43 protein-coding genes (2 of these 43 only partly in view) are annotated in these 57671 nt (G+C 43.2%); 23 read left to right on the top strand and 20 right to left on the bottom strand.

Features of this window, described 5'->3' with window-relative positions:
* The 5 genes from LZG71_RS16165 to LZG71_RS16145 all read right to left on the bottom strand — a co-directional run.
* Positions 1 to 30, bottom strand: partial view of a thermonuclease family protein gene (locus LZG71_RS16165; RefSeq protein WP_233822011.1) — the 5' end (the start) only. It extends 528 nt beyond the left edge of the window; 30 of the gene's 558 nt are visible here — the first part of the coding sequence; the start codon lies at positions 28 to 30; its stop codon lies off the left edge, out of view.
* Positions 31 to 111: 81 nt separating this feature from the next.
* Positions 112 to 513 carry a hypothetical protein gene (locus LZG71_RS16160; RefSeq protein ID WP_233822010.1) on the bottom strand — a complete coding sequence of 134 codons (402 nt, stop codon included), beginning with the start codon at positions 511 to 513 and terminating at the stop codon, positions 112 to 114.
* 60 nt (positions 514 to 573) lie between these two features.
* Positions 574 to 1806 carry a sulfite oxidase gene (locus tag LZG71_RS16155; RefSeq protein WP_233822009.1) on the bottom strand — a complete coding sequence of 411 codons (1233 nt, stop codon included), beginning with the start codon at positions 1804 to 1806 and terminating at the stop codon, positions 574 to 576.
* A gap of 225 nt (positions 1807 to 2031) precedes the next feature.
* Positions 2032 to 2820, bottom strand: a complete 789-nt coding sequence (locus LZG71_RS16150; RefSeq protein WP_233822008.1) for a ferritin-like domain-containing protein — start codon at positions 2818 to 2820, stop codon at positions 2032 to 2034.
* Positions 2821 to 2849: 29 nt separating this feature from the next.
* On the bottom strand, positions 2850 to 3575 hold the full coding sequence (locus tag LZG71_RS16145; protein WP_233822007.1) for a ferritin-like domain-containing protein: 726 nt from the start codon (positions 3573 to 3575) through the stop codon (positions 2850 to 2852).
* A gap of 724 nt (positions 3576 to 4299) precedes the next feature.
* Here LZG71_RS16145 and LZG71_RS16140 point away from each other — a divergent pair.
* A complete protein-coding gene (locus LZG71_RS16140; protein ID WP_233822006.1) occupies positions 4300 to 4608 on the top strand; it encodes a hypothetical protein in 309 nt (102 codons plus the stop codon).
* Between the two features lie 137 nt (positions 4609 to 4745).
* Positions 4746 to 6119, top strand: coding sequence for a sigma-54 dependent transcriptional regulator (locus LZG71_RS16135; RefSeq protein ID WP_233822005.1), 1374 nt, complete (start codon positions 4746 to 4748; stop codon positions 6117 to 6119).
* Here LZG71_RS16135 and LZG71_RS16130 read toward each other — a convergent pair.
* The 7 genes from LZG71_RS16130 to LZG71_RS16105 all read right to left on the bottom strand — a co-directional run bounded on the left by LZG71_RS16130 (position 6107) and on the right by LZG71_RS16105 (position 19573).
* A complete protein-coding gene (locus LZG71_RS16130) occupies positions 6107 to 8629 on the bottom strand; it encodes an ATP-binding protein (protein WP_233822004.1) in 2523 nt (840 codons plus the stop codon). The two genes, LZG71_RS16135 and LZG71_RS16130, sit on opposite strands and share 13 nt — an antisense overlap.
* A gap of 170 nt (positions 8630 to 8799) precedes the next feature.
* Positions 8800 to 9213, bottom strand: coding sequence for a GNAT family N-acetyltransferase (locus LZG71_RS30695; protein ID WP_409013635.1), 414 nt, complete (start codon positions 9211 to 9213; stop codon positions 8800 to 8802).
* A gap of 139 nt (positions 9214 to 9352) precedes the next feature.
* Positions 9353 to 11293, bottom strand: coding sequence for a c-type cytochrome (locus LZG71_RS16125; protein ID WP_233822003.1), 1941 nt, complete (start codon positions 11291 to 11293; stop codon positions 9353 to 9355).
* A gap of 70 nt (positions 11294 to 11363) precedes the next feature.
* Entirely contained in the window at positions 11364 to 13211 is a 1848-nt protein-coding gene (locus LZG71_RS16120; RefSeq protein ID WP_233822002.1) for a family 16 glycoside hydrolase, read from the bottom strand.
* Positions 13212 to 13430: 219 nt separating this feature from the next.
* The gene (locus LZG71_RS16115) at positions 13431 to 15077 is read right to left on the bottom strand and encodes a RagB/SusD family nutrient uptake outer membrane protein (RefSeq protein ID WP_233822000.1); all 1647 of its coding nucleotides are present in this window, start codon (positions 15075 to 15077) and stop codon (positions 13431 to 13433) included.
* An 11-nt stretch (positions 15078 to 15088) separates the two neighbouring features.
* Positions 15089 to 18166, bottom strand: coding sequence for a SusC/RagA family TonB-linked outer membrane protein (locus LZG71_RS16110; protein ID WP_233821998.1), 3078 nt, complete (start codon positions 18164 to 18166; stop codon positions 15089 to 15091).
* A gap of 345 nt (positions 18167 to 18511) precedes the next feature.
* Positions 18512 to 19573 carry a LacI family DNA-binding transcriptional regulator gene (locus LZG71_RS16105; protein WP_233821997.1) on the bottom strand — a complete coding sequence of 354 codons (1062 nt, stop codon included), beginning with the start codon at positions 19571 to 19573 and terminating at the stop codon, positions 18512 to 18514.
* Between the two features lie 415 nt (positions 19574 to 19988).
* Between LZG71_RS16105 and LZG71_RS16100 the strand changes: the two genes are divergently transcribed.
* The 5 genes from LZG71_RS16100 (at position 19989) to LZG71_RS16080 (ending at position 23991) form a co-directional block, all read left to right on the top strand.
* A complete protein-coding gene (locus tag LZG71_RS16100) occupies positions 19989 to 20753 on the top strand; it encodes a DUF1080 domain-containing protein (RefSeq protein WP_233821996.1) in 765 nt (254 codons plus the stop codon).
* Between the two features lie 144 nt (positions 20754 to 20897).
* Entirely contained in the window at positions 20898 to 21464 is a 567-nt protein-coding gene (locus LZG71_RS16095) for a hypothetical protein (protein WP_233821995.1), read from the top strand.
* A 94-nt stretch (positions 21465 to 21558) separates the two neighbouring features.
* Positions 21559 to 22494 carry a hypothetical protein gene (locus tag LZG71_RS16090; protein ID WP_233821994.1) on the top strand — a complete coding sequence of 312 codons (936 nt, stop codon included), beginning with the start codon at positions 21559 to 21561 and terminating at the stop codon, positions 22492 to 22494.
* 371 nt (positions 22495 to 22865) lie between these two features.
* Complete coding sequence (locus LZG71_RS16085; RefSeq protein WP_233821993.1) at positions 22866 to 23156, top strand: hypothetical protein; 291 nt, start codon at positions 22866 to 22868, stop codon at positions 23154 to 23156.
* Positions 23134 to 23991 (top strand): DUF692 family multinuclear iron-containing protein, encoded by an 858-nt coding sequence (locus LZG71_RS16080; RefSeq protein WP_233821992.1) that lies wholly within the window; start codon positions 23134 to 23136, stop codon positions 23989 to 23991. The genes LZG71_RS16085 and LZG71_RS16080 overlap by 23 nt, the downstream gene beginning before the upstream one ends.
* 10 nt (positions 23992 to 24001) lie before the next feature.
* Here the strand turns inward: LZG71_RS16080 and LZG71_RS16075 are convergent, their stop codons facing one another.
* From LZG71_RS16075 to LZG71_RS16065, 3 genes are read right to left on the bottom strand one after another with little or no spacing between them, the layout of a single operon-like run.
* On the bottom strand, positions 24002 to 24622 hold the full coding sequence (locus tag LZG71_RS16075; RefSeq protein ID WP_233821991.1) for a response regulator transcription factor: 621 nt from the start codon (positions 24620 to 24622) through the stop codon (positions 24002 to 24004).
* 11 nt (positions 24623 to 24633) lie between these two features.
* A complete protein-coding gene (locus LZG71_RS16070) occupies positions 24634 to 25470 on the bottom strand; it encodes a sensor histidine kinase (protein ID WP_233821990.1) in 837 nt (278 codons plus the stop codon).
* Positions 25471 to 25475: 5 nt separating this feature from the next.
* Entirely contained in the window at positions 25476 to 26576 is a 1101-nt protein-coding gene (locus LZG71_RS16065) for a tetratricopeptide repeat protein (RefSeq protein WP_233821989.1), read from the bottom strand.
* Positions 26577 to 26836: 260 nt separating this feature from the next.
* Here LZG71_RS16065 and LZG71_RS16060 point away from each other — a divergent pair, with 260 nt between their 5' ends.
* The 5 genes from LZG71_RS16060 to LZG71_RS16040 all read left to right on the top strand — a co-directional run bounded on the left by LZG71_RS16060 (position 26837) and on the right by LZG71_RS16040 (position 31508).
* Positions 26837 to 27460 carry a hypothetical protein gene (locus LZG71_RS16060; protein WP_233821988.1) on the top strand — a complete coding sequence of 208 codons (624 nt, stop codon included), beginning with the start codon at positions 26837 to 26839 and terminating at the stop codon, positions 27458 to 27460.
* Positions 27461 to 27560: 100 nt separating this feature from the next.
* Positions 27561 to 27971 (top strand): hypothetical protein, encoded by a 411-nt coding sequence (locus LZG71_RS16055; RefSeq protein WP_233821987.1) that lies wholly within the window; start codon positions 27561 to 27563, stop codon positions 27969 to 27971.
* A 177-nt stretch (positions 27972 to 28148) separates the two neighbouring features.
* Entirely contained in the window at positions 28149 to 28949 is an 801-nt protein-coding gene (locus tag LZG71_RS16050) for a hypothetical protein (protein WP_233821986.1), read from the top strand.
* Positions 28950 to 29202: 253 nt separating this feature from the next.
* A complete protein-coding gene (glgP, locus tag LZG71_RS16045; RefSeq protein ID WP_233821985.1) occupies positions 29203 to 30849 on the top strand; it encodes an alpha-glucan family phosphorylase in 1647 nt (548 codons plus the stop codon).
* Between the two features lie 77 nt (positions 30850 to 30926).
* The gene (locus LZG71_RS16040; protein ID WP_233821984.1) at positions 30927 to 31508 is read left to right on the top strand and encodes a Uma2 family endonuclease; all 582 of its coding nucleotides are present in this window, start codon (positions 30927 to 30929) and stop codon (positions 31506 to 31508) included.
* A 16-nt stretch (positions 31509 to 31524) separates the two neighbouring features.
* Here the strand turns inward: LZG71_RS16040 and LZG71_RS16035 are convergent, their stop codons facing one another.
* The 4 genes from LZG71_RS16035 to LZG71_RS16020 all read right to left on the bottom strand — a co-directional run bounded on the left by LZG71_RS16035 (position 31525) and on the right by LZG71_RS16020 (position 35600).
* A complete protein-coding gene (locus tag LZG71_RS16035) occupies positions 31525 to 32430 on the bottom strand; it encodes an NAD(P)-dependent oxidoreductase (RefSeq protein WP_233821983.1) in 906 nt (301 codons plus the stop codon).
* Positions 32431 to 32458: 28 nt separating this feature from the next.
* Positions 32459 to 33166 (bottom strand): peptidylprolyl isomerase, encoded by a 708-nt coding sequence (locus tag LZG71_RS16030; protein ID WP_233822181.1) that lies wholly within the window; start codon positions 33164 to 33166, stop codon positions 32459 to 32461.
* Positions 33167 to 33338: 172 nt separating this feature from the next.
* Complete coding sequence (locus LZG71_RS16025) at positions 33339 to 33962, bottom strand: hypothetical protein (protein ID WP_233821982.1); 624 nt, start codon at positions 33960 to 33962, stop codon at positions 33339 to 33341.
* Positions 33963 to 34169: 207 nt separating this feature from the next.
* On the bottom strand, positions 34170 to 35600 hold the full coding sequence (locus LZG71_RS16020) for a BamA/TamA family outer membrane protein (protein WP_233821981.1): 1431 nt from the start codon (positions 35598 to 35600) through the stop codon (positions 34170 to 34172).
* A gap of 242 nt (positions 35601 to 35842) precedes the next feature.
* On the opposite strand from LZG71_RS16020, the gene LZG71_RS16015 reads away from it, so the two are divergent.
* The 9 genes from LZG71_RS16015 (at position 35843) to LZG71_RS15975 (ending at position 52645) form a co-directional block, all read left to right on the top strand.
* Complete coding sequence (locus LZG71_RS16015; protein WP_233821980.1) at positions 35843 to 36025, top strand: hypothetical protein; 183 nt, start codon at positions 35843 to 35845, stop codon at positions 36023 to 36025.
* Positions 36026 to 36190: 165 nt separating this feature from the next.
* On the top strand, positions 36191 to 39490 hold the full coding sequence (locus LZG71_RS16010) for a SusC/RagA family TonB-linked outer membrane protein (RefSeq protein WP_233821979.1): 3300 nt from the start codon (positions 36191 to 36193) through the stop codon (positions 39488 to 39490).
* Between the two features lie 19 nt (positions 39491 to 39509).
* Complete coding sequence (locus tag LZG71_RS16005; RefSeq protein WP_233821978.1) at positions 39510 to 41225, top strand: SusD/RagB family nutrient-binding outer membrane lipoprotein; 1716 nt, start codon at positions 39510 to 39512, stop codon at positions 41223 to 41225.
* A 549-nt stretch (positions 41226 to 41774) separates the two neighbouring features.
* Positions 41775 to 42731, top strand: coding sequence for a PKD domain-containing protein (locus tag LZG71_RS16000; protein WP_233821977.1), 957 nt, complete (start codon positions 41775 to 41777; stop codon positions 42729 to 42731).
* A gap of 23 nt (positions 42732 to 42754) precedes the next feature.
* Positions 42755 to 46162: a SusC/RagA family TonB-linked outer membrane protein gene (locus LZG71_RS15995; RefSeq protein ID WP_233821976.1), complete on the top strand. Its 3408-nt coding sequence runs from the start codon at positions 42755 to 42757 to the stop codon at positions 46160 to 46162.
* A gap of 17 nt (positions 46163 to 46179) precedes the next feature.
* Positions 46180 to 47835 carry a SusD/RagB family nutrient-binding outer membrane lipoprotein gene (locus LZG71_RS15990; RefSeq protein WP_233821975.1) on the top strand — a complete coding sequence of 552 codons (1656 nt, stop codon included), beginning with the start codon at positions 46180 to 46182 and terminating at the stop codon, positions 47833 to 47835.
* Between the two features lie 77 nt (positions 47836 to 47912).
* Positions 47913 to 49181, top strand: a complete 1269-nt coding sequence (locus LZG71_RS15985) for a hypothetical protein (protein WP_233821974.1) — start codon at positions 47913 to 47915, stop codon at positions 49179 to 49181.
* Between the two features lie 190 nt (positions 49182 to 49371).
* Positions 49372 to 50730 (top strand): PhoPQ-activated pathogenicity-related family protein, encoded by a 1359-nt coding sequence (locus LZG71_RS15980; protein WP_233821973.1) that lies wholly within the window; start codon positions 49372 to 49374, stop codon positions 50728 to 50730.
* 142 nt (positions 50731 to 50872) lie between these two features.
* Positions 50873 to 52645, top strand: coding sequence for a metallophosphoesterase family protein (locus LZG71_RS15975; RefSeq protein WP_233821972.1), 1773 nt, complete (start codon positions 50873 to 50875; stop codon positions 52643 to 52645).
* An 80-nt stretch (positions 52646 to 52725) separates the two neighbouring features.
* On the opposite strand, the gene LZG71_RS15970 is transcribed toward LZG71_RS15975, so the two are convergent.
* Complete coding sequence (locus tag LZG71_RS15970) at positions 52726 to 53301, bottom strand: hypothetical protein (RefSeq protein ID WP_233821971.1); 576 nt, start codon at positions 53299 to 53301, stop codon at positions 52726 to 52728.
* 394 nt (positions 53302 to 53695) lie between these two features.
* On the opposite strand from LZG71_RS15970, the gene LZG71_RS15965 reads away from it, so the two are divergent.
* Both LZG71_RS15965 and LZG71_RS15960 read left to right on the top strand, forming a co-directional pair.
* Positions 53696 to 56854, top strand: a complete 3159-nt coding sequence (locus LZG71_RS15965; protein ID WP_233821970.1) for a SusC/RagA family TonB-linked outer membrane protein — start codon at positions 53696 to 53698, stop codon at positions 56852 to 56854.
* A gap of 23 nt (positions 56855 to 56877) precedes the next feature.
* Positions 56878 to 57671, top strand: partial view of a SusD/RagB family nutrient-binding outer membrane lipoprotein gene (locus LZG71_RS15960; protein WP_233821969.1) — the 5' end (the start) only. The gene runs 847 nt beyond the window's last position; the window shows 794 of its 1641 coding nt (coding positions 1–794); it begins with the start codon at positions 56878 to 56880; its stop codon lies beyond the right edge, outside the window.

Raw genomic sequence — 57671 nt, 5'->3', positions numbered from 1 at the left:
TCTGTAAGTTGAAACGGAAGTAATTTGCACGCGTAATAATTCATAACGATGAAGCCATAAAGGTAGAAAATACTTCTGGGAAGAAGCTGTCGAAAACAGCAGAAATCGTTCTTACTTTACTTCCAGTTTATACCATTGAATGTCTTTTAAAGGTTGCCTGCGAGCATAAGTCTGGGTAGGCGCGTAGTATTTTTCCAGATAGTCGAGCACCTGCTTTTCTGTTTCTCCCAATTCCCACAAGTTATGATTCGCCTGCATCCAGCGGATCTTCTGCTTCCAGCCGTCTCTTGTGAAATGATTGGCAATGATCAGTTTGGATGAATGACAACTCGTGCACTGTGCTTTCACCATGTACAGATCTTTATCCACAATTAGTCCCGTTTCCGGATCTTTTTTCAAAGTATCCGAAGATACAAAACTTGTAGTAGCTGCTTTGTGCTGTATTTCTTTGCTATTGAAAGATATACTGGTCACAATTGCCAGGCCTGTTAACAGGAGCAATAAGTTTTTCATAATTTCACTATATTTTATACTAATCAGCCATGAGCGGATTATGTGATTTTGACCAACTTCCTATTCTGCTTTAAGGGCAATTCTTTCGCAGGCGTTATTCAGATAGCCACCCGGATTCCAAGCCGGAATAACCATGGGCTGAGCAACGCCTTTTTCGTCAGTTGCACGTACCCACACTTCATAATAACCCTTCACCGGAAGTTTTATTTTTGTATTCCAGTGTTGCCAGGCAAGTCGGTTTGCCGGAGCCTCAAGTTTGCAGTTTTGCCAGGTGGATCCGAAATCAATTGAAACATCCACGCTTTTTACTGAAAGATCACCCGCCCAGGCATGTCCTCTCAGTTCCAGCTCTTTTCCGGGAGCAATTATGGCTCCGGACTTAGGATAAGTAATCATTGATTTTACAGGCATGGATTCTATGATCCTGAAATACTCTTCTGTTTGCGGCACTTCTTGTCCCGGAGCAACAGGGCTTTTAGGTATTTTGTAACTATGCCCTTCCATTTTTGCACCGTCATGAATTTTGTTCCGTACCGAAATACGGCTCAGCCACTTGCCTGAGACCGATGCAGGCCAGCCTCCAATTACAAGGCGTAACGGATAACCATGAAATTCTGGAATATCGGCGCCATTGAGCTGCCAGGCAACAAGTGTCTCATCTTCTAACGCCTTAGCAATGGGAACACCTCTGGAAATAGCTTCTTTTTTTGGATCACGACTTAAGTGAATATCGTTGCCATGGTACCCTATATATACAGCGTCACTTTTTATGCCGACATCATTTAATATATCCTTCAATCTCACACCCGTCCACTCAGCGCAATGGACAGCACCTTGTCCCCAGGCATTTCCGGAAGTTTGTGGTTGAAACCCGGATCTTCCGTTGCCGCCGCATTCCAACACCAGTTGATAGGTGTAATGTTTAAATCGTTTTTTAAGATCAGCAAGGGAATAGGTTTTGGTGGTTTTGACCGATTCGCCGTCGATAGTCAGTGTCCAGGTTTTGATGTCCATCTTTTCAGGAATCAAGCCATTGTTTCTGATAAACATTTTATCGACTGGCGTAATCCGGTCGTCAAGCAGATTCAATGGAGTCTCAACGTTCCAAGGGCGGTCGCCCTGAACGATCAAATCGGGATTTTTCCCTTTCAATGCGTCCTTTTCTTCAAAAAGAAGTGGAATGTAGTTTTTTGGAAGTTTATCGGCAAAAACGATCTCACTTCCCAATGCAGTAGCCATAGCGGCAAGGCTTGTTTTCTTTAAAAAACCGCGTCTGTCAAATGACAATTTCATATTTAAGGATTCAGGTACTTTACAAATTTACAACGATAGGTTTTACATATATCATATAATCCAGGCGTTTTGTACAATTATAGGGAAGTGTACCACAAAAAGCAAAGGCCATCCATGGAAGGATAGCCTTTGCTTTTTAATAAAATCGAACATCAGCTCAGAACCGTGTGTGCATAGCGCGGAGTGTTTGCAGATGTTTTATGGATAGGTTTATTATGATAATAATTACCCGATAAAAGGACCGGCAATAGCCAATACCTGCTCTTTTGAGAGGGTTTCATCAAAAGCCTCTGAAATTGCTGCATCTGATTTTCCGGCAAGTCCTTTAAGGTTTACGCCACCTTGCGTCAGATTGTCTTCTCCGTTGTAAACTGCCTGCACCAATGCTATCGGCGACTGATTACCAGTAATCCATCCTTTTGTTACAGCTGAATTGTTTTCGATCGCGAAAATACGTCTCACCTGAGCAGCATGGCGTGCTTCTACAGAATGTACTTGTAAAGCAACCTGCAAAATAGTCGGATCTTTCATCAGAGCTCCGGCTTGTCCTTTGTAGGCGCGAACACCTGTATCTTCTAAAGCGCAGGCCACCGTAATAAATGTTTTGAAGTTGGTGTGGGTATCAGTCAATTTTCCACCGTAAGTCCAGTCAAATTTCAGGTCCATTTTGCCAACTGCTGCTTCAAGGTAAGCAACGTGCTGTGCCTCGTGCTTTCCAATGAGTGCAATTGATGATTTGTATTGTGCAGGAATCAAACTTGGCGAGTCCACAGCTATTTTGTAGAAAGCGGCCTCAAGATATTCCAGTGTAAGTGCAAATTTAAGTACGTCAACAGCAGCAGCCGACTGAGCATAAGCTTTGTTGACAATGGTAGCAAATGCCATAGGAGCTGCCACAGAAGCTATTTTGCTACCTACCCGGTTCATAAAATGACGGCGGGAAGCATGCTCGAGGCGGCCAACTGCGTCGCCGTCAATTTTTTGTAGTTCGTCTATTATTTTGAAAATATCCATTGTTTCTGAAATTGAAGTTGTGTTGAAAATTATTTACCCACATTTGCACCTGTAACGTTTGTTTTCAGGTATGGCTTTACAGCGGCCAGAATGGTAGCAGGATCAATAGCTTTATCAAGACCATTGTTGTCCACAACATCACCACCTGCAAAGTTCTCCGTGTTAGGTTTTAGCAAATCACCTATCACAGAAGCATGGCGCGCCTCTACTGAAACAATTTTACCTGCCAATACCAAATAGTCAGCTGTCTTGATAAGCTTTCCGGCACCATTGTAGGCAGCAACACCAGTATCTTCAAACAATTTTGCAGCACCCAAAACTATGTCTCTGCTCTTGAAATTGATTCCTGAGAAATTCACTTCGAGACTTGGAATAATGGCAGTAGGAGCAGCGGCAGTCAATGCAGCTTTGAAGAAATCTCTATGGATAATTTCGTGGTCGCGGATGTCAGTCAGAATGGTTTTTTCTGCTGCCGACATACCATCGTAAGGAGTGTCAATAACCTGAATGTAAAAGGCTGCTTCAAGTTGTTCCAGCGCATAAGCATAATTTAGTACGCCAACATCTCCTGAACCAAGGTCAACTGTACCAACAGGATCTGGTCCTGGTTCGTGATCTTTCGAGCAGGCTACCATGGCAGCACCAACGGAAGCGGCAATACCCGCAGACATCAGAAAGGAGCGTCTGTCAACAGTTGATGACGCTTTTTGATCCTCTTTATCTGAATTGTTTTTTGAATTACTAATTCTTTCCATAACAATAAAAGGTTTATGTTTTCCTTCGCCCATCGAAAGACAATCTGGAAAAACATACGGCCTTAAATTTGCTTTAGATCGGGGGATGAGAACCAGTGCATATGTGTCCGTTTCGTTGCGTACATATACGTTTTAAAAAATTTACGGATATAAACAGCTGATTTTGAGGTATTAATATCCTAAAAATCGAGATTAATAAAATATTAGAATTTAATAAAATAAATTTTTGGAACCTGTAAATACAACCTGAGGGAGAGAGAAATGTCTCAAAAAGAGCCCAGACAAACGGAAGAAACTTGTAAAAAGCTTCTCCGTTTGTCTGGAAAATTAATAACGTTGAGTAGAATTGACCGGACAATGCCGATGTTGTTAACTAAGATCTGTAACTCACGATCCGTGGAGGTTAGACTTTATTCTGCTTACTATAAAAAGTATTTCTACAAATATAGCTATTTGGAAATATCCTGCAACTTGATATTGAAAGTTTATAGTAATACAGGTATGCGGGAAAGGATATTTATTGGTTGATGTCCCATTATTCCGCAAAGTGTTGAGGTAAAGCTTCACGTAAAGGTGGTATGATGTAATATTTAAATACATAAATATCTGAAAATCAGCTATTTGTTAATTATTTGAATCATTGGCATTATATTGGTAAAGTACAATAGAAACGCAGCAATGCACATTTTTTCTAATTTACTAACTGAATAAAATATATAACATTATGAAAAAGCTAATTGTCTCGGCATTCGCCTTATCACTTATATCATTCGCTTCTGTTCAGGCAAACACATTTACAGAAACAACAGGTACAGTCATTACCGTTACGCAGGAAAAAGTAGCCGTTAAACCGGAAGACCTGCCGGAAGCAGTTAAAACCACATTGGCAGGGGACGCCTATGCGGGCTGGGAAGTAACAGGAGCTTTTCTTGTTACAAAAGAAGACAACTCCCAGCATTTCGAAATCTCACTTAAAAAAGGTGAAGAAACTTCCACAGTTAATCTAGATAAAGACGGCAAAAAAGTAGAATAAACTGATGAAGTTTACTCGAAAAATTGTAACGGATAAAAGCCGGAGATTATTTCTCCGGCTTTTTGGCGTTAGATTTTATAATTTTACATTTTTCCGGATCGTTAAGTCAAATATTCTTTTAAAATTATCTTACAAACATGGCTCATTTGCTGCTTCTTGAAGACGACACAACTTTTTCCAAATTGCTAAGTTCTTTTTTGGGCAAGCACGGGCATCAGGTTCAGGTCTGTTCCAATATAAAAGAAGCAAAGGCTGCATTGGTAAAAAGTTTGGATGATAATGATCCTTTTGAGGTTCTGATGCTTGATTATCGTCTGCCGGACGGAAATTCTGTTGACTTTCTGAAACAGCTTCGCAGTGACGGAATCAGGACGCCGGCATTTGTGATGACAAGTTTTCATGACGTGCGTACAGCGGTGAACGCCATGCAAAACGGAGCATTTGACTATATAACAAAACCGGTGCATCCCGAAGAGCTGTTAATGGTGCTGGGGGAAGCTCTGCAAAAATCTTCCGCACCAGCGTCGCAGTCGGCTGCACCAGCCAGGACGGGTAAGAAACCTGAAAATTTAACGGCAGACTTTATTGAAGGGAAAAGCAAAATTTCCAAACAGCTATATGAGTATGTAAGGCTGGTGGCACCAACAGATATGTCTGTGATTGTGCTGGGAGAAAGCGGTACGGGGAAAGAACATGTAGCCAAATCCATTCACAGACTCAGCAAGAGAAGCAAAGGGCCTTTCGTAGCAATCGATTGTGGATCCCTGTCCAAAGATCTGGCAGCCAGCGAATTGTTTGGTCATAAAAAGGGCGCGTTTACAGGTGCTTTGCAGGATAAAATTGGCCAGTTCGAGGCGGCAGATGGTGGTACGCTGTTTCTGGATGAAATTGGTAATCTTGGATATGATGTTCAGATTAAATTGCTGAGAGCATTACAGGAAAGGATCATTGTTCCGATTGGGAGCACGCAGTATGTAAAAGTGGATGTGAGGCTGATAGCTGCCACCAATGAAGACCTGATGGCGAGTTCTGCAAATGGAGATTTTCGGGATGACCTCTACCACCGCCTTAATGAGTTTAAAATAGAAGTGCCTCCATTGAGACGAAGAGGTGAAGATCTGCCTATTTTTATCCAACATTTTGTGGACAAGGCAAATGAGGAACTGGATAGAAACGTCCAGAGCTTATCCAAAGAAGTGATGGATGTATTTCAAAAATATGATTGGCCAGGTAATTTACGCGAACTTAATAATGTCATTAAAAGGCTTGTCTTGCTTTCCAAGGAGGAAGTTGCGACATTGAACGCGCTTCCTGCCGAAATGATATCTTCACTTGAAGAAACGCCTAAGTCTGCCGGGTCGGATCTGAAAGCGTTACAGGAAACCCATGAAAAGGAAATGATTGAGAAGGTGTTACAAGAGGTGCGATACAACAAAAGCAAAGCAGCCAAGTTGCTTAATATCGACAGAAAAACGCTGTACTATAAAATCGAGAAATATCACATTGAGTAGGAGAGTGCTTTCTCTTCAACCTGATCTATTACGGAAGCTGCCTGTGTTATAAGCTCACTTATTTCACGGGCTGAAATTTCTTTCCCATCTCTGATCGCAATTTCATAAAAGCGGAAACTGGCTGATACTTCTCTGGCTCCGATTTGCCCTGTACGCCCTGCCATGCGGTGCATGAGCTCGTGCATTTCCGGAATTTCGGAATTGTCGAGCATCTCTTTAAGTTTTGTGATGTCCTCACGGGAATCTTTCACGAATATTTCCAGGATTTCCCGCATCATGGTATCATCACCGAACGTCATGGCACTCAGTACCGATAAATCTAGGGCGGGGCTATCCGGTTGCTTTTTTACAGTCGATTTTTCCAAAAGTTCTAAGAGTTGGTTGGAGTGAAATGGCTTCATAAGAATACCATCAAATCCCATACCAAGAAGTTTACTACGTTCTTCGGGAAGCGCCTGCGCCGTAAGAACATAGAATTTAACATCTGCTGAGGCAGTTTCACGCAGGCGTGCACACAATTCCGCACCGTTCATTCCCGGCATTCGCATGTCCGTAAGCACGAATTTTACATCATCGTCCCATGGTTGATTCAAGACTTCTTCGGGAGAAGAAAAACATTCATGCTCAACCTGATACATATCTAACACGGATGAGCACCATTTAAGAATGAATGTGTCGTCGTCCACGAGCCAGGCTTTGCCTTGTATGTCATACACCTTTTGCACCTTATTTTCTTCTTCTGCGAGAGGAGTATCGGCCTGGGTAAGAATAATATTGACAAAAAATGTGGTTCCTTTTCCTAAACTACTTTCCACACGGATATTTCCATCCATACCTTCCACCAGCGATTTGACAATACTCAAACCTAGCCCTGTACCTCCAAAACGTCTTGAAATGGTTGGATCGGCCTGTTCAAATTGATTGAATACCCGTTGCGCTTGTTCGGCAGAAAGACCTATTCCGGTATCGGCCACTTCAAAATGAATTACTATAGCATTCTCTCTTTCCTTTGCTGAAGCACGGAGTTTTACCTCACCCTCATCCGTAAATTTTATTGCGTTTGTCAATAAATTGTACAAAATCTGGCGAAGCCTGAAAGGGTCACCTTTAAGCAGCAGATTGGCCGGAATAGTGTTTTCAAGTGTCAATTGCAGTGCTTTTTGGCTTGCCGTCGGGCGAAGCATTTGCACCACTTCATTGAGCAAAGGAGTAATTGCAAAGGTCCGTTCTTCAAAGTTAAACTGATCCGAAATGATCCGGCTGTAATCGAGTACTTCGTTTACCAGATAAAGCAGATGTTCAGAAGCCGTGTGCAGGTTATTTAAATCCTGCTGTTTCGGCTTTTCATCCGTTTTCAAAGCTTCCGTATAGCCAATGATCGATTGCAGCGGCGTACGAATTTCATGGCTCATGTTGGACAGAAACCGCTGTTTTGCCATGCTGTGGTACTCTGCCTCTTCTTTTGCTTCTTCGAGTTCGCTTCGGTACTTGTTGCTCTTTGTTATGTCTGTAAAAATAAGATATGCGAGTAGTGCGGTGAGAAAGAAGAAACCCAGCATAACCCATTCAATACGGTCAATACTGGCTGCTACCATTTTTTGCGATTGCGCGCTGTCGTTATTCGATTGGCGAACAACCTCTCTTTCAACTTCCTGCATGACCCGTAATAATTGGCTTACAAGAGAATTGCCGGCAGAAGATAATTCCTGTTCGCGATCTATAAAGCTTGTTGTTCGTTGTTTTTGTGATTTTTCAATCGCGTGAACAGCCTCGCCCACAATCTCAATCATACTGTCTTTGGGGGCAACTTTGAGGGTGTCCACTTCCACATTCACTTCCTGTTTCTGGACTATTTTGGCCGGAACCGTTTCAGGTTCTTTCTTATTCTTTTTTGAGCTGAATACACGTCCGAAAAATCCCTTTTTATCTTCCTCTACTTTTTGTTTTTTAAAAGGATCAGGTACTTCTGTATAAGTAGTGGTTGTAGTGGTTCGTTTTTCGGTTTTCACCACAGTACTGTCGGGTTTACGCTTGTTGGTGGTAATGAGTCCCGAAATACTTTTTACCTCGTCGGAAAGATCCTGGTTACTTACAAGTTTGGATCTGACTTTGATATAATTGCCGAATATCTGCTCTCTTGTTTCCAAAATGCGTTTCATGGAATCGATACGGATGATTTGCATCGGGTCATCAATACTGAGAATGCTTAGTGTATCCAGTGTCGACATCAGTTCGCGCGACTGTGCGAGAAACTGGTCCTTCTGTGATTCCCCGGCAATGGTTCGTGCGTTCTGAAGGTGGTTGAGCTGGATGATGTTTTTAAAAACCTTATTTACCAGCCTGAGTTTGTCGTTAGGTGTGGACAGAACTTCCAGTTTGCTGAGCATATTCTCAAACGCCAGCTTGCTGATAATCCACGAAGTCCCCAGTGCTAACGACGTAACAAGAAAGCCCAGCAGTACTTTGCCTTTGACGGAACCAGTAAAAGATTTATTGCGAGTGAATGACATTACAAATAAGCGTTACGGCATTAGTAACGAAATTTAGCAATAAAATTGCTTTTTAACGATTTTAGAGAAGCGGGTGTTGGAGCAGAAGATTATAAGTAGTCAGGTGTTGTTATACCCAGCAGATATGTTTTGTCATTATTGAGTTCACAAACTCAATGTTGTCAACACGGTTAATTTGCTCTCCGTTTTTTATATCCATGCTTTTGAAAAAATAGGAATGCTGTTTTGCTAACGTGACTGTAAATTTCCATCAGGGATAATTCCTTAGCACGATTCTCAATTTCATGGAGTAGCTTTTTTGCAATTCCACATCTTTGAAATTCTTTATGAACGTATAGAAAATCAAGGTAGCCATTATCAGTAATTGAACTGAAACCAACTATTTGTGTATCATATACCGCTACAAGAAAGTGCTGTTCCAGGATATCCCTCGTCCAACTGGAGACATTTTTATAACACTCCGACCAAACTTTAATCTCCTCGGGATTATAGTTTTCCGAATTAATGGTAATAACTGTATCCCGAAAAAGGGTCCGAATCTCATCAAGGTCTTCGATTTTTGCTTTTCGTATCGAAACTGGCATTGTTGATTTAAGCTGAATGTTTCCTGATGAATTTTTTGTCTAATCAGAGTTACTATGAAATTGCTCTAAGCAAATATAATTACAAAGAAGGCTGCCTCAATGATGAAGCAGCCTCGTTAAGATGTCAATTTTTACCAATTTACTTCGCCAAAGAATTAATCCAGGCAGCAATTTTAGCTGCGTCGGCCTTTGGAACTTGTGGCATTGGAGCCATTGGTGTTGCATAATCCGGCCAGTTTTCAGGCTTAGGATTGTAAATCAAATCAACGATCTGTTCGTTGGTATATTTACGCTTGGCAACATCCTGATAAGATGGTCCAACTACTTTTTTATCTACTGTATGGCAAGCAAGACAGGTATTTTTAGCCAGGATCGGTTTGATCTGCTCCCAGGTTGGTGCTTTTGTAGCCACTGCCTTTTCAGGAGTTTTGCCTTTTCCGTCCGGAGATACATGCTCTTTTGCAGGCGTTTTTTCTACCGCCGCCTGTGCCTTGCCCGAACGTGTCGTTTTAATCTCAGTCGTTTTTAGTTTTTCTCCGTCAGGAATATTGTTCAAAGTATAGTAAGCATCAGGGTGTACCAACGACCACGAGTTAGACTCAGAACGAACGCCTTCAAGCTGTATTTTGTGCACATAATACTGACGCAATCCGTCCACCACAACACGTACTTTTTTGCCATCAGCCGATAGTTTCACACCTTTTACAGTCAGTTCTTCTGTATTCACAGGAGGACTTCCGTATACAGGGAAATGTTTGTACAGGTAGCTGCTTACTTTGTATGAATCCAGATCTTCCGCCGATTTTCTGTCAACCGGCATGGTGAATTCAATTTCAAAACCATCAGGCATTGCTTTTACCGTGTACATTTCAAAAGGCATTTTGCCGTTCCAAACCAAACGTTGTAAACCCTGGTTTGCATCTCCTGCCGATCCCCATCCACGGTTTGTTTCACCAACATACATGCTGCCGTCTTTGTCAAATGCCATACGCAACACACCCGACTGGAAACCGCTGCGGAAACCAATTGAAGCGCCCTGATACTCACCTTTTACTTTTTCCAGAACTACACGCATGATGTTACTTTGTCCCTGGTCGCCCACGAAAATCTGTCCCGTAAACGGACCGAAATCTCCATTGGTATTGTCAGCAATAAGCTCCGCAGTAGACACACCGTGAACACCATAAGGCAACCAAACTGCCGGCAGTCTTACCATGTCATATTTTTCTTTAAGCTGATAAAGAAACTCTGGTTTTTCGTCAACGATATTCTCAGGTTTGATAGCACGGTTTTGAGCATTGCGATTCTGACGGTTGTCACGCTCAGCAAAGAATTGTTTCTCTGTCAGTTTCACAGGAGAATTTGGCAAACCAGCCCATTTCAATCCGGCTGGGTGACCCATAAAGTCGCCTTTCTTTACCTGGAAAATACCACCCGTTCCCATCCAGTCACCCTGGTTGTCGGTATAGAAAAGTTCTCCGTTGATCATACTGATACCGGCAGGAGAGCGAACTCCCGTCGCATATGGTTCGTATTTGCCATCGTTGGTAATGTGGAAAATCCACCCACGACCCGGAACACGGCTTTCACCTCTCCACCATTCTTCATCTCCAAAGGCTACGTTTCCACTTACAAAGAAACTTCCGTCTGGCGCCAGTTTAGGACCGAAAGAATATTCATGGTAGTGTCCTGAAAGCGGCCATGCATATACCGTTTCGTAAACATCTGCTTTGCCGTCACCGTTTTTATCGATCAATTTGGTGAGTTCACCACGTTGTGCGCAATACAATGCACCTTCTTTGTAAGCAAGTCCAAGGATTTCGTGAAGTCCTGTTGCGAATTTTCTAAAATGCGGTGTGCGGCTGGTTGGGTTATCTACAATCCATACTTCACCACGACGTGTAGAAATAGCCAGAGAGCCGTTAGGCAAAGTCGTAAGACCACCGACTTCGAGAATGATACCTTCCGGAATGGCTGGGGTCACAATTTTGTAAAAATCCTCTTCCTTTGGAGACTCCTGCGCGCGCAGGGTTGTCAGCGAGGAAAGGAGGGTAAGTGCTATAAGAGCAATTTTTTTCATGTTATGTTTAGCTATTGGCTATCAGCAATTGACTTTCGTAATTTCTGCTGATATCCTAATGTTGTATTTATCAGAATAGGATCGAGTATTTTACTTCACCGTTGTTCACAGGAATGAGCAACTCTTGTTTGCCATCTGCGTTTCTAACTTCCGGTTTTACATTTTTATCGGCGAGCTGGATGTAATACGATTTGCCGTTTACAGCATACAATCCATCAGCGATTTTTTCGATAGAAGCACCGTCTGCTACTCTTGCTACCAAACCTTTTACAGGATTGCTCACTTTAATAATGCGTTCGAAATACTGATTGTTCACAACCGATACATAATCCGTAACAGGCGAACCGAATGCCAGATATTGGAAAGTAGGCACATCGGAATCATCCAGTATATATCCTTTCGGACGATACCCGCTGCCGGTTGTATCCGATTCCCATTTCGATCCATTTATTTTACCCAAAACCATGTCATTTCCAAGGGAGGTCACACTACCACGCGGGCGTGAAGAGCCATCGCCACGGTCGTGCCACATGGGTGTTGCATCCAGAAACTCTCCGCGCCAAACCTGAAATACAGCGCCTTTGTCGAGGTCATAAGTGTAGTGCAGGTTGGAGGGGCTGCCCACTGAAACTGCATGTACTACACGTGTTCTTTTGGAATTTTCGTCCTTTTTGAAATCCATGAAGCTGCGTGTAACAGTATTGGTTGCCGCAGGAATCAGGATAGGATCTGTACCGCCACCGCTCAACGATGAGCTTTTTGTATTGTAAGAAACCTCTCTGAAACCCGGACCACTTACCCAAAGTCCCAATGCAGGTTTCAGCCAGCCATCTCTTTTGTTGTTTGTAATCTCAATGGTGTGATCGCCAGCTTTCAGATTGATGGTTCCAAGGCGGAATTCGTTCACATTTTTCCACTCCATTCCAATCAGTTCTTTGCCGTCTATTTTCAGCTGAGAATTTCCTGATGCCTGAAGACGGAATTTATAGTCACCGGCAGTTGGAGCATTGAACTTTCCGGTGTACACGTAAGTGTAGTTGTTATTTTCTTTCAGGATTTCCCAGGTCAGCGCTTGTGACTGCCCTGTTTCAGCAGGTTTATGTTTGGACAAATCTTCTGTCTCCAACAAACCACCGTAGTAAATTTTGTATTTCAGGTCTGATAACGTTCCCGGCTTTTGGTCAAAATTATTGATTTTGATGTTTTTGATAGCCAATGAACCATGATCACCCTGAAAACGAAGAGGTCCCATTGCTACATCTTCTGCCGTAAGTGATCCGCGTGTCGGTCCGCTCACTTCTACATTTTCATGAATAGTAACGCCGTTTAGTACAATAGAAAGAAATACAGCATTCGCTGTTTTTTTTCCGTTTGCATCAAAGCGAGGCGCCTGATATGATATTTTAATATTCTGCCACAAACCAGGTGCTTTTGCTACGTTGTAACGTGGAGCATAGCCTTCATAACCTTTTTCTCCTTCTGGTTTTGAGTCGTTCCATCGTTCGTAAATACCACCGCAGTCGTTGTATTTGGCCGTTTTTTTGCCCCAGCTGTCAAACAGCTGTACTTCGTAATTGCCTTGCAGATAGATACCCGAATTGGATCCTTTTGCAAGCATAAAGTCGAGCTCAATATCAAGATCGCCGTGTTTCAGATTGGAGATCAATTCGTACTGATTGCCATATTTTCCTTTTTCATGGGTACAGGCTAAAACGCCTTTGCCCGGTGTTGTGGACAGCGCGTTTTCTTTGTAAATGTCAACTTTGGCATCGCCTACAATTTTCCAGTTGTCGGATTTTGTAGTGAATGCACTCAAATCGTTAAGGGGGATGGCCTGCTGGGCAAAAACGGACGCGCTGATAAGCACGGTTAGTCCCAGCATGAGGAATGATGAAAAATGTTTGTTTGGTTTAAACATACAATAGGTTAACTAATTGGTTATAATTAAAAGCGGAACAAATTACGATATAAGAATTTGGAAAATTACATTTCAGCGCGTCAGATTATTATTCTTTGATGTAATTTTTAAAAGGCTAAGCATGAACGAAGTAAGAATTAACAAAATCCAGCGGCGGAACTGATTGGGAACCGTCGCTGGATAAGTCAGGAAAAGTTAAGTGTAAGGAATAATGAAATCTTAATTATAACCGTCGTTTTGCTTCAGATTGGTGTTAAGCGTAATCTGACGACGTGGTATAGGGAAAAGTTTTTTGTAGGCTTCTGTTGGCTTATGATCCCACCATGTCGATGTCGTAAACTTATCGAAGCGTATCATATCATCACGGCGGAAGCCTTCGAAAATAAATTCACGACCGCGCTCTGCAAGGAACTCATCCATTGTAAGCGTAGTGGTGGTATATTTCTCAGTTGCCCATGCGTCCGTAGTGAATGCACGTTGCTTCACCTGATTCACAAGTTCCACTGCCTCCTGGGTTGCAACTTTACCATTTTTACGCATGATGGCCTCTGCCTTTGCAAACATTACCCATGAAAGACGGTAGATAGCCCAATCACATCCGTTGTAATTAGGATCTTCGAGTGCTCCCAGCTTGTACTTATTGAAACGAACACCGCTATTTTCTTCACCCTGAGTCATGTCGGATGGAAGTCCTGCCGGATCCTGACCAGGCTGAAGCGTTTTGTTTTTACGGATGTTGTCAACAAATACCAATGGCTGCTGATCGTACTCATTACCGCCTGTTGCCAATACTGGTTTTGTAGGATCTGCATATTGATATTGCGTTCCTTCAAGAATCCATTCTTTCTTACGTTTGTCGGCGTTTTTGAATGTGGTATATACACCTGGGATTACAACTACACCGTCGTTTCCGTTTCGTGCACCTCCGTAGATGAAACGTTGCTGGAAATGGAAGAAGTCGCCCGTCCATTGCGGCTGGAAATCCGCTTTCTTGAACTCATAAGCCAGTTGGAAAAGAATCTCTTTGGACTGGAAATTGGCTGGTTTGTAGGTGTCAGTCAGGTTTACATCCAGCGCAGGAGCTCCGTTGAGCCCACCAGCTTCTCCGTTGATCAGCTTGTTGGAAGCTGCAATACAATCGTCCCAACGCGGCGTTCCGGTCCAAGCTTCGGCGTTCAGATACAATTCTACCAGCATGGCATATCCACCAGCCTGCGTCATACGACCAATCATGCCTTGTGAAAGCTTCGGTGCAGCCCCAATATTATCAAGAATCTCTTTTTCGATGAACTTGAAAACCTCTGCACGTGGCTGGGTAGGAGGGCTCACAGGATCTCCCACTTTGCTCACTGTAGGGATGTTTCCGTAAAGGCTCATCAGCTTGATATAATGAAAAGCACGAAGCAGTTTCAACTCGGCAATGTAAGCGGACTTTTCAGTTTCGGTAATTCCCATTGCAGCAGGTGTACGGGCTTCCAGAGCTTCTATCGGGTCGGTACAAAGCCCGAGTCCCCACCACATCAGTCTCCATGCTCCCCAAACGGCATCGTCATCAGGAGTCCAGGTATGGTAATGCAGGCGAAACCACTTTCCACCATCCTGCCCGTGACGACCTTTTACAGGCCAGGCAAGCTGATCAGCAGAAAGTTCATTGAGCCGCCACCAGCCATCCTGTCCCGGAGTTGCCCATGCATTGGCGTGAGTATAAGGGCGAAGTACAGCAGAAAGCACCTCATTTTTATTGTTATAGAAGTTGTCTGTTACCAGCTGGTCATATATGTTTTCTTCCAGATCGGTACAGGCAGTGGTTGCGAACAAAGGCAATGCAATTGCTGCAATCTTTAATGCTTTTTTAAAATTTATCATATTGATTAATATTAGAAGCCAAAACTAAGTCCTACCAAAAATGACCGGGTGTTCGGATAAGCACTGCGACCATCGATACCTAAGCGGCGTTGTTCGTCTTCTTCTCTTCCTAAACCTGTGTCATTCACGAAGTCGGGATCGTTTCCTGTATATTTGGTGAATGTGGCCAGGTTTGCTCCTGTTGCATAAACCCGTAAGTTCCTGATAAGATCAGATTTCAGATTGAAATTGTAGCTAAGTGTGATCTCGTCCAGTTTAAGGAAACTTCCTGATTCAAGATAATAGTCCGAATACTGGTAGGTGTCGTTTAGTTTGGCGTGTTTTTCAAAAGTACTGTTCAGCAAATTGTTCGGAATCGATACTTTGTTGCCATACGACAGATCCATGGTGTTAAGGATGTCGTAGTCAAAACGGCCTCTCATGAACACACGCAGACTCAGATTTTTGTATGTGAAATTGTTGGTCAGCGATGCGTTGAATTTAGGAATCGCGTTACCAATAATAGAAAGGTCAGACACATTAGGATCAGCTGAATTGTTGATCTGATCGAACCTTACTTTTTCGCCGTTCCGATTAAAAAACAGCCATTTTCCATCCTCAGTAAATCCTGCGAACCGCTTTCCGTAAAAATTACCCAGCTGTCCGCCCTGCTCAATACGAATGGCTTCTCCCAATGCTCCGTATCCGCCGATGCTGCTGGTTGAGATTGCCTCAACTTTATAAACGTCGTTTGAAAGGTCGTCTGCAATATTTTTCACATAACTTCCTGTTGCGTCAATAGTCCAGCTGAAATCTTTAGCTTTTACCGCCGTAGCATTCAGTGTAAGTTCCACTCCGCGGTTAGATATTGAACCTACGTTGGTATATATCGTCTCACGTACGAAAGGAGGTAGCTGTGACGTGTAGTTGTAAAGAAGATCACTCGTTACACGTTTGAAAAGATCCAGCGAGCCGCTCAGTCTTTTGTTGAGGACAGTAAAGTCAGCACCTATGTTATATTCATTCTTACGCTCCCACTTCAGGTTCGGGTTCGGGTTCCTGTTCGGACCGTATGTTTGTCTCCATTCACCATCCGGGTTGATGTATACACCTCCGGTTCCAAGCGTTACCAGCGAAGAATAGTTAGCTATATCCTGGTTACCAGTTACTCCGAATCCGGCTCTAAGTTTCAGGTTATTCACAAAACTTACGCCTTCCATAAATTTCTCCTTGCTAATGTTCCATCCGATAGAAGCAGCTGGGAAATTACCCCACTTATTATTGGTTCCAAAACGGGATGAACCTTCATGGCGAAGAATCAAAGACACCATGTATTTGTCCATGAAAGAGTAGTTGGCACGACCAAAGAATGCGATAAGCGTGTTGTCGCCTTTTCCACTGCCCATACCAGCCTTACCAACAGTCAGCTGATTACCGGCTCCAAGGTTATTCTCTTCAAAAATATCGTTCACGAAACCATAGTTGCTCGCCTGGAAATTTTCCTGTACGGCATATTGGTAACTATAACCTCCCACCGCATTAATGGTGTGGTTGGTACCAAAAGTTCTGTCAAAAGACACTGTAGGTTCGAGCGTGTAGTTGTTGCTTAGGTAGGTATATCTACTGGCATAACCACCATTGGGATAAACGTCATTCTCTTTTGAGAATTCAGAATCAAGTGAGCGATATGCTCCGTCGATATAGCTGTCGCGTTGCACAGCTCCGAAAATGGAAGCCTGAAGACCGGGAAGGATTTCAAGGCTAAACTTCGCATCTGCCGAAGTAGTCTGTTGCTGACGACGGTTTGTTTCCTGTTTCAAACGGGCAACTTCGTTGGTACTGGTTTGCTCGAAATAGTAAGAACCATCCGGGTTGTAGAATGATAAAGTTGGGTTTCTGATCAGAGAACCTTCCCATCCGCCGCCACCCAAACGATTGGCTCTGTTAAAGTTTGTTGCCAGATTGAGCTGTGCTGTAAGACGATCTTTAAGACCTGTCTGCATCACAGTAAGGCGTCCACCATATTGCTTACGCCCGTTTTCTTTGGCTATCCCCTGCAAATCCTGATAATATAAACTGGCACGGTAAGTGGTACCTTTTGCACCGCCAGACAGCGCCAGGTTATGGTTTTGCGAAAGGTTTCCATGGTTGATCAGTTCGTCGTAGGCATCTGTGGTACTTCCGTAGTCGGCGCTGGCAGGAATTATTCCTTCGGCAATCCTGGCACGGAACTGATCCGCATTCATGAAATCAAGACGGTTACGTACGAATTCCTTTCTGAAATAAGTATTGTAGTCGAATTTCGCACCACCGGCCTGGCCCTTTTTAGTTGTTACCAGAATGACACCACCGTTTGCACGTGTACCGTAAATAGCCGCTGCGGATCCATCTTTTAGTACACTGATCGATTCAACGTCGTCCTGCTGAAGCAAATCCAGGTTTCCTCCCGGAATCCCGTCTATAACAACAAGCGGACCAAGTCCACCGGTAAGTGAAGTCACACCACGAAGTTGCATTGATACACCGGAGTTTGGATTGGAGCCGCTTCTATTGATGCTCAAACCAGCCACTTTGCCCTGAATCAGGTCCATAGCATTACGTGCCCCGGAATTGTTAAAGTTGGCTGCTGTGATGTTGGAAATCGCAGAAGTAGTTCTTTCTCTGGTTTGTGAACCGTAGCCTACTACAACTACTTCACTTAGAAGTTCTGCATTTTCGGCAAGATCCACATCAACAACAGAACGGTTTCCAACGGTGACTTCCTGGGTAATGTTTCCTACAAATGAGAATACCAATACATCCTGCGGACCGTCCACAGTAATGGAATAGTTGCCCTCTACATCCGTAGTAACACCTTTGGAGGTGCCTTTGATCACAACCGAAACACCTGGAAGCGCAGATTTATCCTTGGCATTCACAACGCGTCCTTTAATCACTATTTCCTCAATTCCTTTTTGCTGGATGATGGAAGCAGGGGTAACGATCCGGCTTGTTTCAGCCTGAATCATCGCTGGCGAAAGGTTAAGTGCAAGGGTCAGCGAGCCAATGCACAACATCCTAAGGTGTCCACCACTTGTCTTGCGACATGGCAACGGTATTTTTTGTTTCATAGGTTGGTAGATAGGTTAATATAAGGTTAAGCTAAAACGATTTAGCAACATTGCGGACAATGTGCTGATTTACAATGGGTTCAGATGGTGAGATATATTGAAATGTAAAAGTCAAAGATTTTCATAAGTGAAATGTTATCTTGATAAAGTTCTAATTTTACTTTTTTTACTAAAACGATTTAGCTTTTACTTTATTATATATTGTTTTTCAAAAAAATGTTATTATTCCGATAAAATTTGGTGGTTTTTTACTTAAAATTGTAGTATAACAAGAGTGTGCGACGTAGTGTGGTATCGAAGAAATTTTGGCACCAAGGTAAAGTGAATCGTAGTATTATGCAAGAATTATTTTAGAAATTCATGCTTTTCGACAACAACTTTACGCATGGAAGATTCCCGGATTATGAGCTTGGCGGGCAAAATGATTTCATGTATGGTAGGATCTGCCTCTTCCAGAGCATCGAGCATCAGTCTGATAACGTGCCTGGAAATGTCGGGTACGGGTTGGGCAACTACAGTAATGGAAGGGGTGTAAAACTTAAACAGGTCATGGTCATCGAATGAGATCACCGCAATATCATCAGGAATGCGGAGGTTCAGGTGTTTAATGGCCTGCAAGCCCCAAACTCCGATGTAATTGGTGGAAAAAAATACGGCATCTATGGTATTATTATCCTGAAGAAAGGAGATGATTTCGGAAATGTTGTGATCGTCACTTTCATGAAAATCGACTTTTTTCACATAGGATTGCAAACCTGCGTCATCAATGGCTTTCACATATCCTGCCAGGCGATCGGCCATTTGTGTCTGGTCCGAGTTCAGGGTAATTAATGCAATATTTTTAAAGCCATTGCTGATCAGATGCCTGATCGCTTCATGTGTGCTGTTGAAATTATCAATCACGACATGGTTGCAGCTCAGCAAGGGCAGGTTTCTATCAATCAGAACAATGGGGATGCCGTCATTCAGTAAAGACTGTATCTCTTGTTCAATACCCTCGGGAGGTGTAATGATGTAGCCGTCTATGGAGCGGTCTCTGAACAACTGGATCAGCTCTATGGCCTTTTCCTTCTTGTTGTCGGTACTGCAGTAGATGATTCTGTATCCTTTGTTGTGGGCTTCTTCTTCGATCAGACGCGCAACTTGTGCAAAGAGCAGGTTATTGGAAATATCTTCAACCATCAGACAAATGATCTTGGACTTTCCTGTCCGTAATCCCTGTGCCATCATGTTCGGTTTGAAGTTGACCTCCTTTACAAATTCCAGGACCTTTTTAGTAAGTGCCTCGCTAATTCTTTTCTCTTTCGCTTTTCCATTTAAAATGAAGGAAACCGTCGTGATGGAAATTCCAAGTTCTTTCCCTATATCACGTATAGATACTTTTTTGCTCACTTTACTGGCTGGCATTGGTTCGCTATTCGAAGTTAAAATTAATTACATCTTTACCAGCTGATACGTAAGTTGGCGTTGTCAGAATTTTAAACAAAGTTGGAAAAAAATATACAGAATTCTTTTTCAAATTATATACGGGCTCTCGATTCTTACTGTCTGTATTTTGTTTTCTGAAAAGATTGTGAATGTGAACACGAATGGAAATGATAGTTGAGCGGAGGTGTTTGGAATGATTTTACAATTTATATTTTTAGAATTTGTAATAAAAATGCAATTCAAGACGTGTACATTTGGCATTTCAGTTAAAAGAGGGTGTTCCGGTTATTGAAATTCAGGGAAACAGACCTGCCCGATTTTTTTAATAGAATAAGTAAATCCTACTTTTTTTACACCTTATAGTTCCTAATAAATAAAAATTGATTGTTGATCTATGAAAAAAATTACGCTGATCGTAGCTGGTATTCTGGCATCCGCTGCATCTTACGCTCAATTACAACCTTCTAAGCAAACTCCTGAATCAAGTGAGTTATGGAATCCGGTTCCACGCGTGGTTACACCTGGCAAGCCTGCTTCGGGAGTTTCAGGTTTTACAGCTCCTTCGGATGCCATCGTATTGTTCGATGGTAGAAACCTTGACAGCTGGGTATCCGCAAAAGCAGGTAATCCTGCGGCTCCATGGACCGTTGGAGATGGCGCTATGACAGTAGCTCCTAAATCCGGAGACATTCAGACCAAACAAACTTTTGGTGATTACCAGCTTCACATCGAATGGCGTACACCTGCGAAAGTGGACGGTAACGGACAGGGACGTGGTAACAGCGGTATTTTTATGCAGGGAATATATGAGCTTCAGGTACTTGACAGCTACAACAACCCAACATACTCAAACGGCCAGGCGGGTTCTATTTACAAACAAACAATGCCGTTGGTAAACGCAACAGTTGGACCGGGTGAATGGCAGACTTATGATGTTGTTTATACAGCACCGCATTTCAACAAGGATGGTCAGATGACTATCCCTCCGTACATTACCGTGATTCACAATGGCGTTTTAGTTCAAAACCATACGGCTATTCAGGGAACAACTCCTTATGTAGGACAGCCAACAATTGAGCCTCACGGACGTGGACCAATCAAACTTCAGGATCACAACAATACAACGAGCTTCAGAAATATCTGGATTCGGGAATTGTAGTAGTTCAAAGATTGAGAGTTCACAGTTTAGAGCCACTTTGAACTCAGGCATAATATTTAAAAAGACTTGAATGATGGTGCACATCGTTCAAGTCTTTTTTATTTTTGGGTACAACCAGATCAGCTATTCAACGCAACGCGAAGTATGCAGGAAATTGAGCCGTATTACAATTGGGAAAAACATTACGTAGCCAGCCGCGATAAGCGCTCGCCTTTTTATGGCTGCACCTACAATCTGGACTATTATGAAAATGCGATTTATGGATACTACATTCACCCGTTATGGGATCATATAGGCTCAGAAACTTTGTATGTAAAAATCCTATTTGCAGATTATAACAAGAAGTACGCCATCATTGAGATGTTTGGGGAATGGAACGACACGCTGCACAATGATATCATGTTTTTTAAAAGACAGGTTGTGGATCCGCTGGTTGATGAAGGAATCAATCAGTTTATACTCATGGGTGAGAACGTGCTGGACTTCCACGGAGCAGAAGATGACTATTACGCAGAGTGGTTTGACGACGTTGAAGATGGCTGGATTGCGGCTGTTAATTTCAGGGAACATGTGGAGCAGGAATGGAAACGGTTCCGGCTGGATTACTACATCAATTTTGGCGGAACCCTTCAATTAAACAACTGGCGCACTTTACAGCCAGATCCGTTTTATGAGTTTGTTAAAAAATTGATCATAAGAAGGTTAGCCTAGCTAAAAAGGTTGACCTTTGTTTGCAACGTTGAAAACTCCTTTGTAGATTTCGCATTCATCCCGTTTTATCCATATAACCTAAACATTGTTCCCAATGGCAGCAACAAACGACCCAATACCAAATGATGATGCGAAAGAATCACTGGATACAAAAGCTGAAGAGCTGAAAACAACGGTTTCTGATGCAAAAGACGATATATTGGAAAAAGCAGAAGAAGTGAAAGATGAAGCAGTAGCAGTTGCTGAAACGGAGGTAGCCTCTGTTGAAGCCGCAGCAGAAGAAAAAATAGAAGAAGCGAAAGAAACAACGTCTGAAATTAAAGCGGATGTTGTGGATAAAGCTGAGGAGGTGCAAGCTGCGGCGTCAGAAAAAATACAAGAAGTGAAAGAAACTGCATCTGAAGTTAAAGCGGATGTTGTGGATAAAGCTGAGGAATTACAGGCTGCTGCGTCAGAAAAAATAGAGGAGGTGAAAGATTCGGTTGCTGAGGTGAAGGAACAAGTGGCAGTAGCTGCGGAAACCAAGGTAGAAGAAGCCGCCTCAGTTTTGGAAGAAGCCAAAGCGGATACGGTCGAAAAAGCAACGGAAATAAAAGATACAGTTGTAGACAAAGTAGAAGAACTGAAAACAGGTTTTTCTGCTAAAACAGAACAACTACAAAATGAAGTTGAGCTGAATATCGCTGCCGGTAAAGTGAAAGCGCAGGAAATAGCGGCAGACTTGTCGGAAAAGGCAGAAGATCTGAAAATTGCGGCTTCTGAAAAATTTGATATAGCCAAAGGTAAAGCACAAGAACTTACGGCTGATGCCTCAGAAAAACTGGCAGATCTGAAAGAAGATGCCTCGGAAGCTTACGAAGATGCAAAAGAACTTGCGTCTGAAAAGCTGGCCGAAGCACAGGTGAAAGCCGCCGAACTGAAAGCAAAAGCGGAAGTAGAGCTCGAAGAACTAAAAGAAGCGGCTTCGGAGAAATACGAAGAGACCAAAGAGAAGGCCAAAGGTTTCTGGTCTCGCTTATTTGGAAAATAATTCGCTCAAAGATTTCATAAAAAAACGCCTGTTTGACCAGATCATTCGGGCGTTTTTCTTTGGATTTGAGTTCTATTTCGTTCCCGCATTATCAATATTTAGCGGAGCTATTTGGTTACAAACTAATTTTCTTCACCCGGTTCCAAACCATTTTGGCCGTGACTGTTTCATAACGAAAGAAACCATTCACCTTTAGCCAAAAACAAGATAAAAATTCCTAAATCTATTCTTCAGGCCGTTGCTGTCGCATTGGCCGTTACGACTGTGACCGCTTGCGCAGTTACTGAAATCGGACCCAAAGACAAAGAAAGAAAGGCAAAAGAAGAACCATATAATTGTCCTGGATGCGGAATGGGTTGATCTGAAAGTACATGACCAAAATTTACGCATCAATAGCTTGTAATCTGGATGCCGGAATTCTTTCTGCGGCACTTCCTCTGTTTGAGGTTGAAAAGGTAGAGGCTATTGAGTGGGCTTTTGACACCCTTTTTAAATATGATCAAATTCCTGATTGGTTTACGAATCTTGTAAGTGAATTCTCAGAGCAGGGAAGGCTTGTTGGTCACGGGCATTTTCTTTTCACTTTTTTCAGGCAGATGGTCGCCAGAGCAGCAGCATTGGCTCGACCGCCTGAGGGCTTTGTCTCGGAAGTTTCGTTTTGACCACATCACGGAACACTTTGGTTTTATGACAGGCGAGGATTTTCACAAAGGCGCTCCAATCAGTATTCCATTTACCGATGCTACTCTTGCGCTTGGCAGGGATCGTCTGCTCCGGATTCAGGATGCCTGCCAGTGTCCGGTCGGGCTCGAAAATCTTGCTTTTTCCTACTCGCTGGATGAAGTGAAAAATCACGGTGATTTTCTTGGGCAATTAATCGCGCCTACAAATGGGTTTATCATTCTCGACCTTCATAATCTATATTGTCAGCTTCATAATTTTAATATTTCCGACGACGTACTTCTAAACCTGTACCCATTGGATAGCGTGAGAGAAATACACATTTCGGGTGGGAGCTGGGTAGGAAATGTTACTGCCAATGAAGGTAAAGTCAGAAGAGACACGCATGACGATGCCGTACCTGAAGAGGTGTTTCAGTTGCTAAGAAAAGCACTTGAACCGTGCGAAAATCTCAAATTCGTTGTGTTGGAACAACTTGGCACGGCGCTCGATACCGAGCAAAGCCGAATGCAGTTTCGAAGGGATTTTTATAAAATGGATCTCATTGTGCAAAACCACAACAACAGGAGGTCTCAGCAAGTCATCAACAGTTTCCTTCCCAACCAGATCGTGGCGCTGTCCGAAGAGCCGATAGAGGTCCCCGAACTTTATCAGCAACAGGTGGAATTATCCGCAATCCTCGAAATTGCTGCGGACCATGCACACGCTCAACATCTGCTTTCTGCTTCAAGCCTGGTGAATTCCGATTGGAAGGTCGAATCCTGGGAACCACACATGCTTGATACAGCACTTGCCATTGCACAAAAATGGAAGTGAGCTTATGGCATCAAATTAAACGTTGTTGAACTGCAATTTTAATAAGGGCCGCTGTGTTGGACACATCAAATTTGATCAATAGATTCTGGCGATGGGTGTTGATCGTATTGACACTCACAAAAATTTTCTCAGCGATCTGGGCATTGGTCAGGCCATCGGATATGAGTTCCAGCACTTCTTTTTCCCGGCTGGTGAGGAACGGGATGCTTTGGGCTGCAACCATAGGTTCGGGATCGACCTTAAAATTCACATTCATGTAAAATCCTCCCGCCTGAACTTGTCTGATTGCTTCAAATATCTCGTCTTTTGACGAGCTTTTAATAAGGTAGCCGCTGGCTCCGTTCTGGATCATTCGCGATACATAGGCCCTTTCTGAAAAGGTGCTCAGAGCCAGCACCTTGATGTCTGGAAATTGCGCCTTGATTTTTTTACAAAGATCGATGCCATTAACATCGGGCAGGTTGATATCCAGAAAAACAATATCGGCCACATTGTCTTTTAAAATAGCCATGGCTTCGAATGCATTCTCTGCAGTGTCCACGTGAGTAACATCCGGATTGTCGTTCAGTAAAACTTTTAGTCCTTCAGAAATCAAATGGTGATCATCTATAATAAGGATTTTTAAAGCCATGTTCATATCTATTATGCTGGTATTTCGATGAAAACGGATGTGCCTTTACCGGGTACGGAGCGTATATCCAGTTTCCCATTGAGGTAGTCTACCCTTTGCTGAATATTCCGGGCACCGGAGCCTCGCCTGTATTGGGGACTGTTGATGTCTAAACCGATACCATTATCTTCAATACAGACACTGAGTTGGTTACCCGAACGAGTGAGTTGAACCTGCATTTCGGTTGCCTTTGCATGTTTGATAACGTTGTTGATTGCTTCCTGCAAAATCCTGTAAAGAATTGTTTCGGTTGAAGATTCAAGTCGTTTGTCAAGGCCATAGGTCTGGAAGCTTGCCCTCATTGTGCCCGATTGGTTAATATCTTCGCAATAGTCTTTCAACGTCTCCACAAGTCCAAAACGCACCAGCGATTCCGGCATCATATTATGCGCAATTCGGCGCATTTCTCCTATAGCGCTATCGAGCTGTTCAAGTGCGCGATTGAAGGTTTGTATACCTCCTTCGGGTAATGTGGTATTTCCTCTCATATTATTCAGGGTTAATTTTATTCCTGACAACAGGCCCCCCAGTCCGTCATGCAAGTCTTTGGCCACACGGGACCTTTCTTCGTCCTGGCCTTTAAGAATCGAATTGGTGGCCACTAATTGTTTTTCCTGCCGAAGTTGAATTATCTCCTTTTCCGCGATACGCTTCCCGATGTTAATGTTTCGATACTGCAGAAAGCCCACGACCCCAAGAACTAACAGGCCAGCGAGCAGGCTATATATAATCGTATTTCTTGTCTGTTGTTTTCTTTGCAAGAGTTCGATCTGCTTCTCCTTTCTGACGGCTTCATATTGCGCTTCCAATTCTCTTATCCTCCCTTGTGTTTTAAATTTGTGAGGGTATCATTAATTGTTGAATATTTAGCCAGGGCTTCGTATGCTGAGCGGTAATCTTTCCTTATGAAATCAAGCTGTGACTTTACCTGGTAAATTTCGCCTAATTCCTCGTGTTCTATCTCCGTGCTGTCCACCAGACTGATCGCTTCATTGAGGTAAAAATCAGCCTTCGCGTAATTCTCTAATTTGAAATGACCCAGAGCCAGCCCTTCCAGTGCACCGAGTTGGAAATCCGGATAGTTGAGTTTTTTTGCAATGGAAAGTGCTTCGTCATTAAGCGCTATGGCTTCAGGAATGCGTCCTGTATTCAAATATACCTGCGTCCCCATATTGATCAGCGCATTACATAGCGGAGTCAATGCTCCGGATTCTCTTGCCTTGGTAAGCGCCAGAGTTCCATACCTTTCAGCCTCTTTGTAATTTTTTAACAGTGCGTATATCTGCGTAATGTTGTTCAGGCAGGTAGCAACTTGGCGGGTGTCATTTGGTTTACAGAATGCGTAGGCTTTCTTCACGTAGCTCAGGCAGATATTGTATTGTTTCAGGTCGGCATATACATGAGCGATATTCGCCGAAAAAATGCATACGGAAGTACTATCATGTAGTTGCTCTAATTGTGTATTGGCTTTCATAAGCAATGGTATTGCCTCCATGGTTTTCCCGCTTTGTACATACGCATGCCCAACGTTACCCGCTGCTACGGCCTTCTGCCTTAGGCTTCCCTTTTTTTCTGCAATGGCCATTGCCCTTTGTGTCACCTCAATAGCGTCGTTGTACTTTCCTTTTTGTACGAAAATCGTCGATTGGGCCGCCAATCCTTTCAATTCTCCTCTAACATACTTTAGCTTTTGCCCAAGTTTTTCAGCTTTCAGATAACAAGTCAGTGCGCTGTCCAGATTGGTTTTAGACCACCAGTCGCCATATTTTATGATGGCATTAACCCGGTTTGTATCCTCTTTTGTCTGTTGTAATGTTTTTAAAAGTGCTCTGCGGGTGGAATCAGATTCTGAATTCTGTGCCATACTCTGAAAACCCAGAAAGATTATTGCAATAGCTGCAAGGTACTTTTTCATGATATGGATGAAGTGTGAAATTTGAATACCGTCCAAACTCCTGTTTTGCTGACAATGTAGCAATAATTTTCCTTTCCAAATCTCCTGAATAATCAATTCCTGCATATCATATAAAAACATGATCTTTTCCAAATCGTGTTTTAGTATGAGTCATATATTTTATGGGCTATATAAATTTGACCTGAGAAAAATGATGAGAAATGCTCATGGTTTTCTGTCGTAGTGAAGAAGTATATCATTCACATCTAAACTAAAAAACAATGAAACGAATAGAGGTATTTCGAATAATAGGATCGGTGATCTGGGTAATAATTGTAGCCATTCCAGCCAACGCTCAGGTGAAAATGACCGAAGGGAATGTTGATGCGCTAAAATCCCAGAAAAAGGTAAACGTTGAATTTACCTATGATAACCTGTCGGTTGGCAAAGTGAAAAATGGTGACATAAAGGATAAGAAAACAGAGGCGGACTATGTTGCGGAAATTGTTGCGGAAAAAAGTAAGAAGGATACAGGAAAAGGCAGCGAGTGGGCAAAAGCGTGGGTGGATGACCGAAAGAAAATATTTGAGCCTCACTTCATTAAATTTTTTCAGAAGGCTAGTGACATGGAGGCTGGAAGTTTCAATGATGCAAAGTACACCATCATCTACAAGACTAATTTTCTTGATCCGGGCGTCGCGAATGGAACCGTTTTTGGCAGCAGAACCGCTACAGTTCTTGCCGACATATGGATCGTGGAAACAGCCAACAAGAGCAAGATAATAGCAAAACTTACCCAAAACAGCTCCGGTGTGGCCAATTCACTTTTCGATACCGGCCAGAGAATTGGTGATGCCTATTTTGGTGCAGGTAAATCGCTCGGGAAGTTTATCAAAAAGAACTGACAATTCCGGTGACCAGGTGATTATAAAACAGTATATGAAGTGATTGTTGAAAAACCAAGATTAAAGATTCTCATTAACTAACTTAAAAAATTAATGACCTATGAAAAAGCTATTGGTAATTTTATTTTTCGCAATTGTTTTTGTTGGATGCAAAGACAAGGATGAAGATGTAGCAGCCGATTTGGGTGCAAGAGTGGCAGGAACGTATACCATGACAAAGGTTGGGCAAGGTGGTGTAAGTATAGATCTGCCATTTCCTGGCATTTCCGGTTCTGTAAAAGTAGTCAGGAAAGAAGCAGAGAAAGCTGAATGGGCCATAAGGTTGGAACAAGATGGTAAATTACTTATTGATGATAAAACTGCAACAGGTGAAATAGCCTTATCCGAGTCAGGTAGCAAAGTTATTCTAAAAGAAGGCGGAACGGAGGCGGGATATGTTGAGGGAAACATATTGGTGATTGACTTTGTTGATGGGGATGGAGTGCATTCGAGAATTGAAGCAAAAAAATAGTCCAGAATTATTTACAGATTACAGTCAAGAAATAGGCTGCTGATCAAGAATTTATCGGGTACATTTCAGACGACCAGAGTTTGCATGGCCTTTTAATTCTGCGGATATGTTGGGAAATTCATAAAATGCTACCGACTCTGTGGATTTCCCGACAAACGGCTTAACCAAATCTATGCTATGAGATACATAACCTTCGTATTTATCCTGGCGGCAGCTTCTTTAACTGGTTGCACCAATTATTTATACTATGCGCCTAACCAGGTCAATGTCCCTTTGCTGAAAGATAAAAAAGATGCCCGGATAAGTGCCGGATATAGTCCCGGGCCTTCGGTATTAGCGGCCGATGTCCAACTGGCGTACGCCCTTGCACCGCATGTCGGTGTTATAGCGAGTGCCTCTGGAGCTAGATCAGTAGAAGAGTTTGAAATTCAACAGAAGGATTCTGACGAGGCCTCTTCAAGGATGAGGATGCTGGAGGTTGGGGCAGGTTATTTTACGGCATTTACGAAAAAGGATAAGTTAATTTTGGAGATATATGGAGGAGCGGGTTTAGGGGATAGCCGGCAATTTTATACCTATTGGAACAGCACTTCTCAGAGTGATACAAAGGGGCGGAACACTTTCGGTTTAAGGAAAGTGTTCTTACAACCTTCCCTGGGTTTTATCCCGAACAGGAGCTTTGAGCTGGCATTCGGTTCGAGGATTTCGGGCATTTTTTTTTCGCTGAGAGATGCCGGGTACTCGAATCAAAATGACAGTGACGAGTACGGGGAGATGTTGCAAATCGATGCAAAAAAACTATTTATTTTTCTGGAGCCGTCGCTTAAACTTTCCGTTGGAAGAAAAGTGCGATTTTGGATAAGTGTAGATGGACCTTTTCCGATCGGCAGGAAAGTATCAAACCTGACTGACACTTCATATCCAAATTTTCGTTTTGGGATACTATTCAAGTTAAGTGGGCAAAAAGACAATAGTTGACTGCCTTCTCGCGCCGGTTTTGTTCCCTATGACTAGACTGTTGATTCAGAGCGAAATCTGCAAAATTATGTAGATCTTCCCAGTTGACAGATCGGGCTGTCGAATTTTTATATTCCCGTTAGTTTTGGCATAATATTATTGAATCAATTGATTTAGAGGGTGTAGGGGAGACAATATGGTAAAAGTTGATTTCATTCGCCATATTGTTACTTTATTTCTGGTTATAATTACAACTCACAAATCACTTTGATCAATGCCTGCACAAAAATTCGTCTTGCCATTCACCAATCCGATTGCTGCGGATAAGAAATTTAAAAAATCAGTTGCCTATTTTTCAATGGAGTTTGGTATAGATCAGGTTCTTAAAATATATTCAGGAGGCCTGGGCTTTCTGGCCGGATCTCACATGCGCAGCGTGTATGCGTTGAATCAGAATCTCATAGGGATTGGAATGCTTTGGAAATACGGTTATTATGATCAGGAGCGGAAAAGCGATGGAAGTATGGAGCCACGGTTCCATGAGAAAATGTATCATTTTTTACAGGAAACAGGTATTCGTTTTCAGATACCGATTTTGGGTAAGCAGGTTTGGGTTGCCGCTTATTATTTGCCTCCTGATGTGTTTCAGTCAGCCCCGCTTTTTTTGCTGACAACCGATACGGACGGTAACGATCTGACAACGAGGGCGATCAATTGTTCGCTCTACGATGCCGATGTTACCATGAAAGTGGCTCAGTGTATGGTGCTCGGAATAGGCGGTGCGCGGTTGCTTGAAGAGCTAAAATATGAGCCCGAAGTATATCATTTCAATGAAGCACACGCTGTTTCTGCTATTTTTCCATTATACAAAAAGTACGGTAATGTTGAGGATGTGAAAAAGCGTGTGGTTTTTACAACGCACACACCCGAGGAGGCAGGTAATGAAAAACACAATATCAACTTTTTGGAAGATCTGGGTTTCTTTTCGGGGGTGTCACTTGATGTTGTACGTAAAATAAGCGGCAACAGCGGAGATGTTTTTAATCACTCGCTGGCTGCACTTACATTGAGCAGGAAAGCCAATGGAGTTTCAAAACTGCATGGTGAAGTATCCAGGAATATGTGGAAGTCGTTTCCGGATATTTGCGAAATAGGGCACATCACCAATGCACAAAACAACACCTACTGGGTAGATAAAACGCTGGAAGAAGCCCGGCTGAAAAAGGATATCAAAAAAATAGCTGCACGAAAAAAAGAACTTAAAAAGGAGCTTTTCAAAACGGTTGCGGATCAATGTGGTAAACTTTTTGATCCTGACGTGCTCACCATTGTGTGGGCAAGAAGATTTGCAGCATACAAAAGACCCGACATGCTGGTTTGGGATATGGAACGCTTTACCAAATTGTTGAATAATATTGATCAGCCGGTTCAGGTTATTTGGGCAGGAAAGCCATATCCAAAGGACGGTGGAGCTATCAACACCTTCAATCATCTGTTCTATCTGAGTCACCATTTTTCTAATATGGCCGTGCTAACGGGTTATGAGCTTGCTTTGTCCAAACTACTTAAAGATGGTTCTGATGTGTGGCTCAATACACCCGTTGTAACCAGAGAAGCATCCGGAACCAGTGGAATGACAGCAGCAATGAACGCCTCATTGAATTTGTCCACTTTTGATGGCTGGATCTGCGAATTTGCAAAAGATGGTGAAAACGCTTTCCTGCTCCCGGTTGCCGAAAGCGGGGATATTAATGCCGAAGATCGGGATAACCTGCTTGATAAACTTGAAACAACGGTAATCCCGACGTACTATAAAAATCAGAAAAAATGGGGGCAGATGGTGCTCAACAGCATGAATGATGTCAGCGAAGAATTTAACTCCGACAGAATGGCGAGGGAGTATTATGAAAAGCTGTATTGATCCGAGCTTTTGTTTTTGAAATTGACGAATAACTAGTAAGTTGCTATTAATAGTATTGACTTGAAAACGAAAGTGTTATGAATATGCCTGTAACCCTGAAAGTCGGGGACATCATGAGTGAAGATGAGTTCTTTCGGTTTTGTCGTATGAACGATATGCTTGATTTCGAGCGAGATAGCAATGGAAATATAATTTTTATGTCGCCAACGGATAGTTTTACAGGAAGTTTCAATTCTGATATTTTGATTGAAATCGGAGTTTGGCTTCATAGTCACAAGGTCCAAGGCAAATTATTTGATTCGTCTACAGGGTTTACTTTGCCTAATGGTGCAGTGAGATCGCCTGATATTTCCTGGGTTTCACGAGCGAAATGGGATGGACTTTCGAAAGAGAATAAAGAAAAATTTGCACCGGTTTGTCCGGAATTTATTGTTGAAGTTCGATCAAAATCAGACGACCTGAAATATCTTCTGAATAAAATGGAAGAGTATATGAATAACGGTTGTCAGTTAGGATGGGTTATTGATCGATTTGAAGAGAAAGTATATGTGTATGCTTTAAATCAGGAAGTTGTTCGGTACGAGAGTATTGATATTGAGCTTCGAGGCGAGCCTTTATTCCCGGGATTAGTTCTCGATTTATCTGCGATAGAAAGATAATCAGTATGAATTTTTGCTAGGACGACATCTGCCCGGCCAGAATTTCAATGCCTTCCCGGAATGTATGCGGTTCGTAACTAAGTATGTTCCGGGATTTTGTTAAGTCAAATCCTGTTCTTGGTGGTCGCCGTGCAGGTTGTGAGAATGCGGACGCGTCCGTTGGCGATATAAGCGACTTATCCAGTTTGAAGTAATCGGCCGCCATTAACGCCATTTCATAGGGTGTCAGGAAATCTTTTCCCGATATGTTAAAAATTCCTTCCGCTTTCTGGTCTGCAATTAAATAACAACCCATAGCCAGATCTTCGGCAAGTGTTGGTGTACGAAACTGATCCGTTACAACCTTAATTGCCTTACCTTCTTCCAACGATTTTTTTACCCAAAGAATGATATTGCTCCGGCTCATGTCATGGGCTATGCCATATACAAGCACGGTTCTTGCGATGGCATAGTTGATATCGGAATTAACAACTGCTTTCTCGGCTGCGTATTTGCTCCATCCATAAAAACTTACAGGATTGGGTTCTGCATCTTCCTGATACGGTCCGGAAGTGCCGTCAAATATAAAATCAGTGGAAACGTGTTCCAGAAAAACGTCATATTTCCGGCATGTATTGATCAGATGTTCAACTGCCGTAACGTTCAGTTTCCAGCAGGCATCTTTTTCCATTTCGCACTGGTCCACGTTTGTCATAGCCGCTGTATGAATAATTACGTCAGGCTTGGTAAGGGCAACCACACGGTCTACTTCCGAAGCATTGGTAATATCCATTTCATGATATTCGTAACCAGCCGAAAAGGGCAGGCGATTTTTACCCGAAGCCGTTGCGATGGTTGTGATATCTGGCTTAGAGATCAGGAGTTCAACCAACTTTTGTCCCAGCAGTCCATTGGAGCCGGTAATGAGAATTTTTTTCTTCAAGAGTTTAGAATAATTTGTGTCGAAGAAATCAGGCTCCGTAGTTCCAACCGTATTTTCTTGTAATTTTTTTCTTCTTCATCTTTTTCACCGAAACTTTCATCGCAATGTTCTTTTCGGGGCGGTCGCGTTCGTCACGTGGGTAGGAAGTGATCTTGTCAATGACATCGATTCCATCTATAACCTGTCCGAAAACGGTATATGATCCATCGAGATGAGGCGTTCCGCCAATTTTTTCGTAAACAGCCTTTTGTTCATTGGTGATCTTTCTGGCAGCGCGGGCTGCCTGTTTGTCCAAATCAGCTTTGTTCCATTTTTTGCCCTGAACGATGTAAAACTGGCATCCGCTTGATTCCTTAGCCGGATTGTTGTCGCGTGCTGCTGCTAGTGCACCCTTTTGGTGAAAAAGTTTCGGACTAAATTCAGCAGGGATTTTATAACCATTATCTCCTTTACCAAGCATTTTTTCTGAATCTGCATTACGTGACTCAGGATCGCCACCCTGGATCATGAAAGATTCTATGACACGGTGGAAAAGCAAGCCGTCATAGAACTTGTCTTTTGCAAGTTTTATAAAGTTGGCTTTATGCTTCGGCGTTTCGTCAAACAGGATCACCTGCATGGTTCCCTGATCGGTCTTTATTGTAATGAGATCGTCTTTTTTAGATTTTTTCTGAGCAGATACATTTAAAGAGAATGCACTTAGCAATAAGAATAATAAGAATTTGTTGTTTTTCATGTTGTAAAATAAAGGATAATTCACCCATTTAGGGCGACTGGTTGTACGATCCCATTGGATCGTTTTGTCAGTAGTAACAGTTGCACAAGAGTTATGGCCTCGTTCCATAGGAACGTTTCGTGTTGATCCGACAGTATGAAATGTTTCCCTTGTCGGCAGCAAGACATAGGTTTTATTTATTAGCAAGAACAGCTGATCCTGCCGGGAAGAATTCAAATTTTAATCCGTAATCTTTCCCTTTTGAAACATCTTCCATATTGACACGAACTGAATTTTTGCTCCATGTCAGGATTTTTGCTTCTTCTTTTGGTGCTGCATAAGTTTCAGAAAAATGACTCTTACCTGCATTCCAAAGTTGTTTGGTGGCATCCTCGCTGTTGAGGTATACATCCACCATAATTTTATTTACTTTTTTATCTTTTGATATAAAATACTGTACATCAATACTTTCCAGTTGGGGCGTTTCCATGGTGTAACCCAGGTGATCCGCAGTTTCCTCAAACATTTCGAACGTTTCGGTTGCCTTTACTTTACTTACCGGATCGCCGAAAGATACCCCTCTGATAATGGTTTCAGGCGTATTGTTGCCTAACACAGTTTTTAGTAAATCCGACTGGTTACTGTTCAGCTCCGACTGAGCAGGGCTTGCCAACGCAACAGAATCGCTAACAGCTTCGGAATCCTTTTCGTCTTCGGTTTTGGTGTTACAGGCATAAGTTGCGAGCGTCACCAGCGTCAGGATCAGTAGTTTGTTTAGCAATGAGGTGTAATTCATTTTTGTAAAAGGTCTGTTCATCGTAAGGATGTATTTTAGAGGTTAAAAATGTGTGCCTGCCTTAGGTGATTGCTAAAACAACTTTTATACAAAAGTAAATATATTGAATTGGTTTTACCTAAGCTAAGACGTTCAAAATGTGCTTAGGTTACCTATTTAAGCAAGTTTTAGTTCTCGGGATGAGTAATGGCATTGCTTTGCGGCTGGATAACCGGCGTCGGCTTCTGACTAAAAGTCTCTGGCGATGGTAAAGAAAAACCGGCGGTCGCCTTCTGCATTGATATTGACATTGAATCTGGCAACTATATTGTAGAAGGTGACGACATCAAGACCGGTACCAGCACCAAACAACATCGAATTTCCTAGACCTGTGTTGCTTAGCTCCGGATAATTATTTTTTACATAACCTGCGTCAGCGAAAGTGTTGATGTAAGCGGCGATGGGAATGGTGTTAAACTGCCTGATCGGAATCCATGGAAAATGTTTCCTGACAGAAAAAAGACGGTATTTGATTTCATTTTTCCACAATGCGTAATTCTGCCCGTCTACAACGTAGAGCTCATAACCACGTACCAGATCGTTGCGATATCCCAGGCCGATGGTTTGCAGATAAGGCTGCCGTTTGGGCATCGAAACCCGTCCTCTTACTCCAGTATTGGCATACCACCGTTTGCTTATGGGAATGTATTTCCGGTACGAACCATAGAGATAAGCCATGTTGACATCGTCGGAAGGCAAGAGTCCAATTTTGGAAAACTGAACACCGCCACTTTGGCCTTGGAGCGGATACTGTACATTGTCTCTTTTGTCGTAAGAAAATGAATAGGTGAGTTGGAAATACCGTTGCCTTGTTCGGCCATCCAGCAAATAGTTGGGGTTGAGTATGGCAATCGTGTCTGATATTTTGGTAGTGCTCCAACGAAGATCCAGACTGTGGAAAGCATAATATTTGTTTCGTCGGGTGAGGGTTACATAGGAATAGAAGCGTTCCCGGTTTTTTTCTTCACTACTCAAATAGTCCAGTTTGTCGCGCCAGGTTCTCTTCGCCATGGTTTTATTCATGGAGTAGGATGAACCAATGGTGATTCCTGTTTTTTGCGCCTTATCGATATATGGCAAGGAATATGCTACTTCAAATTTTGGAATAAAACCAAATTCTGCGACAAACCGAAGCTTATCAGCCCGGCCTGTTACATTCCCGTAACTGAGATATGCACCATAAATAGTCCGCCGGAGATCTCGGTTACGATCGTACCACCATTCGTTAAAGTTGCGGTCCGCCAGCTGGAATACGGGCAAAGCGATAAAGTACCAACGCTCTTTCACCACTACTCTTACATCTGTCCGAATCGAATCGGGATTGGGTTTGGTGAGCATGTCCACGGTGATGAACAAATTGGTATTGATGATTTTCCTGCGGTCTATTTCCAGTACATCGTTCAGCTTATAGGTGCCAACAGAATTACCTGTTTTGAGCGCCATTTCCCTGGTAATGATGGAAGATTTCGTTTTGTAATTGCCTTCAATAATAATATCGCCAATAATGGTAAGCGGTGTTTGTGTCGTATCCGGTTGAGCTGAAACGATTCCTGAACAGGCAAAAAGAATAAGTACTGAAAGAAGAAGATAATTCAGCAGTTGCTTTGCGGGTCTATGCATTCTTTTTATGCCTGATGATTTTGATAAAAGTAGTTTCAGTACGAATAAAGTGAAGTTACGGCAAAAATACGGCTAAATGAGGTTGGTTATTGTGAAGAGCGTAAAATATAGCTCTCACGATCTGTTGCTTCGTGGTTGCCTGTTTGAATGTGAACTGAATGTTAACTTTTGAAAAAACGAACATTGCAGATAGTCTTTTATAAATGACTAAGAGTATCATACACAACTAACCAGCTAATGATATGTCAGTTTCCAGGGCAGAATATTTGATCGAAAGGCTGATCAGCAATAGTCTCTCTGGTGATGAACTGGCGGAGCTGCTGAGCGGAGTGAACAATGAAGAGCAGCAGCAAAAAATTTCCGATGTGCTTGAAACATATTTCAATAAGCTTTTACAGGAAAACGAAGAAAAAAACGGCCGGTAAAAAAAGTAAATCTATCAGGTAAAGCAGACAACGTATCTACCATTTCCCACTTAATTATGAAAAACTATGAATCCAATCATTACCACTTACAGGTCTGATCAACAACTGTTATGACTTGTGCAAAGTATCTCCCTCAATTATTATAAACAATTTTTTACAAAAACTATGAGCTCATACTTACTTAAAAAAATGGTGACGCGATGTTTGCTATTGCTGTTTGTACTGGCAGGAATAACGGGACATGCATTTGCCAAAGCCGCAGCGGCGGTTGTCCGTATAACAGGTAAAGTGACTTCGTCTATTGACGGAGCAGCTATGCCGGGAGTTAACGTTCTTTTAAAAGGAACACAAACAGGAACAACAACGGATGCTTCTGGTAGTTATTCCCTGGATGCAACAGATTCGGAAGCCACTCTTGTATTTTCATACATTGGTTTTAATTCTATTGAGACCAAAGTTGGTGGCAGAACAGTAATAAATGTAACGCTGGAAGAAGATGTAGCTACTTTGGATGAAGCGGTGGTGACGGCTCTTGGTATCAGCAGAGATAAAAAATCTCTGGGATATGGGGTTACTCAGGTTAAAGGAGCGGACATTGTAAACGTGCCGCAGGAAAACGTTGTAAATGCGCTTTCGGGTCGTGTGGCCGGGGTTGCAGTGAATCAAACCAGCGGAGCGGGATCGTCGGTAAGCATTGTAATACGTGGAGCAAAATCGTTGAGTAATGATAATCAGCCTTTGTTTGTGATTGATGGTGTGCCGGTATCTAATGGACTCAACAATGTTCGTTCAATGGGTGACCGTAACAATGTGGATTATGGAAACGCGATTTCTGATATCAACCCCGACGATGTTGAAAGCATGACTGTACTAAAAGGTCCTAGTGCTGCGGCTCTTTATGGTTCTCGTGCAGGAAACGGGGTAATTTTGATCACTACAAAAAGTGGTAAAAAAGGAAAAGGACTAGGTGTGTCTTTCTCAACAAGTAATGTTTTCGAGAAACCTTACGAATACCTGGATCTGCATTACAAATATGCCAATGGAGACAGAAACAATGCATTGAGCGAAACATCAAGCTACTGGGGTGGTCCACAATTGGATGTAGGTAACAAGGCCGTGCAATGGAATAGTCCGGTGGGAGCAGATGGTGTTAAAACCCCAACAGAGCTACGTTCATATAAGGACAATTTGAAAAACTTCCTGCAAACTGGGGTAACGTCTACCAACAACGTAGCAATATCCGGTTCCAATGATAAAGCAACTTTCCGGGTATCGTATAACCTGATGAATAATAAAGGTTTAATTCCAAATTCGGATCTGAAAAAAAATGCATTGTCTGCCAATGCTACTTATGAAGCGAGTAAAAAAGTAAAACTGAGCACGAATCTTAACTTCGTTCGTTCTCAGTCCGACAACCGCCCGTCTACTGCGAACAGAGGAGCCAATCCTTTGGAGGCGGCTTATTTGTTTTCACATATTGATATACGTGAGCTGAAAGATTACTGGAAGCCCGGCGCAGAGGATGTGGCCCAGAGAGCTCCTACCAGTGCAGATAACCCTTATTTCCTTGCTTACGGTATCAACAACGGATTTACACGTGACCGTGCATTCGGAAATGTAAAACTGGACTGGCAGATACTTCCGGAACTTTCGGCATTTGCACGTGTATCGCATGACGTGTTTATGGAAAACCGTGAAACGAAAATTCCTTTGAGCTACAGCCGTGTGAAAAATGGTGGATACTACAAACAGAATTTCTCACGTCAGGAAACGAATACCGACTTTTTGATCACTTATAAGAAAAATATTCAGGATATAGATTTCAGCGTTTCTGGTGGTGGTAATATCATGAGGCAGTCAGGAAATGACATGTATACTGGTGGTAGTACACTCACAGTTCCTGGTCTTTACAGAGTGTCTAATATTCCAATTGGAGCAGTAACCTATACCAATGGATCAGACAGAAAAGAGATTTACAGTATTTACGGAACCGCATCTGTTGGTTATAAAAATGCACTTTATCTGGACGTGACAGCACGTAACGACTGGTCGAGTACATTACCTAGAGCAAACAGATCGTATTTCTATCCATCTGCATCTCTGAGCTGGCTGGCTAATTATACTTTCAAATTACCTGAGCAAATTTCCTTGCTGAAATTCAGAGCAGGATGGGCACAGGTTGGTAACGATGCAGGAGCATATCAGTTATTGCCAACTTTGGCAACAGGTTCTTATGGAAGTACAGTGGTTGGTACAGTGCCTGAAAAGCTGTTGAGCCCAAATCTTAAACCTGAAATTGCAACTTCGCAAGAATTCGGTGTTGATTTCAACCTGTTTCAGAACCGTTTGAGATTTGAAGGAACGTATTACTACACCGAAAATAAAAACCAATTGCTGGATATCACTACGGCAGCGGAGTCGGGGTATACAGGTCAGAAAGTGAATGCAGGTTTGCTGGCAAGTCGTGGTTTTGAGCTGGCATTGGGCGGTAGTCCGATTCGCGATATGAATGGCTGGAATCTGGACGTGAATTTGAATTTTACCAGAAACCGTACTAAAATCAAAGCTTTGACACCTACAATGGAGTATTACCAATTGTGGGATGACAATGGCGGCGGAGCGTTCACATGGGTAGGAGAGGATATTGGAAACCTATATAGCCGTGGCTACGCCAAAGTTGAAGACAAAACGTCTCCTTATTACCAGTGGCCGATTTTGAATTCAAGTGATGGTCAATGGATCGAATCAAATGACAGGACAGCCCGGGAAAAGGTAGGTAACTTTAATCCTGATTTTATGATGGGTATGCAGTTAAGCCTGTCCTACAAGCGATTTAATCTTGCTGCAAGCTTCGATTGGCGTGCAGGAGGTCAGTTTCAATCGTATACGTACCGTTATCTTGAATCAGATTGGAGAAGTCAGCGTCAGATTGATAACCTGATTCCGGGAGGTCAGTATTCGGCAGATGAACTTGCGGCACTATTGAAATCAGATCCTGCAAAGTACATCATTCCACAGAACGGAAACTTCCCGCGTGTGGGTGGTCATACCAAAGAAACAGGCGGCTTTCCTTATGACGGCGCCAACGACGGAGCATTTATTCCTGGTGTGATCCAGAATGCGGATGGTAGCTATACAGAACACCTGGGAGGGCCTGGTACTGTGATCGCACCTATTACCGACACGTATCCATGGGGCTTTAATAAACAAATTACCTTTGATGCGTCCTTTATCAAACTGAGAGAGATTTCCCTGGGATACAGTATTCCTAATATCGGCCCTTTCCGCAATGCAACAGTGTCTGTGTTCAGTCGTAACATCATGTTGTGGACAGCCGCAAAAGTGGGAATTGATCCGGAAAGAGCGTTTCAAGCCGATGGTGGTAAGTTCAGACAGGGCATAGAATTACAAAACGTATTGCCTTGGACGATGCCGGTAGGTTTCAAAGTAAGCTTCAATCTATAATAGCAAAACTTCCTAAGAGATGAATATTCTAAAATTGATACCCAAATATACATTGGTGCTTGGTCTTACGATGATGTGGTCATGTAATGACAGGCTCGATGATGTGAACGTAAACCCCAACGGGGTAGATTTGTCGAAAGCCAATCCGAACTTGCTGATGCCACCTGTGATGACTAATGCAGCCATGTCATATCTCAGACTGGGATATGAAGATGTAGGTGGTGTTGCACAGCATATCCAGCACGATGGCTGGTACAGTGGTGTGAATTCATACGACTGGGGAACGCAGGGAAATCAGGAATGGACGCAATGGTACAACATGCTCAGGAACAACCAACTGATGCTGGATCGTGCCACAACGATTGATTCCAAATTTCATATGGGTGTGGGCCTCACCATGAAGTCCTTTATTTTTGGAACCATTACGGATTTGTGGGGAGACGCCCCTTATACGGCAGCTCTTTCAGGTGCAAAATCGGATGGTACGATCACACCTGTTTTTGATAGCCAGGAAGTTATTTACAAAGGAATTATAGAGGATTTGAAACAGGCATCTGCGTTGTTTGCAACCAAAGATAACTCGGCGTATTTGCCCAACTACGATGTGTACTATGCAGGGGATGCTTCAAAATGGCAGAAGTTTGCCAACAGTTTGTTGTTAAGATATTACATGCGCGTATCTGCAAAACTACCCGATTTGGCGAAAGCAGGTATCGAAAGTATTTACAGTTCAGGAGTATATATCAAAACGCCTGCTGAGGATGCGGTAATGAATTATCTGGGAACAACCAGTGATTATTCCTGGCCAGGTGCAGTAGCTTGGGATGCGGAACAGTCCGGTTTCAGGAGAAAAAAACCTGCTCAGACTTTGGTGAGCAAATTGCTGGAAAACAAGGATCCCCGCCTTACCGTATGGATTGCTCCGGTTCATTGCCAGTGGGTGGCCGACGAAACACTTACTACGCCACTTGATGAATTCATCCGCAAAAATGGTGTAATTCAAACAGGAGTAAAAAGTCTTACGGATGTACAGTTTCAGACAGAAATAAAAGCGGGTGCGAAATTTACCCGTCATTATAATCCTAAATTGTACACAGGAACTGGTACGGATGCAATCAATACAGGCATCTACGTAGGCATTCCGGCAGGTATGAGACAACCGGACTTTTACAACCGCAACCCTACAACAGGGCAGGTGGTGCAAAATCAACACGTATCACAACTGGCGGATGTATACCGCGGAAGCAGTGGTGGTTTGTTGAAGGCGCGTTTGATGTCTGCTTCTGAAACATCGTTCATTCTGGCGGAAGCTGCGCAAAAGGGGTGGTCAGCAGGTTCGGCAAAAGAGCATTACGAAGCCGGTGTTAAAAACTCCCTTACAACCTGGGGGGTGGATGACAAATACGGAGCCTACATAGCAGAGAAAAATGTTGCGTTCAATAATACTTTGGCTCAGATCATCGACCAGAAGTGGATTGCAAGCTGGACAGGAGCAACAGAAGCCTGGTTTGACTTTAGAAGAACTGGTCTTCCGGCGCTTAAACCAGGAAATGCTTCTCCTGAAAATGTACTTCCGTTGCGTTTCAATTACGGAGACAATACACTTAATTTTAACAGTACCAATGCAGACGCTGCGGTGAACAAGCTGGAAGTAACGCCACATTCTGGTTTGAGAGGGAAAAACAGCCCATGGTCTAAACCCTGGATCGTTCAGGGAACAGGAAAGCCCTGGTAACAGAATTAAATAGTTGAATGATAAACTGGTACGTTGAATTTATTTTCGGCGTACCAGTTTTTTTGTTGATATACGGATAGTACTTTATCGCGAATCGATAGTAATAAGAAAAGTGATCGGTGTGTAGGGGCTGTAAGTTCCCGAATGTGAATTTTTATGCATTGAAATAGTATGCATACATAACATAAGGATAATATAAAAAGGAGACCCGAATGCCTGTTTCCGGAGTAAGAATACTGTGAATTATGTCAGTGCATCATAAAACCCTATTAAAATACTCACCTTAAACTTCACTTTATGAGATCACCCGCTACAAATGAGACGGACCAGGAATTCCGGGAGTAAATGTGGTACAAAGAAACACAGAAGGGTAGCACTACCGCCTCAGCCGGGCACTACTCTATCAAGATTTCGGGAGACAATTCAGAGCAAGGGCTTTTGATCCTCCTGTGGTTAAGCTTTAAAAAGTATGGTGAAAAATTATCAATCTTAATCAAACCACCATCAGATTAAATTTAAACTCAATCAATCAGCCTATCTATCAATACTATGCAAAAACTTGTGCCTAAATTAATGTCGATCATTCTCATAGCAGCGATGTTCACCTTTGTGTCGTCGTGCGATGATGATAATGATAGCCCAGTATTTCCGTTCCATGCGGAGATATACAACACTATTCAGGGAAGCCAGGTGGCTTTTCAAGGACTTACTCACAGTGCAGTAAGTTGGTCGTGGGATTTTGGCGATGGCAAAACCAGCAACGAGCAAAATCCTGTTCACGTATATGCAGCGGGAGGTTACTATGTGGCCAAGCTCACTGCCAAGGACGGTAAAGGAGAAACCATTACCAAAAGTGTCAGTCTTGCTGTGGATTTAAGACCTTACGATTACCTTGTCGGAGACCACACCACAGATGGATATGCAGGTAAAAAATGGAAATTGACAAAATCCCATACTGCCGCAGGCGACTACCTCGCTAACGCGGATGCCACTTTTACAAGTGCTACTCCATACAATCCTATTCCTGACGGAATTTTTGCCACGAGCACATTCAATATGGGTGCTATCTATGATGACACTTATACCTTTTTCTATGACGGGAAATATGTGCATGATGTGAAAGCCGATGGTGGTGCATTTGGTGGCCTTGTTTATCAAATTGCCACAGGTGGCTATCCCGCCAGTGTTTTAGTTGGTAACGCAACCTATGGCCTTTGCATTGCCAAGTACACACCCCAGGCTGATGCCAAATTCACTTTCGTGGAAAGCGAAGATTTCAAAGTTAGTTCGGCTTACAGTAGCGCCGGTCTTACGTTTAAAGGTGCCAAAACACTTGATTTCTCAGGAACAGAGTTTATCGGCTTCCGCGATTTTCAACGCAAAGTGGTAATGAGGTCTATTTCCAATACACGTATGCAGCTCATTATGTTCATGGCTGCAAGCGACAAAGCTGTGGGTGTTAATACGCATGCACTTATCCTTTCTTTTGAAGCTGTAACAGAATAACGCCAACTCTATACATTTTTATTATGAAACAATTCTGTCAAAACTTGATGAAGCCGGTTTTGGTTATTCTTTTCCTAACATTGTTCGTAAACGTGCAAGCGCAACAACGAACCGTATCAGGAAAAGTAACTGATTCAAACAATGCGGCTGTTCCTGGTGCAAGTATCCTTAAAAAAGGAACCACCACCGGAACAAGCGCCGATGCTGATGGAAAATATACACTTTCCGTTGTTGCCAACGATGTACTTGTCTTTTCATTCATTGGTTATAAAACTCAAGAAGTCACCGTAGGTGCTCGAAGCATCATCGATGTAAAATTAGAAGCCGATGTGAATGAACTAAGGGAAGTAGTGGTAACCGCCCTGGGTATTCATCGCGACGAAAAATCGCTGGGTTATGCTATCGGTAAGGTGGCCGGTCCTGAATTTACCAAAGTGGCACGTGAAAACTTTTTAACTGCTATGCAAGGTAAAGTGGCCGGTGTAACCATCAACGAAACCGGTGGTACAGGCTCCACCGTTAATGTGGTTATCCGCGGTGCAAAATCATTGAGCAACGATAACCAGCCTTTATATGTGGTTGATGGTGTGCCCATGTTTAACAGTGCTAACAACGTAGGTGGTTTTGGCAGCGGCAACAGCACGGTGGATTATGGGAATGCCATTTCAGATATTGACCCTGAAAGTATTGAAAGCGTATCGGTGTTAAAAGGTGCAAGTGCCACTGCACTTTACGGTTCGCGTGCCTCAAATGGCGTTATGCTCATCACCACCAAAAAAGCAAAAGATGGACAGGCAATGAAAGTGAGTGTGTCAACCAATAATACTTTCGATGTACCGCAACGCTATTTGGGAGTGCAAAAACGATACGGTGGCTACATAGTCTCCACTCCTGAGCAAAACGGTGGCAGCCAAATAATGGCCCCATTGATATCACCAATCGGTTTGGGTGCTGAATTGGATAAAGGTTATTATGCTGTGCAATGGAACTCACCTTTGGATGCCAACGGAAAACCCATTCCGATGGAATTGAAGTCGTATCCCAACAATGTGCAAAATTTCCTTAGGGATTACGGCTTCACCACTACCAACTCGGTACAGGTAACCAACGGTGGAAAGATGGTGAACACGCGCATTGGTGTAACCAGCATGAAAAACAAAGGGCTGATTCCGAACACCGACCTTAACCGGAATAATTTATCGTTGTCGCTTTCATCAAAGCTCACCGAAAAACTTACCCTTAGCACCGACATCAACTATGTAAACAGCTTTGCTAAAAACAGGGCTTCTGGCGACCGCGGCACAAACCCCTTGCAATGGGCTTACGTCACTCCCGTTTATGTCGACATCATGGATTTAAAAGATTACAACATCGGTCAGGGCAATACCATTAAAAACCTGTTGCCGGGCGATAGTAACAATCCGTGGATGTTGGCCAATGATGTCAACAACAGTTTTAACCGTAATCAGATTTTCGGTAACTTAATGACCACGTACAACTTTAGCTCGAAACTTTCGCTTATGGCGCGGATGACCATTGCTAAACTGGACGAAGTTCGTGAATCAAAAATCGGGCAAGGTTATTCACAAGAGGCGAAGAACGGGGCTTACGGTATCAGCAACAGCAACAATTTTGAACGCAACACCGATGCCTTGCTTTCGTACAAAGACAACTTTGGTGATTTCGCTGTGAATGTTGCGGCAGGTGGCAATGTGCGTTACAGCAAATCGTCCAACGTCAGCAACTCGTCAAAAACAGGTGCAGGTTTGATTATTCCCAACCTATACACGTTAGGTAACATTTCCAATACTGCATTGAACTATAGTTCGGCCCGTTATGAAAAGCAAGTGAACAGCGTTTACGGAACTGCTAACATAGGATGGAAGGAAGCTATTTATCTCGATTTAACTGCCCGCAACGACTGGAGTAGTACATTGCCTGCGGCCAACCGCTCATTCTTCTATCCATCTGCTTCGTTAAGCGTGTTGATTAATGAATTTGTACCAATGAACCATGTTGACATGCTGAAAGTAAGGGGAGGCGTGGCACGCACAGGTTATGATACCGACCCTTATAGATTGCTGCAAGTTTATGCCAACGGAGGCAATTGGGGCGAGGCAATTATGTTGAATAAGCAATCGGGCTTACTAAACCCTAATTTGAAACCTGAGCAAATTACTTCGCAGGAATACGGTGTGGAAGCTAAGATGTTTGGAGGCCGCGTTCGTTTTGACGGAACCTATTACATTATGAACGACCGTCTGCAGATTTTCCCCGTCCCGCTTGCACCATCGACAGGGGCCACAACCATTAACATCAATGCAGGGTTGCTGCAAAGCAGAGGGGTTGAACTTATGATTGGTGGCACACCGGTAAAAACCGCTGACTGGAATTGGGATTTGAACCTGAACTTTACCAAAAACGAAACCAGGATATTGGAGCTTGCTGACGGTATCCCCTATGTCGAACCCTGGAACCAGGCAGGTGTGGCGAACAGGGGGTATGTAAAAGGAGCAACCTTGCCCGATGGCTCTATAGCCGATGGGTTATTAGGGAATTTATATACACGCAAAACACTGCGCGTTACTGATAAAGAATCGCCCTACTATGGTTACCCGATTATTCCCGGAAATCCGAAGACCGGAAACTTTAATGATGACCCGGAATTGACCAATTCAAACATTTATTCCAAAACCGGTAATTACAACCCTAAGTTTATCATGGGTTTACAAAGCTCACTGACTTGGAAAAACTTTACACTTGGCATGACCTTCGACTGGCGTCATGGCGGGCAGTTTGTATCGCAAACTTTCCGTTATATGAACGATGATCAGCTTACCCAATACTGGGCAGACAAAACCGTCACTCCGGGTGTAGCAGGTGGCCCCAGCGACGCACTCCGCGATTGGGTAGTTCAAAATGCCAGTACGTTGATTACACCCGAACGTGTTTATCCAATCGGTGGTCCTACACCAGAGACAGGAGGCTTTCCGGAAAGTTCTAATATGCCATTCCCCGGCAATATGGACGGTGTTTTCTATCCTGGTGTGTTTGGTGAAATGGGCAGCGACGGACGTTTTACCCTTTATCAGGAAAATCTTGGAAACCCCGGAACCATATTTGAACCATGGGGAGCAAGTAACCTTTGGTCGGTTGGTTCTTACGCAGTGTTTGATGCCGATTACCTCAAACTTCGGGAAATTTCGTTGAGTTATGACCTCCCGAGAGCATGGGTAAAGAAAGCGAAAATGGACAATGCCTACATTGGAATTTACAGCCGCAACATTATGCTATGGACAAAGAAAGGATTTGGTGTAGACCCTGAACGTGCCTTTCAACCTTCAGGTGGCGGATTGTTTCAAGGAGTTGAACGCTATAACGTTAGCCCCTGGATTGTTCCCGTTGGTTTCAAAGTTGGTTTTACATTCTAATCAGAAAGATAAAGTGTATGAAAAAGTTTAGTTATAAAGTCATAACCCTATCGCTGAGTTTACTTTTCATGCTTGGTGCATGTAAAGACTTAGACGATTTAAATGTTAACCCCAATTCGCCCTCCCCGGAAACAACCGACCTAAACTTGTTATTACCAACCGTAATTACAAGTTTAGGTGGTCAGGTAGTTGATCTGGGTTTTGGAAACCTTTCCGGAGTAATGCAGCACATGCAGCAAACAGGTTGGCAAGGTGGTTTCAATGCTTACGACTGGGCTTCGCCCGGCCAAAGTTGGAAAGACTATTACGGGATTTTGCGCAATGCCGATGAGTTGCACAAAAAAGCTGTGAAAGACGGATATAAGTATCATGAAGGCGTAGCGCTGATTATGAAAGCCTACACATTTGGCCTGATTGCCGACCTTTGGGGCGATGCTCCTTATACAGAGGCGTTGCGTGCGGAAGAAGGTTCAAAGTATTTCAAACCCGTTTTTGATAAGCAACAGGATATTTATCACGGCATTCTTGCCGAGCTTGAAACTGCCAACACGCTTTTGGCACAAGAAGGTGGTCGGCCTATCAACGCAACTCAAGATGTACTTTTTGCAGGAAATGTAGCCAAATGGAGAAAGTTTGCCAATTCCCTGGCACTGCGTTATTATATGCGGCTGCAGGCCAAAGAACAAGCTTATGCGAAAGAAGGTATTGTTAAAATTGCTTCTGATCCGGCGAAGTATCCGTTGATTACCTCAGCCGCAGACGATGCCAATGTTAGTTACCCGGGAACAGCCAATGCGGCATGGCCTACAAACATGGTGTTTAGCACTGCACCCGATGGCGAATACATGCGCAGAAAACCAGCTTCCACATTGGTAGAGGCGCTTAAAAGTTTAAAGGATCCGCGCATTGCCGTTTGGTTCGATAAGGTTCCGCAGCCGCTCGTGCTTGTACCAGGTACAAACGTCAGCAGGGCCAGCGCCGACGGTAAAACATGGGAGATTTCGGCTGATATAGCTAAAAATTACGAAACCACCTATAACACTCCCCTGAATTACAGCACCGATTACATTGGTATTCCTCCGGCAATTGGAGGGGCAATGTTTTACAATCTTCAAATGGAAGGTGGAGTAAGCGGGCAAGGCCGCTACAACGCGCACATATCGCAAATAAACAGCATGTACAAAAATGCAACAGGCGATTTGTTGGAGATGCGACTCATATCAGCGGCCGAAGTGAATTTCATTTTGGCCGAAGCAGCATCCTACACATGGATTACGGGAGCAGAAACGTATTATGCAAAAGGAATTCAGGAGTCGTTTAACGCATGGGGCGTTGGTGCAGGTTTTGCCGCCTACATTGCTGGTGCGCCTTACAATGGTCTTCAAAGCATCATGCAACAAAAATGGATAGCCAGTTGGAGCGCTGCAGCCGAATCCTGGTTCGACTGGCGCAGAACAGGCTTGCCCGCATTGAAAGCCGGCCCTTCGGCCGCAAGGTCAGTTTTGCCACTACGTTTTTACTATAGCCTTGATGATGATTTAAACACCAACACCGATAATGCAACAGCAGCGATAGCAAACCTTGTGCGTACGCCCCATGCGAGCAGCGACCCTACTAATAACAGCGCATGGTCAAAAACATGGTTGTTGGAAGGGACGGGAAAGCCTTATTGATCAATGAATAATATTGGAATAAAATAACGGTGCGGGTGATTGAAAAATTACCCGCATTTACATAACAACCTGCACCAATGAACAAGAAAAGACTTGTAACCCTTCTTTATTTTATTTGCCATGTTACGCTGGTGGGTTACGCCCAGCATTTCAAAGCCGGTGCTGCCCTTCGCAATATCACTCCTAATCCATTATTGCCCGTGTCCGGTGGAATCGGCACACCAAAAAAAACCGTCGAAAAAAATGGAGATCTGTTTGTCAGAGCGCTGGTGATTCAAAAAGGAGATACGAAGGTCGCAATCGTCAATGTTGACAATCTCGGTTGGCCGGCTGCCCTGGGAAATAAATCCAGAGCGCTCATTAAGGGAATAAAGCCTGAAAATGTACTCATTGGTGCAACACATACACACAGCGGGCCCGATGCTTACGGCTTCCCGAATGAGAAGGGGGAGTCTTTTGCGGATATGAAATACCTGGACGATTGTGTTAAGAAAATTGCTGACGCAGTCAACGAGGCTTCCGGAAAGCTGGAAGACGCGTCTCTTAAAATTGCTGTGGGTGAGGCAAAAGGCAAAATTGCCTACAATTATTATGCAGATCAGCTTTATGATCCCCGTTGCGGGATAATTCAGGCGATTGCCAGTTCTGGTGCAAATAAAGGAAAAGCAATTGCAACCCTGGTAAATTATGCAATTCATCCTGAGGTGATTGGTTCGGGAAGAGGGATTTTAAGCCCTGATCTTTGTGGGCCATTATATGACCGCATTGAAGCAAAAGGAGGAGGAGTTGCCCTTTTTATGAACGGCGCACAAGGTGGAATGGTGACGGCAGATAACCGCAGAGAAAATAGGGAAGAAGCAAATAACTGGGAGGAATGCAAGCGAATAGGAGAGTTGCTGGCCGACGAAGCATTGCGCATTGTGGACGGTGCAGCTTTGCAGGAAAATCCTTCACTTTTCTGTGCCTCACGCCAAATTGAATTTCCGGTAGATTCTGAAATTATGCGTTTTATCCTCAAAAATTCGCCGATAAAAAATAAAATGTCGGGCGAAAACAGGGTCGCGACCCAACTCAATCTTCTGAACATCGGAACAGCCCAGATCCTGACAGTGCCAGGAGAAGCATTGCCCAACATAGGCTATTACGTAAAGCGGAAAATGAATACCAAACAGCCATTTCTTTTCGGGCTTACAAATGACGCCTTTGGGTATATGCTGGCAAAAGTAGATTTTAATAGTTTTAAACGATACGAATATGTAAGCAGAACAAGTTTAGGGGAAATGACCGGAGAAATTTATATGGAGCAAGCATTGAAGCTAATCGCAGAGAGTCCCCGACCGGATTGATTTTGAGGCTTTGTCGCTCCGGTCTGCGCGACCCGGTCTGCGTGACCCGGTCTGAACGTGGTCTGAACGGACATCGCCTAAACTCGTTCAGCCCGTAAAAATACGTTCAGCCCGAAACGCTTGAAAACGGTCAGACCCAAAACAAAAAAATTGAATCAAACAATATTTCAAAACAATAAAAACCTCACCTATGTTTAAAAATATCACCAATCTCGTAACCGGTTTATTTCTTCTTCAATTCATTGTTTTCAATACAAATGCACAAAAAACGATCACGCCTGAAACGGCGCTGGAAAGCTATCTCAACAACGGAGATAAGTCTTTGAAATGGGAGTTGAAAGACGAATACAAAAAGGACAATCTGACGATTTACAACATATTGCTCACCTCCCAGAAATGGCGGGAATTCACCTGGACGCATCAACTCACGGTGATTGTTCCCAAAGAAAACAGGCATGACGGCGCTCTGCTTTTCATAACAGGAGGTTCCAATAAAGATGAACTTCCGAATTGGAATAGCAAAAAAGATGACAAACTCATTGAGTCGCTTTCGGGTGTTGCGTCAGCAAACAGTTCTATTGTGGTACAACTGAAACAAACACCCAATCAGCCGTTTTTTGGAGATCTTACCGAAGATGCGTTGATTTCTTACACGCTTCATAACTGGAAAAAAGACAAGGATTACAGCTGGCCGCTGTTGTTTCCAATGGTGAAAAGTGCAGTGCGGGCGATGGACGTTGTTCAGGAATTTTCAAAACAAAAGCTCAAACATGAGGTAAAGAAATTTGTGGTTTCAGGTGCTTCCAAACGTGGGTGGACAACCTGGCTAACCGGTGCGAGCGACAAACGTGTGGCTGCCATTGCACCCATGGTAATTGATATTTTGAACATGCCAATCAGTTTGGACTACCAGATCAAATCCTGGGGTGATTACAGCGTGCAGATCGAAGATTATGTGAAGCTGGGTATTCCACAGTCAACTGGTACTACTGACGGCGAGGCGATAACTAAAATGATTGACCCGTATTCGTATCGCGCCAAACTGACGATGCCAAAGCTGATTTTTATGGGAACCAATGATGAATATTGGGTGGTGGACAATATCAAAAATTACCTAAAAAATATTCCAGGTGAAAACAACCTGCATTACGTTCCTAATGCAGGGCATGACTTGGGTGGAGGAGAACAAGCCATGGAGGCGCTGAGTGCTTTTTATGGATCGACGTTGAATAAAACACCTTTTACCGTTTGCGACTGGACGCAATCAGTAAGCAAAAAGAATATCAAACTTGATATCACGGCAACATCGGATGCGCTTGTAGATGTGATTTTGTGGTCGGCCAACTCACCGGATCAGGATCTTAGGAACGACACCTGGACGAGCAGAAGTCTTGGCATTAAAAATAAATCCAAAATACAAGTCACTGAACCTCTTCCTAAAACCGGCTTTAAGGCCATTTATGTGGATTTAAAATATAAAAACAAAGCAGGAGCTACTTACACGGAAAGTACCCGCGTGTTTCTGGCAGATGAAAATGCAGTTTTATAAAGGAGCTTGTGGCAATAAGCTGTAAGCGTTTAGCGAAGCAAACAGAAAATTAGTAGTACATAAAAAGTTAAGGATGTGCTACTAATTACGATTTATCAATCAACGTCTCTGAACAATTATCAAATCTGATTTTTTTAACAAAATGAAAAATACCCTCCTCTGTTTTATCTTTTTACTTACATTTTTATCCTGCAAAAAAAGCAATTCGCCAGGTAACGGCACAGTTAAAGATGTGGTGGATGGTGCTGTAACCCGACTTTATGAAAAGCTCACAGCATCCGAGCTTGATACCATTTCTGATTCATACATCAGGCAATTTTTAACAGCAGATGAAAAGGATATTCTTGCCAAAAACTTCTGGAAATTTAAAGTGAATGTTCCTGTTACGGTTTCTCTGATGCGCGATACTGCGCAGAAAATTGTACCCTTCTGGATTGAAGAAAGCGGGTTTAAGAAAACAGGATTATTTGTAAAAAACGAATCGTATACCTACGAAGTCTGGCAGAAGGATTTTGATCAGGGAGAAGTAGGGCTGGGTATTAATGGGTTCGACAAACACCGTCCGGTTTACTTCATAAGTGTCACTCCGCAGGACAAAAAAGACAGCCTCAAAGTAACGGACGTATATCCGGGAGAGTACAATCTTTCGGTGCTGAAAAAAGGCGCTTTTACTTATCACGACTGGGACGGGCTGATTTTGACCGAAGTTCCGACACAGTTGGAAGGTCAGGTATTGTTTACAACGGTTCGCGGACGGGCAAGGGAAGCGCATTTGACAGGTGCATTCAGGAGAACAGAAACTCCTTCATCTGACAAACCTGATCAGCTTTTGCTTACATGGAGTGCCGATCCCAAAACGACCGTGAACGTGCAATGGAGAACCAATCCAACTGTAAAGGATGGTGTTGTTAAATACTGGAAGATCGGGAAAACGGATACATTATCCACAACAGCAACGGCCTTTGAAATGGAAGACCGGCTTTTGCAGAATGACAGATACGTTAAAAGATTTACTGCAAAACTATCCGGACTGGCTCCGGGATCTGAATATCAGTACAAAGTCGGATCGAAAAACGGAAACTGGTCTGATGTTGCAGGTTTTAGAACTGAAAATGCAACCAATGATGGCTTTTCTTTCATCTGGTTTGGCGACACGCATTATTCCAAAATATGGGGTGACATGGCACAAAAAGCGTATCAACGACATCCTGATGCAGCATTTTACTCCATTGCTGGTGATTTGGTAAGCACTGGTTTACACCGCGATGAATGGGATGCGCTGTGGAATATTCAGGGGAATGTTTTTGCAAACCGGCCATTGATGCCTGTTCCCGGTAATCACGACAGCCAGGACGGACTGGGTGCCTGGATGTATAAGGAAATGTTTAGCCTGCCCGAGAATGGTCCGGAAAAGCTGCCAAAAGAAATGACGTATTCTTTTGTTTATCAGGATGCTTTGTTTTTGAATATAGACGGAACCTTGCCTGTGAAAGAGCAAACTGCCTGGATAGAAGCGCAGCTAAAAAGTAGCAAAGCCAAATGGAAATTTGCGATGTTCCATTTCCCTCCGTATAATTTCGTTGAACCCTATGACGAAATCATGCAGGAATGGTGTACACTCTTTGACAAATACCATGTGGATATGGTTATGAGCGGGCACATGCATTACTACCTGCGTACCAAACCAATGTATGTCGGGAAACCTGTCGCAGATCCTTCCAAAGGTACCATTTACACCATATCTATTAGTATTCCTGGCAAACAGGATGAATGGCCAGCCGAAGATTATGCGGTAGTACGTTATCCCGACGGTCCGTTGTATCAGCACATATCCATCAAAGGAAATAAGCTGGTGTACAAATCTCTGGATCCGGAAGGGAATGTTAAAGATGAGTTGGTGATAGAGAAGAAGTAACTTTTTATCAACCGTGTTTATTAAGATTTAGAACACGGTTGATATTTCATTTTCAATTCAATAGCTTCCTCTAACCCTCATTAACGATATATTCGAAACACAGGAGACGTGTTGTTGGTCTCATTGATCTCGTTAATTTTACCGGCACCGTCAGCAACTGCTACCAGCTCTATGGGGCCAGGGACGCTCATGCTTTCGCGGTCTAGCCAAACTGAACATCCACACCCACCTGCGACGGAAGGAAATGTGTGGCTAGCTCCTGGTTTTAGAATTCCGTTTCTATAAAAGCTTTTGACATAGCTATACTGATATCCCAAAATGGGGCCACCAACAGCGCCGATAGGGATTCTTTGGTATATTTTTATCTCGTCGTTAACGAGATCAGCCGTAGACTGGTTTCCAATATTGGATTCTACAAGTTTAAAGATAAATGCCCTGCCACCTGCACCATCGCCAATGCTTGGTGGTGTGGATGGATATCCAAAGTAGCTAATTGTAAGATCCGGACCGGTCAGTAATTTGGCATTAGCATTTATACTGTCAGCGGCTACTTCTGTCGCATTGTCAGCAACAGGAGTTGGCGTCTCCGGTGCGGAGCAACCCATAATCCCAGCCACGATAGCTGAGCCCATCAAAAATGTAGTTGACTTATTCATCGTAGTAGCTTTTGAAGTTAATATGATGATGTAAAATTGAGATTTCCCTGCCCACTTATCAATAACATATTAGGGTTAATCGCTATGGTTCTGATCATTGAAAGGTAGTGTGGGTTAAATGCATAAACAGCACAATTAGAGTTAGTTATTGTATTATTTATATCAGTAAAATATCAGTTACAAAAATATATAAGTGTCGATTATTGAAGAATATTATTTTATTAAAATTGATAAAAATAAAATAAACACTATTCTTTATTTATAAAATCAATATAAAATTTTGAATTGATAATTCTGTTTAATTATCGGTTAATTTTTGTTGTTTTTGCCTGCCCAATGGTTCTTATACTTGCATATCGGTTACTCGTAGCCAAGAACCTAACTATAAAAATTCATGCGGAAAAATTTACTGCTGAGCCTCCTCATGGTGTGCTCCTGCTGGCTGACGGTGTATGCCCAGCAAAAAAAAGTGACAGGTAAAGTCACATCTGCGGACGACGGGAGTGAACTTCCCGGTGTGTCCATTATTGTGAAGGGATCCAACGTAGGAACCAACACCGGTGCCGACGGAACCTATTCCATCGCTATTCCTGATGGTGCTGCAACCTTAATCTTTAGCTTTGTGGGAAGCGCCACGCAGGAGATTGTAGTTGGAAGCCGATCGGTGATCGACGTGAAACTAGCCAATGATACAAAAAGTCTTCAGGAAGTGGTTGTAACAGCTCAGGGTATTGCACGCGAGAAGCGGGCGCTGGGTTATGCAGTTGCCAATGTGGATAAAAAACTGATCGAGGACAGACCCCAATCAGATATTGGCCGTACGCTGCAGGGGAAAATTCCAGGTGTCAATATCACATCTACATCGGGTGTATCGGGAACGGGGACAAACATTATTATCCGTGGATATTCATCCATTACAGGCTCCAATCAGCCTTTATTTGTTGTAGATGGTGTACCATTTAACTCCAATACCAACTCGCGAGATGGCTTTACAGCAGGTGGTCAATCCGCATCCAGCCGTTTTCTGGATCTGGATCCAAACAGTATTGACAACATCAGCGTATTAAAGGGACTTGCTGCAACGGTTTTGTATGGAGATCAGGGTCGCAACGGGGTTATTTTGGTTACCACAAAAAACGGAACTCAAAAAAACAGACCGACTGAAATCTCCATTGCGCAGTCGATTTTTACCAATCAGGCACACCTACCGGACTACACCAGTACTTACGCGGGTGGTTTCAACCAGGCACCGGGATACTTTTTCAGTAACTGGGGCCCTCGTTTCGATGAAGTTCCTACGGGTTCACAACTACACCCTTTTACATACCTGACAAATGCTTCGCTTAAAGCAGCTTTTCCCGAGCTGGTAGGAACGGTATATGACTTCCGTCCCTATAGCGATAATGTTGAAAAATTCTTTCGTAAAGGTTTGATCTCCAATTCATCTTTAAATATTTCAGGTGGCGGAGAAAAGGTGAGCTACAATGCCTCCGTAGGGTATAACAACGAGCAGGGGTACATTCCGGGTAACAATCTTAAAAAACTGAATATCGGGATGGGGATCAATGCACAGCTGACCAAGAAAATCAGCCTGATGACATCGTTCAACTTTGCCAATACCGATCAGGTTTCGCCTCCTTTAAGTGCAGGACAGGGAAACAACACTTTGAGCGGGTTTCCTTCCATTATGGCCAATGTGATGTACACACCACTTAGTGTGGATCTGTGGGGAATGCCTTTTGAAAGTCCGGTGGATAATCGCAGTGTTTATTTCCGAAGCGGTAATGATATTCCCAATCCACGCTGGATGTTAAAATATTACAGCAATACAGGTAAAGTAAACCGTCTGTTCAACTCTACATCGCTTCGTGCTGAACTAGCCAAAGATCTGACATTGCTTTATCGGGTAGGTTTGGATACGTATACGGAAAGCCAGGAATATAAGTATAACAAAGGCGGTGTAGATTTTGTGAACGGCTGGTACGGAACCAATGAAATTGCCAATACGATCTGGGACAACAGTGTGATTTTATCTTACAACAAAAACGTAAGTGATAAACTGAGCTTTTCAGGAAAAATTGGTGGTAATCTTCGCAATGACAAGTTCAGATCGATGGCTACAACCAGCGAAAATCAGCTCGCATTCGGACTCATGCGTCATGCTAATTTTATCTCTACCGTGGCCAAAAATACCGAATCGGAAGAAACCAGAATGGGTATTTATGGCGAAATTACTACGGATATCAACAATTATCTTTTCCTGAACGTGGCTGGTCGTCATGACTGGACTTCAACGGTTGAAAAGGAAAATCGCACCATTTTTTATCCGTCGGGTAGCGTTTCTTTCGTACCAACTTCCGCTATTCCGGGGTTGGAGTCGGATGTGCTTAACTTCCTGAAATTAAGAGCTGGTGTGGGAACATCTGCGGGTTTTCCATCACCTTACAAAACGAGGAATATCCTGAACCAGGTAGCCCGTGCATTTGTGGACAGGTCTGGTAATGTATCTACAACGCATTCTGTAAGTGATGAATTAGGAAACCCCAATTTGAAACCTGAGCTACTGACAGAATATGAGTTTGGTGTTGAATCGAAGCTTTTTAATAACAAAGTAGGTGTGGATTTTACCATCTATCGCCGGGATACCCGCGATCTAATTACCCGTACGCCGCTTGATCCGTCAACTGGTTACACTTCTACGACCATCAACGTTGGTAAGCTTCGTAATGAAGGGATTGAACTTGGCTTAACTGCAACGCCAATTAAAGGTGAACGATTTAGCTGGGACATTAACCTGAACTATACCCGCAACAAACCAATCGTGAAAGAGCTGGGTGGTGGTTTGGATGAAGTGCAGGTTACAGGTTTCGGTGGTGGATTAGGTAATTATGCCATTCCGGGTGAACCCTTCAATGTTATAAAAGGTACAGCAATCCGTCGTGACGAGGCTGGTAATCCTATTATTGCTAGCAACGGATATTTATTGCAGGAAGCATCTCCGAGGATTCTGGGAGATCCTAATCCTGCCTTCACCACAGCGCTGATCAACACATTCAACTATCGTGGTTTCAGCCTGTCGGTGATGCTTGATTACCGTCATGGAGGCGCTATGTACTCCACCACGGCAGGTGCGCTGCTTGGTCGCGGTTTGACGAAGGATCTTGACATTGACCGTTCACAAGGATATATTTTCCCGGGTGTAACGCAGGAAGGTACGCCTAACACAACGCAGATCACTTCGTCGAATGTGTATTTTGATAACTACTATTTCTTTGGTGATGAAGGTCGTATGTACGATGGATCGACGATCCGTCTGCGTGAAGCTTCCCTGTCTTATTCTATCCCCAAGGCATTTTTGACCAAAACTCCTTTCAAATCGGTATCTCTGTCATTCTCGGGTAATAACCTGTGGTACAAAGCACTGCATTTTGAAAAACACCTCAATTTCGATACCGACAATTTGGGTCTCGGTGTAGGTAACGGTCTTGGATTTGAGTTCCTGACAGGCCCAAGTTCAAGAAGATTGGGAGGAACCTTGAGAGTAACATTTTAACAGCAACTTTACTGAATCATCATATGATAAGGAAAATCAAAATAATGTGGCTCGCAATGTTTGCGCTGTGTGTCACATCCTGTAAACTCGACTTGCTGGATAACCCCAATGAGGTAACGACAAGTAATACGAACATTAATTACCTGCTGAACCGGATTCAGCTCAACTATTCCGATTTTTTTAACAGTACCTCAAACACCGGAATGCGGTTAACCAGGATGCTCAATCAGGGGTCGGCCTTGTATGAGAATGCCTATGCACCATCGGGAGGTGATGGTTTGTGGACCAATTCGTATGCCAATATCCTGATTGACATTCAAACACTGATCCCGCTTGCGGAGTCATCCAACCTGCATATGCACGCCGGCATTGCCCGCCTGCTCAGAGGTTATGTTTTGGCTACTTTGGTTGATTATTACGGAGATGTGCCCTTGTCAGAAGCACTGAATTCGTCTAATTTCAATCCTGGTGTTGATCCGGCAACGTCGGTTTACGCAGCAGCGATGAAGGATGTCGACGACGCCATTGCAAACTTTGCGGCAACTTCAGCAGCTGCACCTGCCGATTATTTCTATGCAGGAAATGCAGATAGCTGGACACGTGCTGCCAAGACAATCAAGCTGAAATTGCTCTTTACCAAAAGACTTACTGACAATACTGTTGCAGCGGCTATCAACACGCTGATTGCTGAGGATAAACTAATCAAGAACGGTACTCAGAACTTTGCTTTCAAGTTTGGGACTTTGCTTTCTAATCCGGATAGCCGCCATCCCCGTTACCGCGATCAGTATTTGCCTACCGGTGGTGGAGATTATCA

The organism is Dyadobacter sp. CY312, from assembly GCF_021390535.1.
In the GTDB taxonomy this organism is placed as follows: Bacteria; Bacteroidota; Bacteroidia; order Cytophagales; family Spirosomataceae; genus Dyadobacter.
This window is presented reverse-complemented; position numbering and strand designations above follow the sequence as displayed.

Excerpts from the sequence above, each read along its gene's own strand:
- LZG71_RS15980 (WP_233821973.1), top strand. The coding sequence starts at position 49,372 with ATGTTTAAAAATATCACCAATCTCGTAACCGGTTTATTTCTTCTTCAA.
- LZG71_RS16065 (WP_233821989.1), bottom strand. The coding sequence starts at position 26,576 with ATGAAAAAGTACCTTGCAGCTATTGCAATAATCTTTCTGGGTTTTCAG.
- LZG71_RS15970 (WP_233821971.1), bottom strand. The coding sequence starts at position 53,301 with ATGAATAAGTCAACTACATTTTTGATGGGCTCAGCTATCGTGGCTGGG.
- LZG71_RS16130 (WP_233822004.1), bottom strand. The coding sequence starts at position 8,629 with ATGTCATTCACTCGCAATAAATCTTTTACTGGTTCCGTCAAAGGCAAA.
- LZG71_RS16115 (WP_233822000.1), bottom strand. The coding sequence starts at position 15,077 with ATGATAAATTTTAAAAAAGCATTAAAGATTGCAGCAATTGCATTGCCT.
- LZG71_RS16140 (WP_233822006.1), top strand. The coding sequence starts at position 4,300 with ATGAAAAAGCTAATTGTCTCGGCATTCGCCTTATCACTTATATCATTC.
- LZG71_RS15975 (WP_233821972.1), top strand. The coding sequence starts at position 50,873 with ATGAAAAATACCCTCCTCTGTTTTATCTTTTTACTTACATTTTTATCC.
- LZG71_RS16160 (WP_233822010.1), bottom strand. The coding sequence starts at position 513 with ATGAAAAACTTATTGCTCCTGTTAACAGGCCTGGCAATTGTGACCAGT.
- LZG71_RS16020 (WP_233821981.1), bottom strand. The coding sequence starts at position 35,600 with ATGCATAGACCCGCAAAGCAACTGCTGAATTATCTTCTTCTTTCAGTA.
- LZG71_RS16155 (WP_233822009.1), bottom strand. The coding sequence starts at position 1,806 with ATGAAATTGTCATTTGACAGACGCGGTTTTTTAAAGAAAACAAGCCTT.
- LZG71_RS16145 (WP_233822007.1), bottom strand. The coding sequence starts at position 3,575 with ATGGAAAGAATTAGTAATTCAAAAAACAATTCAGATAAAGAGGATCAA.
- LZG71_RS16125 (WP_233822003.1), bottom strand. The coding sequence starts at position 11,293 with ATGAAAAAAATTGCTCTTATAGCACTTACCCTCCTTTCCTCGCTGACA.
- LZG71_RS16005 (WP_233821978.1), top strand. The coding sequence starts at position 39,510 with ATGAATATTCTAAAATTGATACCCAAATATACATTGGTGCTTGGTCTT.
- LZG71_RS16105 (WP_233821997.1), bottom strand. The coding sequence starts at position 19,573 with ATGCCAGCCAGTAAAGTGAGCAAAAAAGTATCTATACGTGATATAGGG.
- LZG71_RS16030 (WP_233822181.1), bottom strand. The coding sequence starts at position 33,166 with ATGAAAAACAACAAATTCTTATTATTCTTATTGCTAAGTGCATTCTCT.
- LZG71_RS16040 (WP_233821984.1), top strand. The coding sequence starts at position 30,927 with ATGAATATGCCTGTAACCCTGAAAGTCGGGGACATCATGAGTGAAGAT.
- LZG71_RS16015 (WP_233821980.1), top strand. The coding sequence starts at position 35,843 with ATGTCAGTTTCCAGGGCAGAATATTTGATCGAAAGGCTGATCAGCAAT.
- LZG71_RS16055 (WP_233821987.1), top strand. The coding sequence starts at position 27,561 with ATGAAAAAGCTATTGGTAATTTTATTTTTCGCAATTGTTTTTGTTGGA.
- LZG71_RS15985 (WP_233821974.1), top strand. The coding sequence starts at position 47,913 with ATGAACAAGAAAAGACTTGTAACCCTTCTTTATTTTATTTGCCATGTT.
- LZG71_RS16090 (WP_233821994.1), top strand. The coding sequence starts at position 21,559 with ATGGCAGCAACAAACGACCCAATACCAAATGATGATGCGAAAGAATCA.
- LZG71_RS15990 (WP_233821975.1), top strand. The coding sequence starts at position 46,180 with ATGAAAAAGTTTAGTTATAAAGTCATAACCCTATCGCTGAGTTTACTT.
- LZG71_RS16110 (WP_233821998.1), bottom strand. The coding sequence starts at position 18,166 with ATGAAACAAAAAATACCGTTGCCATGTCGCAAGACAAGTGGTGGACAC.
- LZG71_RS16085 (WP_233821993.1), top strand. The coding sequence starts at position 22,866 with ATGACCAAAATTTACGCATCAATAGCTTGTAATCTGGATGCCGGAATT.
- LZG71_RS15995 (WP_233821976.1), top strand. The coding sequence starts at position 42,755 with ATGAAACAATTCTGTCAAAACTTGATGAAGCCGGTTTTGGTTATTCTT.
- LZG71_RS16060 (WP_233821988.1), top strand. The coding sequence starts at position 26,837 with ATGAAACGAATAGAGGTATTTCGAATAATAGGATCGGTGATCTGGGTA.
- LZG71_RS16000 (WP_233821977.1), top strand. The coding sequence starts at position 41,775 with ATGCAAAAACTTGTGCCTAAATTAATGTCGATCATTCTCATAGCAGCG.
- LZG71_RS15965 (WP_233821970.1), top strand. The coding sequence starts at position 53,696 with ATGCGGAAAAATTTACTGCTGAGCCTCCTCATGGTGTGCTCCTGCTGG.
- LZG71_RS16135 (WP_233822005.1), top strand. The coding sequence starts at position 4,746 with ATGGCTCATTTGCTGCTTCTTGAAGACGACACAACTTTTTCCAAATTG.
- LZG71_RS16010 (WP_233821979.1), top strand. The coding sequence starts at position 36,191 with ATGAGCTCATACTTACTTAAAAAAATGGTGACGCGATGTTTGCTATTG.
- glgP (WP_233821985.1), top strand. The coding sequence starts at position 29,203 with ATGCCTGCACAAAAATTCGTCTTGCCATTCACCAATCCGATTGCTGCG.
- LZG71_RS30695 (WP_409013635.1), bottom strand. The coding sequence starts at position 9,213 with ATGCCAGTTTCGATACGAAAAGCAAAAATCGAAGACCTTGATGAGATT.
- LZG71_RS16075 (WP_233821991.1), bottom strand. The coding sequence starts at position 24,622 with ATGGCTTTAAAAATCCTTATTATAGATGATCACCATTTGATTTCTGAA.
- LZG71_RS16050 (WP_233821986.1), top strand. The coding sequence starts at position 28,149 with ATGAGATACATAACCTTCGTATTTATCCTGGCGGCAGCTTCTTTAACT.
- LZG71_RS16025 (WP_233821982.1), bottom strand. The coding sequence starts at position 33,962 with ATGAACAGACCTTTTACAAAAATGAATTACACCTCATTGCTAAACAAA.
- LZG71_RS16100 (WP_233821996.1), top strand. The coding sequence starts at position 19,989 with ATGAAAAAAATTACGCTGATCGTAGCTGGTATTCTGGCATCCGCTGCA.
- LZG71_RS16095 (WP_233821995.1), top strand. The coding sequence starts at position 20,898 with ATGCAGGAAATTGAGCCGTATTACAATTGGGAAAAACATTACGTAGCC.
- LZG71_RS16150 (WP_233822008.1), bottom strand. The coding sequence starts at position 2,820 with ATGGATATTTTCAAAATAATAGACGAACTACAAAAAATTGACGGCGAC.
- LZG71_RS16120 (WP_233822002.1), bottom strand. The coding sequence starts at position 13,211 with ATGTTTAAACCAAACAAACATTTTTCATCATTCCTCATGCTGGGACTA.